This is a genomic window from Pantoea sp. RIT-PI-b (genome assembly GCF_001187905.1).
Lineage (GTDB): Bacteria > Pseudomonadota > Gammaproteobacteria > Enterobacterales > Enterobacteriaceae > Pantoea > Pantoea nemavictus.
Genome location: NZ_LGIS01000012.1, coordinates 634,387 through 691,385, shown reverse-complemented (window position 1 = coordinate 691,385; position 56,999 = coordinate 634,387). Strand labels below are relative to the sequence as shown.

The window sequence follows — 56,999 nt, the reverse complement described above, 5'->3', positions numbered from 1 at the left end:
TTAAAACCGGGACGCGACTGCACCAGCGAATTATCCACCATGCTGACGCTCCCACATCCAATGGTGGCGCTCGCCTGGTACGCTAAACGCTGGCGCATCACGCAATATCGCCGAGAGTACCTGCAGGCTTTGCGGCAGCGGGTGCGCTGCGGGTGGAGCGGCCTGCGCCGTACAGCGCCACTCGTCGCCCGCGCGCAGCAGCAACGCCAGCGCATAGGGCGCATTGAAATGATCGATCTCCGGCAGCCACGGACGATAGTACGGCGGTACGCTGCCGTCAAAATCCACCAGTAACACCTGCGCATAGCCTGCCTGATGCAGTGCCGCGACTTCGAGTAAACCTTGCTGGAAGCTATCGTTGCCCGCCGAGATCGACGTTGACACCAGCGGCTGACGCGCGGCAATGGTTAAGCTCCCCACCGCAGAGTTGTGGACCGACATGGCGAAGTCGGTCGGCGACAGCGCTTGCTGCTCGGCCAGCGCGCTAAGAATACGCAGGTTGCGCTCGAGCTCACCGTGGCGACTGGTAAAGACGATGGCATCGACCGTTTGTCGCGCCAATAGCGCCAGCCCGCACTCTACAGCCGCTCGGCTGCCCGCGCTGAGACGACGCGCGGTCATCATCGGCAAAAATTGGGGTTTCGCGATGGGTTGTGTGGCGTCCAGCACTGGCGCCTGTTGCGCCCAGCGCTGCCACTCTTCTAAGGTGCTGTGACCCGGCGCAATGGCATGCCAGTCAACAAGGGAGTAAGCGAGTTTCATACCTGTATTCTTTCTTCAGCCTCAGGGCGGGTCAGATTTCCACTGTCCGGCATCCCTTCCTTGCTCTCTATACCCGTCATCCCATGCGGATGTCGCCGATTAACAAGGCGGGCACATGGCCCGCCTGTTTTCTATTTCGGCAGCGTTGCGGCTAACTTTACAACATTATGTCCGTCAGCACGCTTCGCGCTTATTTGTAGGCATTAGCCTTTAAACGTGTTTGGATGCTGCGATCCAACCGATCAATCCAGACATTATAATTGCGGTGAATCTGACCACTACCCGCTTTTAAATTCTGGCTGCTGACATAGAGGATTTGATAGCTGTTCGCGGTGTAGTTAACGCGAATATCTGCACTGTAGCCGCGCGCGGCCAGGTAGCCATCAATAGCGCCGGGGCCTACTGGCGTCATGGTCCATTTATTGGTCGTGCCAGCCTGAATAATCGCCTGCTTCATCTGTTCATCAGAGTAGCTTTGAGCAACGGTTTGGCTAACATTTTTAATCGGCGCGGTACGCGATGCGCAACCGCTTAACAGTGCCGCCGTAACCAACAACATTAAGCCGATTTTTTTATTCATCATTTCCTTTTCTTCCCCTGTCTTATCAGCCGCCCAGGTTGGCGACTGCGCTGTTATAGGTACCAGCACTGTTCCGTTCAGACTGTGTAAAGCGGGCGGATAATAACATTATTTGTAAAGACAAGTAAAAAGAAGCATGAATCACTTAAGAAGGGTTTAAGGCCGATTTAAAACCAGACGCCGGCCATTTTACAGCGGAATTTCTACCGAAAAATGGCCTTGCGGCATGATGTTTAACCCTGCCAGCCGCCGCCGAGGGATCGATAAAGATCGATCTGCGCCAGCAGTAAGGTGTTTTTCACCGACACGATATTCAGCTGGGTGCTGAACAGCGTGCGCTGGGCATCCAGCTCGTCAAGATAGGAGGCGTAACCGTTCTGATATCGGTTATGCGCAATACGATAGGCTTCTGTCACATACTCTTCCTGCTTCTGCAACTCCGTCAGCTGCTGCTGGCTGCGGCGAATCGCGTCCAGCGCATTATCCACCTCGGAGAACGCGTTGCGTACCACTTTCTCATAGCCGTAGAGTGCCTGATTGCGCGTCGCCATCGCCACATCCACCTGTGCGGTGAGCGCTTCGCGATTCAGCAGCGGTGCCAGAATGCTGCCGCCAATACTCCACAAGCGGAACGGGTTATCCAGCAGTTGATGCAGCTCGCTACTTTGTAACGTGCCGCTGGCGGTGAGATTGAGTGACGGCAGCAGGTTCGCCTGCGTTGACGCCAGTGAAGCATCCGCTGCCAGCAGCTGGCGCTGCGCCTGCACAATATCTGGCCGACGATTGAGCAACTGCGAAGGCAGCAGTGAGGGCAAGGTTTGCGGCTTGATATGATCGAACTGGCTGCTGCGCGCAATTTCACGCGGATTCATGCCCACCAGCACGCTGAGCGCATTCTCCTGCTGCTCGATCTGATGCTGCAGCTGGGGAATCTGGGCTTTGGCCGTTTGGTATTCCGATGCCGCCTGCATCCACTCAAGGCGTGAGGTATAGCCGGTTTCAAACTGACGCTGTGCCAGATTAAGTGAGTTTTCCCGCGTAGCCAGCGTGGCTTCGGTGACGCGCAGCTGTTCGTCCAGCGCGCACAGGCTGAGATAGCCCGATGCTACCGAACTGGCAACGGTTAACTCGGCAGCCGAGGCGGCGGCACGCTGCGCATCCAGCGTGGCTTCGGCTGCGCGAATGCTGTTGCTGCGGCTGCCCCATAAATCCACGTCATAGTTGGCCTGCAACAGCCCCTGAAACACCGCGCTTTCATACGGCTGACCGGTTGCCGCCGACAGCGCGCGCTGATGCGTCGCCGCGACGCCGGCTGACAAGGTCGGGAAATTATCGCCCTGCGCGGCGCGCAACTCGGCGCGGTATTGGTCGACGCGCGAACGTGCGGTGAGGATATCGCTGTTGTGCTGTAGCGCCTGATTAACCAGGCGATTGAGGTTGGCATCACCAAAGTTTTGCCACCACTGCGCCTCTGGTGCGGCCTGCGGCCCCACCTGCTGACGCCAGCTATCGGGGATCGGCAACGATGACGGCGCCTTTTCGACTTCTGTCGCACAGCCGCTCACCATCAACGCCACAACCGTGGCTAACAGTAAGCGCTTCATGGCGCATCCTTGTGTGGCTCAGCGGCGGTATCAATGTGTACTTCTACCGACATACCTGGACGTAGCGCGTGCAGATCGTCGTTGAGAATCTTAATCCGCACCGGAATGCGCTGGGCAATTTTCACAAAGTTGCCGGTGGCATTATCTGGCGAGATGGCACTGAATTCGGAGCCGGCAGCAGGGGAAATAAACTCGACCCGACCGTCATAATGCTTGCCATCCAGCGCATCGACGCGAATGCTCACCGGCAAGCCGGGACGCACGCGTGCCAGCTGGGTCTCTTTCAGGTTGGCGATGATCCATTTGTTCTCTGGCACCACCGACGTTAAACGCGTGCCGGCGGTGACGTAGGTCCCTTTGCGCACCGAAAGCTGACCGAGCTGGCCGCTATCTGGCGCGATAATACGGGTATTTGCCAGATCGATATTCGCCAGCTCCAACGCCGCCTGGGCGCTGGCGACATCGCCTTGCAGAGATCCGCGGTTAACCACCACGGTTTGCAGATTTTGCTGCGCTACCGCAACCTGCGCATCCGCCTGACGCAGCTGCGCCTGAGCCTGGGCGTTGGCCGCACGCGCCGCGTCGCGTTCACGCACCGACAGCGAACCGTCGGCTGCCAGATTCTCCACGCGCTTGAGATCGAGGCTGCTTTTCAGCGCCTGAGCTTTAGCATTTTCCAGCGCCGCTTTATTGCTGAGAATCGTGGCTTCAGCACTTTTGCGCTGCTGCTGGTTATTGTTCTGCGCGGCGATTTTCATATCCAGCTGCGCCTGCGCCTGATGCACCCGCTGACGATAAATACGATCGTCAATGGTCATCAGCAGCTGGCCTTTGGTCACCGGCTGCAAATCCACGACCTTGACTTCGGTGAGATAGCCACTGACCTGCGGGCTGATAAAGGTCACCTGACCACGCACGTAGGCGTTTTCCGTGGATTGGATGGTGCTGGTAAACGGCCACAGCTGCCAGGCATATAAAATCACCAGCACGCCGACGATGACAATACCGCTACCGGCAGCGATGGAAAGAATGCGTCGGCGGTTGGTGCGCTCGCGCTCCGCAGCCTGAATGTCGTCCTGTTGGCTCATGAATTCTCCGTCGGGTTTACTGCGGGTTGTGCCGCATTCATTTTTGTCTGACGCCAGTTGAGATAGCGTAAACGCGTCAGGCGATACAGCACCCAAATTAAGGTGACGAACGCCAGCGCAGCGGTAAGAAGATAGGTGTCGTTATAGGCCAGCACGTTGGCCTGCAGCGTGGCTACCGCTTGCAGCTGAGCGCTACTTTGCGCACTGAGCAACACGTTATCGGGCAGCTGGCTGCTGAATAATGAACTGTACTGGCTCAGTCGTTCAGTGACGTTGGGATCGAGCTGTGACAGCTGATCGCCCAGCAGGCTGGAGTGATACTTTTCGCGCCACGTCTGGAAGGTGCCGAGAATCGCCGCGCCAATCAATCCGCCTAAGTTCTGGCTCATGCCAAACAGCACCGAGAAGCTGACCAGGTTCTTCGGCTGCGTGACCACGCCACCAATCCCCAACAGCATGGCTGGCGCGAGGAAGAAGGCGCTGCCGAATCCGAGTAAAAACTGGCTGAAATAGAGATTGTGAGCGCGCGTCAACGGGTTGGATTGCGCATCCATCAGCGAGGCGACGATCATCACCACCAGCGAGGCCACAATCGGCCAGCTCAGATGCGTTGGTTTAATGGTTAAGGCGCTGGCAATGATGCCGCAAATCACCCCAGCAATGATGGCAAACGCCAGGCCGCGCATCTGATCGTTAAGCAAGCCAAGCTGCTGCAGGAACCCCACCGCGCCGGTGTTCTGTTCGGCCAGCAGAATACGCATCATGATCATCACAATGCCTAACCGCACAATCGTGCCGTTGCTGAGCCAGCGCGTATTGAGCAACGGGTTTTTACGATTATGTTCAACCACAATCGCCGCCACGATCAACACCAGCGCCAGCGCCAATGCCACACCGAGCCACGGCGTGCTGAACCACCACTCGATACGGCCAAGCGACAGTACCGCGCACAGCAGCGCCATGCCCGGCGCCATCAGCATAAAGGTGAGGAAATCCATCTTCTCGAACGCTTTGATACGATCGCCGGGCGGCAGCTTCACTAACAGCACGCAACCCAACGAGATCAGCGCCAGACCGAGTTCAAACAGGTACAGGCCGCGCCATGCTTCCAGCTGCAGCAGTTCGGTAGAAAAGAGACGCGCCAGCGGGATCGCCAGCTGCGAAGCGGTAATGCCAATCACTAACGCCTTAAGACGATGCTTCGCCGGCCATGCCTGAATCTGGTAATAGATGCCGAGCGAGCTGAGCGCGGCGCCCACCATGCCGTGCGCGGTGCGCACAATAATCGCCGAGCTGAGATCGTTGGCGAGAATATGGAAAAACGCCACGATGACGTACAGCACCAGAAAGGCTTCGGTAAAGAGTCGCAGACCAAACTGCTGGCGAAACTTCACCAACAACAGGTTGATGGAGATGTTGCCCATCACATACACCGCGGGCAGCCAGGCGATCTCATTGCTATAGGCGGCAAAGGTGCCTTGCAGATTGGTAAGATTGGCGGAGACCAGCGCGTTACTCAGCGCGCCGGTAATCGAGATCAACAGGCCGATAATGCCAAAGGCGATGCGTTTAGAGGGCGAATGCAGCGGCGTAGAGGGCGAGCCCGGCAGCATCGGTTTTTCATGCGGCAGCCATTCGCGTTGGGCGTAGGGATTACGTTTGGCCACGATCAGACGCTTCCTAGTCGGGTGAGCAACTGTTGTAAGACTTTTTCAGTGATGGCTAACGATTCCGCATCAATATCTGCCAGCAACTGCGCACGCAGCGCATCGGCTTGCGTTTTCACTTCAGCAAACGCTACGCGGCCTTGCTCGGTCAGCATCAACAGACGCTTGCGGCGATCTTCCGGTGGCTGGACGCGCGCTAATAGCTGCTGCTTCACTAATCGATCGACCAGCGGCACCACGCTCGCCTCCTCCAGGCCGAGTAGCTGTGCCAGCGCTTTCTGCGTCGGCGGCTCGGCTGCGGTGGCAACGCTGGCAATTGCCATCCAGCTGCTCATACTCAGTCCGCTCTCTTTTAAACGACGATCAACCGCCAGCCGCCATGCGTGCGCGGTGAGATGCAGTAAACGAGAAAAGGGTTGCGGATAGTCGCTCAAAACGTAGTGGCCTAATGGTTAGGTATCTAACTAAATGGGGGCGTTATTATATGCGAAGCCGCATAGCAATGAAAAGTTTGCTGATACCAACAAACGTAGTTGACGCGATTAACACTCACCAATTTTCTTTATCAGTTGTACAACCTGGGGCAAATTTTGCCAGGAATTCACTTTCTTGTATAGCTTTTAGAAAACATTACAAATCACAAATCATTGTTAAATGAGGATTAGCACTAATTGCTTAAAAACCTTGTTGTACAAGTTGAGCTGGATTGTATAAGTTTACGTCCCGTGAGCCAGCTGATGGCTCCGTAACGAATGATGCACTTTGCGTCGCCTCTGAAGGTGTTATGGATTTCCACCTTCAGAGGTGTCTTTTTGCGTTGGTTGATGAGTTGGGTCTAGCGCGCCTGTCCGCGCGTGAGTTTTTTCATCATGGAGCTGAAGGCACATCGCCCTCAGGCCGATCTTAAGGGCTTCACATATGCAAAACGCCGCAACCAGTAACAACGCCATTGCTGACTACTTCAAACTGGCAGGTAACAGCGATAGCGCTGAGATGGAAGTTTTCGGGCAGATCATTGCCGAAATCCTGCAAGCCGGTATGCCGGTTTCTAATAAAGCGATTATTTCCTCTCTGATTAACCGCCTTGAAATGGAAAGCGATGTGATTCAGCTGGACATTTATCGCCACCTGCTTGAATTGGTCGTGAATAAAACACCTGACGATCTCGCGGTCTAAAGCCGGATTCCAGGGATGGAATCACTCTCACCTCCCCCATCACGCTAGCGTCTTCGCTTATTGCCCGGTAACATCCTCCCTCGCACTATTCCAACTGGTTACTGCCGTACCGTGACGGTATGCGCACAATAATAAAAGAGCCTGCACAATCTATGAGCCAACCAACCGATCGCGCCACTGCGGTGGAGAGCGATATTACCGTGGGGCGCGTACTCCGCTCGCCTGCCCTGCTCACGCGCGAATGTCTGGCGGGGATCATTACCGCCCTGGCGCTGATTCCTGAAGTTATCTCCTTCTCGGTGATTGCGGGGGTTGATCCCAAAGTCAGTCTTGTTGCCTCGGTGGTGCTGTGTCTGACGCTGTCGATTCTGGGCGGTCGTCCGGCGATGGTGACCGCCGCTGCCGGTTCCGTGGCGCTGGTGATTGGCCCAATGGTGCACGCGCACGGCGTCGAATACATCCTGCCGGCGGTGATCATGGGCGGCATCATCCAGATCATTTTTGGCTTCGCTGGCTTATCGCGCATGATGCGCTATATCCCGCGCTCGGTGATGATCGGTTTTGTTAATGCTCTCGGCATTTTGATTTTCTTCGCGCAGGTTCCACACGTGTGGGGGCAATCCAGCCTGGTGTGGGTGCTGTTTGCCGTGACGCTGGCGATTGTTCTGCTGTTGCCGAAAGTGTTGAAAAGTGTGCCATCTCCGCTGGTCGCGATTGTGGTGGTGACCGCCGTGGCACTGCTGCTGGGTTATCGCGTGCCGAACGTGGGCGATGAAGGCCCAATGACGGCCGGTCTGCCAGGTTTCACTACGCTGCTGGTGCCGATCAATCTACAGACGCTGCAAATTATCTGGCCAACCGCGCTGAGTATCGCCTTTGTTGGTCTGATGGAGTCATTGCTGACGGCAAAATTGGTGGATGACATCACTGATACGCCGTCCGGCAAACGTCGCGAATCCTGGGCGCTGGGCATCGGCAATATTCTGGCGGGCTTTTATGGCGGCATTACTGGTTGCGCGATGATTGGGCAAACCATCGTTAACGTTGAGCTGGGCAAAGCGCGTACGCGCGTTTCCACTGTAGCGGCAGGTATTGTTTTACTGCTGCTGGTGACCGGACTGAGCCAAATTATGGCGCAGATTCCTATGGTGGTGCTGGCAGGCATTATGATGGTGGTGGCGGTAAAAACCGTGAACTGGCACAGCCTGCAACCGGCAACGCTGAAGCGTATGCCGTGGTCGGAAACCTGTGTGATGGTGATTACCGTCGCTGTTACCGTATGGACCGGCAACCTGGCAATTGGCGTACTGATCGGTGTGATTCTGGCGATGATGCTGTTTGCCCGCCGTATCGCCCATGTGATTCACGCAGAGCGTCAGTTGAGCGACGATGGCGAGCAGGTTAATTACACCGTGCGTGGCCCGCTATTCTTCGGCAGCAGCAATGATTTGTTTGAACACTTTGATTACGGCCACGATCCTAAAGCTGTCACCATCGATCTGACACACGCGCAAATTTGGGATGCATCCAGCGTCGCGGCCCTCGATGCTATCGAGTACCGCTATCAACGCCACGGCGCGACCGTAACCTTTATTGGTTTGGATAACCGCAGCAGCGATTTCCGCGATCGGCTGAGCGGGAATTTAGGTTAAGTCGACTTCGCTTAGGATTGAGATGAAAAACGCCGAAAAGGGGGTGTTTTTCATCTATGCACTGCCGCTTCGCTTGCGTAATAGGCTGCTGCTGTCTTTGCTTACCTCTAGGTCAATGCCTTGATCTCTTTGAGATTGATTACGTAATCGCTTAATAATGGGGAGTAGCAGATGCAGGTTTTAACAAAAGCAGTAATAGTGACGTTGACGTTGGTATCGCTTGCCGGCTGTATGCATAAAAGTGAAGCTGTAGGCGGTGATGGACGCCCACATGCTCCAAGTAACCAACCGGTGCCGGGCGCCAGCGAAGGCGCGGGTCCAGTAGGACAACCTCAGTCTTGATGATATGCCCGGCTTCGCCGCCGGGGTATTCCACTTAATCTGCGCTGATGAACTGAACTCTTATTGCGTAAATTTTGGCTCGTGCCGTATTAAGCTCTGATGAAGGAAGAAGAATGTGGCGGAGAGTGTTTCACTCCACTCTCCGCTTGAGCCAGTGTGCAGATATCTCGCCACGAATTTACGCTAATACAAAAAAAACCCATCCCATTTCTGACGAGTTAGCGCTTCAATTATTCCTGAATCAATTCGCTTTCTGATTTTGCTCTTTTGAAGTTATCGTCATCTTTCACGAATTCATAGCAATCCATAATTACACCGGATATACGTAAAATATCGCTGGGATCGTTAATAGTCAGTCTTTTTCCATCAAATTCTAATCGGGCCCTTTTTATTTCATTTTTTTGAAGGTCATTAAGCTCTATTGGGAAGTTCACATACGAACTCTTTTTATCATAGAAGCGTACTATCCACCTTGTCGTCTTTCCTTCAAATAAGATACCGAAATAAGACTCTGTATCTTTGTATCTAATATCAGCCTCAATCCCAACAATGCTTTTTACTTTCTCGAACATATCGAGTTCAACAGCAGTGGTAACGATGTTGGGATTGTCTGGGTCAATGATATTTTCAAGCTGCTTCGGCAACTCCTTTGAAGTCTCGTCTTCAATATCATCGATTGGAATGTCCTTCTTGGAAGTTGAAAGTCCCGATACAACCATGTCACTAACGGACTTTTCAACAGCTTGCTTGACTAAGGGCGTTATCGAATCCAAAAACCGTTGATTTAACTGGCGCTCAATATTTGACCTTGAGGCAACATACCTGACGAACTCACTATCGACATCCCTTAAGCTCGCTCTTATCGTTTTAGTGAAAGCGCTTAAATAAACGCTCTCTTCGGCCAGAGTTCTTAACGCTTCGGGTTTGAATTTGTCATAGCGGAATCTAAAAAGTTGCTGTATGTCAGAATCAGATAATGAGTCAATCTTTATAGTCAGAAAAGGTTTGTGATCCATTATATTTTTCTGCTTAAGATCGGTAAAAAACCGCCACTCTTTGCCGTTTGTTATGGCTGAAACGGTGACTTCTGGCGTCGAGTTAAAATAGCGTGAGAGTTGAGGGCAATGATTTTCAATCTGTTCGTTGAATCCCTTCGCTTCAATAAACATCACCGGAACACCCTGACAAAAAAGGGCGTAGTCCACTCTTTCATTGGCCTTAACACCTACAAAGTCAGCATAGTATTCCGCTTTAACTTTGGTTGGATCATACGGAGTAAAACCTAAAATATCTAAGAGAGGCATTATCAACGCTTGCTTGGTTGTTTCTTCAGTAGTGCAGAACTGCCCCATTGTTGCTACATGATTTGCGTGTGAAGCTAATTTTTCAGTAAAGTTTTCCACCCTAACTCCTTGGTAGTCTCATCGAATAAGATTAAATAAAAAATTACAAGTTGAAACATTACACCCAAGAAACAGTGCTTTCAATCTTATGGATATCAATTTTCAAATTTTCATAAGTAACGAAAATTATCTGAGAACAGTTACCTGTGACCGAGTTCGCATTTATGCTGACAAGGTTGCGTCTGAGCCAGACGCAAGTGATTTAGGCAAAGAGAAAATAGGTTCGGATGGCTAGATGATGAAAACAGAAGGGAAGATTAGCGGGTAAACGACAAAAACAAAAAAACCGCCCTTAGGCGGTCACGACATTGCTGCTTATTGCTTTATTTTATTCGTTTTATCAACTGCGAATATGGTGCCCGGGGCGGGACTTGAACCCGCACAGCCATAAGCCGAGGGATTTTAAATCCCTTGTGTCTACCGATTTCACCACCCGGGCAGGGTGTAAATTGGAGGCGCGTCCCGGAGTCGAACCGAGGTAGACGGATTTGCAATCCGTTGCATGGCCACTCTGCCAACGCGCCTTTAATCTGGTATGTAATCCGTTGAATACGAATCACTAAATTTGGAGCGGGAAACGAGACTCGAACTCGCGACCCCGACCTTGGCAAGGTCGTGCTCTACCAACTGAGCTATTCCCGCATTACCATCGCACTTGAGTTTGTCACTGCCTAGCTTCTTTCACTCATCCAAGCCACTTACTTGTGTAAGCTTTCAGGGATTTGTTTAGTTGCCGCGTTACTACCAACTCAACTACTCGGTTTTGGTATTTCTTTATCAAACTTGCTGATTTTATTCAGCTTCTTGCAGACTCGCTGCCGTTCGATGCGATGCATTCTACTTATCTGACGCAGTGAGTCAATAGAATTATCCACACACTGCGTCCGTTTGCTGCTTTTTAAATCGCATCGATCAGCTATCGAGCAAATCGCCGCGCGCCGCGCTCAAATACTGGAACATTGACCAGAAAGTCAGCACTGCCGCGATGTACAGCGCAATCACCCCAACGCCCACCACCGTAGCTTCTGGACGCCACAACAACGCAAACAGCGAGAACATCTGCGCGGTGGTTTTCACTTTACCGATCCACGACACCGCCACGCTGCTGCGCTTGCCAATCTCCGCCATCCACTCACGCAAAGCAGAGATAATGATTTCACGCGCAATCATGGTTGCTGCGGGCAGCGTAATCCACCAGGCATGAAAATGCTCAGCGACCAGCACCAGCGCAATGGCCACCAGCACTTTATCCGCAACCGGATCGAGGAACGCGCCAAAACGCGTCGTTTGCTTCCAGCGACGCGCCAAAAAACCATCAAACCAGTCAGTTACCGCAGCGATCACAAAGATCAGTGCAGTGGCAAAGGGAGCCCATTGAAATGGCAAATAGAACGCCAGGACAAAGAAGGGAATAAGTACGACTCGAAACAGGGTAAGACACGTCGGAATGTTAAATTGCATATGCCAGTAACTGTCTGGTGTGAGTAGGATTTCACGTATGTTCCTACATTGCCCACCCTGTTTCAACGTTAGTGTTTCAGTGAGTAGTATATTTTTTCCGCCAGGGCGGTGGAAATCCCCGGCACTTTGGCGATTTCATCCACGCTGGCATTCATCAACGGTTGCAGGCCGCCCATGTACTTAAGCAACTGCTGGCGGCGTTTTGGTCCTACGCCTTCGATACTTTCCAGCGCACTGGTGTTCTTCACTTTGGCGCGTTTTTTCCGATGACCTGAAATCGCATGATTGTGAGAGTCGTCACGAATATGCTGAATGACATGCAGCGCAGGCGAGTCAGGCGGCAAGGAAACGCCCTCACCTTCCGCTTCAAAGAACAGCGTTTCCAGCCCGGCTTTACGATCGCTGCCTTTAGCAACACCGAGTAAAATTGGGCGATCTTTATCCCAGGGAACATTTAACTCAGCAAAAACCTGTTTCGCCTGGGCCAACTGACCTTTACCGCCGTCGATGATGATCACGTCGGGGATTTTATCCTCTTCCAGCGCTTTACCGTAACGACGACGCAGCACCTGATTCATCGCAGCATAATCATCGCCAGGCGTGATGCCTTCTATGTTGTAGCGACGATAATCGGAACGCAGCGGACCATCCCGATTAAACACCACGCACGACGCAATCGTCTGCTCGCCCATGGTATGGCTAATATCGAAGCACTCCATGCGGTTGATGGTGTCGAGCTCAAGGAACGTCGCCAGCGCCGCCAGACGCTGCTGGATAGTCGAGTGCTGCGAAAGCTTGGTGGTCAGCGCGGTTGCCGCGTTAGTGCGCGCCAGTTTCAGATAGCGCGCACGGTCACCACGCGGCTTACTTTGAATGTTCACCTTGCGTCCCGCCAGGACGCTGAGCGATTCGGCCAGTAGCTCACGTTCTGGCAGAGTAAAGTCCAGCAAGATTTCCGCCGGCAAGGTGCGCGCTTCACTCCCCTGCAGATAAAATTGCCCAACAAAAGTTTGCACCACTTCGGTCAGTTCGGTATCGGCTGGCACTTTAGGGAAATAGCTTCGGCTCCCCAGCACTTTGCCCTGACGAATAAACAGCACGTGCAAACAGGCCATTCCGGCATCAAACGCCACACCCATGACATCGAGGTCGTCGCCCTGATTGGAGACAAACTGTCGCTCGGTGACGCGTCGCACGGCCTGGATTTGATCGCGTAAAATTCCCGCCTCTTCAAATCGCAGTTCCTGACTGGCATTTTCCATGCGGTTAACCAGCTGATTGATCACCTGATCATCTTTGCCGGCGAGAAACAGCCGCACGTATTCGGTTTGCTGCGCATACTCTTCTTCACTCACCAAACCCGCGACGCACGGGCCAAGGCAGCGGCCAATCTGATACTGCAAACATGGACGCGAACGGTTGCGGTAAACGCTATTCTCGCACTGCCGTATTGGAAACACCTTCTGCAGCAACGCCAGCGTTTCACGCACCGCGTAGCCATTGGGGAACGGCCCAAAGTACTCGCCTTTGGCATGCTTCGCCCCGCGATGCATCGCCAGACGCGGGTGACTATCGCCGCTAAGAAAAATATAGGGATACGATTTGTCATCGCGCAGCAGCACGTTATAGCGCGGCTGGTAGAGCTTGATATAGTTATGCTCCAGCAGCAGCGCTTCTGTTTCGGTGTGCGTCACAGTGACGTCAATGTTGTGGATGTTGCTTACCAGCACTTCAGTTTTGCGACTGCCCACCTGCGTACGGAAGTAGCTGGTCAGGCGCTTTTTGAGGTCTTTGGCTTTACCAACATAGATCACCGTGCCGGTCGCATCGTACATGCGGTAGACGCCGGGTTGACTGGTCACGGTGCTGAGAAAGGCTTTGGAATTGAAAACGTCACTCACTACTGATTAACGGCTCCGCATTGAATAGACCATGTCGAATGGCTAAATGCGTTAACTCTACGTCGCCACTGATATTCAGCTTACTGAACATGCGATAACGGTAGCTGTTAACGGTTTTCGGGCTGAGACTAAGTTGTTCGGATATTTCCGTCACTTTCTGCCCGCGCGTTATCATCAGCATAATCTGCAATTCCCTTTCCGACAAACAGCTGAACGGTGATTCGGCTTTTTGCGGCTCGATCTGGCTTAGCGCCATTTGCTGGGCGATATCCGAAGCAATGTAGCGCTGACCTGAGTGTACCGAGCGGATGGCGCTTACCACTTCCTGCGGCGCGGCGCCTTTGCTGAGATAACCGGCGGCTCCCGCCTGCATCACTTTGGCAGGCAGTGGATTTTCAGTATGGATGGTGAGCATGATGATACGGATATCGGGATTAAAACGGACGATTTTACGCGTCGCTTCCAGACCACCGATACCCGGCATGTTCATATCCATCAGCACCACGTCGACGGGATGGTTACGACACCATTTTACCGCGTCTTCACCGCAGGCCACTTCACCGGCAATCACAAGTCCTTTCATATCTTCAAGAATACGGCGAATACCGGCGCGTACCAGTTCATGGTCATCAACAAGAAGCAGGCTGATCAACGGGACGTACTCCGCAGGTTAAGAAAGGGAAATATATTACAGAGACGTTATCTTACCGGTTTTCAGGTGGAAAAAACATCTATCGCCACAGATAAATCTCAAATGAAATGATACAAATCAATTAGATTGCTTTGATCCTGTTTTTTTAACAAATGGCAATAACATGCGAAAAGCCAAATGTGAAATTGTGACTAATATCATTAAGTTATAATTTATAGCTCATTTTCATTCGTTTAGCCGATTTGCCGCATAAATAACACGTAAACGTTTTTTCTGTTTGCAGATAAATAGCGCAATGAACAATTAAAAAGCAATCTCTGTTCACCGCTTCGGCTTGATTAAAATTCGGCTGACAACCATATGATATACTCTCTTTTTTACGCACAGGAAGAATGTGTCAACACTGAGTAACACCACCAAGGAGTCAATGATGAGTGATGAAGATTTTGCAACTTCACGAGACACGCAGGCGCTGGCAGACGAAGTAGCCTGTCTGAAAATGATGGTGACGCTGATTCTGAAAGGGATGGGTCAAGCCGATGCCGGTAAGGTGATCATCAACATGGAGCGTTATGTGCAAGCTTCGTTAGGCGATAAGCCGCAGGCGGAAGTATTTAACAATACTATTCGTCAGATCAAAACCGCTTACCGTCAATAAGCGCTATGCCCCGCGCGCGATGCGCGGGGTAGTTAGCTGTGTGATTGCCAGTTCACCGATACGCCCAGCGACGGCAATACCTCTTCCGGACTAAAGCGGCGCGTACCACGATACTTCTCCGCCAGCGCCGGCTGATTAACCGGGATGCGAATGGCGAACAGATTATCTTCAGATTGGATCAGACCTGGCGACAGCGGCTCGTACACCACCTGATGCTGCTCAAACATCTTCTCCAGCATCGGCGTGGCCGAGCTGATCAAATACTCCATGCCGTTCAATTCGGCTAACTGCACCGAGTGCCACAAAATACTCAGCGGCAGCTCCGCATCGACTTCGAGGCGCGCCGAAAAGCGCGACATCTCCCAGACCTTTTCCTGATCAAAAGGCAGAACAAAGCCTTCAGGCACTTCAGGTTCATGCCAGGGTAATAAACGCGCGCAACCGCAAATACCCTGTCGCGCATTCCAGGCAATCAGCCATGTGACATCCGAGCGATCAAATCGGTCATACTCCTGCCCCGGGGTACTCAATCGTGGTGGAATTGACCACCCTTCGCCACGCGCAAATACGCTGTAACGATACGTTCCCAGTTCTGCCAACAGTGAGGACGGCATATCCTTAAGCTGTGTTTGAATTACTTTCATCATGCGCCTCTGACATCCTCATGTATGCAATGATTTCTTTGAGCCAGCCTGGCAACGTTGCGCGCAGGGTAGACAACTGACAAGGCAGAAGGAACTACTAAAATTAGTAGTTGCCTTTTCGCTATATCAGGCCAACCGCTGCGGCGTAACAAGCAATCTGCGTTTTATTGGAAACATTAAAACGCTTTTGCATATTCTTTTGGTGAAAATTCACCGTATGTTCAGATATGGCTAAAATAAGTGAAATTTCCGCAGAGGTTTTCCCTTCTGCCGTCCATTTCAGAATTTCCAACTCACGCTGACTAAAATCATTAGATAAAACCACCATAGAACTATCGTTCAGACGCTCCAGCACGCGCAAACTCAGTTCCGCCAGAAGATGCAGTTTCACCTCTAGCTGGATGCGTAAGTGTTGGGTCTTACTGTGAAGCTTCGATGCAATAGATAATATACCAATGGTACGATTTGGCGCCATTGCTGAGCAGGAAAAGCCACTCATTAATCCTGCCGCGTTGGCTTCCGCCCATAAATTACCCGCACCGGTAAATAAATCGCGCGTCCACTCCACGCCGCGGCCTGGTCGCTGGCAAAGTAATAGCACCGGATCGACTGCATAATAGTTCTCACTTTCGTAGCGTTTTACCCAGCTTTCTGGATAACTACTAAACAAAAAGAGCCGCGGCCGGGTAAAAGGCACCGGATGCTGAACCAGAAAAGCGAAGTAATCAAAACCCAACGCTTCAATCTGCTTTTGCAATAGCGATTTCAATTGCATCACTTCTTTGAGCGCCAGAAATTCATTTTCCATTTCGCCTCGCCAGACGAAATAATTATCGGTCGTCATTATTGCCTTAGCGCTGTTTCACGCTTTTACATCCTGAAATTCATTGTTGCTAACGCAAAAAAATAAATTAGTCAGACAAAAAATATTGATTGAAAAGAGAGCAAATCTACTAGCAGCAAGCATAACTCTCTTAATGTCAATGCGTTAACCTAATGGGAGAGTGTGAGTTCGCGCTATTTTTTTAACAGGTTCACAACGTTAATTCCTCAGCATATTAGAATAGGATTTTTCTGAAGTACTTTCAATCACCCTATTCATCGAAAATGATCATTAGATTGATAAATTTTTAGCATCGACATTAACTAAAATTAGTCAAGGTCAGAGCAGATTCTTTTGTCATGAAAGGATTATAGGGGGTGAATTAGTTTCGACTTAATCTTAATCCCACTTATTTATGCGGTTAAGATAATGTAATACGCTGCGGTATGATCTCTCTCAGGCTCTTTTCCGGCTACGCTTAATCGGTGAGAGCAGAATCATGCACGGCGAGTTTGCAAGGGGAGACAGTGGCGCAGCACTCATCAGGCGCATTGTCGCACGTAGGTTGGCGTTTTAGCGGAACTGACTATGTTGAACCAGTTTGCATTACCTTTCCTTGTCTTGGGTGGCTGCACTGCCCTGATGATTTTAAAAGATCTTTTTCGCCATCCACATCCTGTGCGGGTGATGAATATTATTTGGCCTGTAACCGGGTTGTATATGCCATTTATTGGCTGGATCGCCTGGTGGTACCTGGGCCGTAAACCTTCGCGCCAGCAAAAACTTGCGCTGCTGGTTTCGCAAAAAATAGCGGGCAATGCCGGCTGGCAAACCATATTTATTTCCACTTCATTATCCGCTGCGGCCTGTATATTCGGCGATATCATCACAATCCCGATAATCACCTTACTAAAACAATTTGCTATTAATCCGACGCTATGGATGCAGGCAATTATTTGCGTGATCGTTTCATTGTTTATCGGATTACTCTTTCAATTTCTGGCTATTCGTCAACGTGAAAAACTTTCATTCGTCCGCGCATTATTACTCGCGCTGAAAACCGAAATTTTTCCCTTACTCATTTACCAATTAGGGATCTTTATCTTTATGGCGCTGGCCCTAAAATTTGTGCTAAACCAGCAGATTGACCCGCTGCTGGCAGCATTCTGGTTTATGCTGCAATTAGCAATATTGATTGGCTTTGTTTTCTCGTGGCCAGCTAATCATTTCCTGATAAAACGTGGACTTAATCCCGCCGTGTAGTTATCGACAGTAACCCGAGCCGCGCATGCCAAGATGAAAATGAGTGGCGTGCGCCGCGTTGTAGTCGGGCCCCAGCGCGTTGCCAAAAGTGGCGCAACCATTACGCCACAGCGCATGCAGTCCTGCCGCTGCCTCTTCCGGCTGCTGCCAGTTCTTCCCCACCTGTAACCAGCGCCCATTCGCGAGTTGAAACCCAGTGACATCCCAGGCATCGGCGCTGGCATGCTCGCTCAAGCGACCTTCCTGACGATGATAAATATTGCGGCAAGCATAGCTGCCAACGTGAGAAATCCGCTTAAGCGGGCTATTAATACCCGCCTGACGCAATGCGCTATCGCTATTGATCACGAACATGGTGCTGGTGACTGCCATTGGACAGCTGGCGAGAAAACTGCTGCTGAGCGTGACGTCGCCGTAGCCACTGATGCGCAGCGGCTGCTCAAGCGGGCAACCGCCTTGCATCGGCGGCAACGCACGGAACTGCACCAGCCGCTGTTCACTTGCCTGACGCATTACCGCCATGCAGGCCGCAGGATCGCCACTCAACTTCTTCAGCTTATAACGCGTCATCCAACCCGGCGGGTCGGTCACTTTAAGTGGTGTAAACGGATTCCACTGCGGTGGCAGATGGGTTTTCAACCACGGCAGGCTTAACCAGCCGCAAACGGCCAGCAACGCGACGGCTAACAAAGCGCGCACAATGCCTCACTTTTCCTGATGAAATGAACTAACAAGTGTAGAGGTCGCGCGCGGGGAGAGTGACGTAAATGGCTTAATTGCTGAAGATTTACGCAAAATGACTGCGCTTTAAACACTGTAAATAATTACTGACAGAGCAAAGCGCGTAAAAGGTCACAAAGGGGGAAAAACCATTATCGAAACTGCCTGCCTTTCCACTATCTTATGCCCCTTGCCCTATAAAGGGCACCTAACAATGCCCTAAATAATTCGAGCTGCAGGAAGGCGGCAAGTATGTAAATCCTCAGGAGCTTACTTAAGTAAGTGACTGGGGTGAACATGCGCAGCCAACGCATCTGCGGCTTGAAGTATGACGGGCAAATCAGCCATTAGAGCTGACACAACATCCCCGACAGGAAAGAAAAATTTATGGTTGATCAATCTAAAGAGGCGCTCAACGAGGCCGAACAGCCGGATAAACTCCAGCGTAATCTGCATAATCGTCACATCCAGCTCATTGCCATTGGTGGCGCCATCGGCACCGGACTGTTTATGGGTTCGGGAAAAACCATTAGCCTTGCCGGCCCATCGATCATCTTCGTGTATATGATCATTGGCTTTATGCTGTTCTTCGTGATGCGCGCCATGGGCGAGCTGCTGCTGTCGAATCTCGAATACAAATCCTTTAGCGATTTTGCTGCCGATCTCCTTGGCCCGTGGGCGGGATATTTTACCGGCTGGACCTATTGGTTTTGTTGGGTGGTGACCGGTATTGCCGACGTGGTTGCCATTAGCGCCTATTTCCAACTGTGGTTCCCGGACTTCTCCATCTGGATGAGCGCCCTGCTGTGCGTCTTCGTCTTCCTGGCGCTGAATATTGCCACGGTGAAGTTGTTCGGCGAGATGGAATTCTGGTTTGCGATTATCAAAATCGTCGCCATTGTCGCCCTAATCATCACCGGTATTGTGCTGGTGAGCATGCATTATCCGTCTCCGAACGGCGGCAGCGCAGCATTGAGTAATATCTGGGATCACGGTGGCATGTTCCCGAAAGGGTTGAGTGGCTTCTTTGCCGGCTTCCAGATTGCCGTGTTCGCCTTTGTCGGCATTGAGCTGGTCGGCACCGCCGCGGCAGAAACTAAAGATCCGCACAAAGTTTTACCGCGTGCGATTAATGCCATTCCGCTGCGTATCATTATGTTTTACGTGCTGGCGCTGATGGTGATCATGGCGGTGACGCCGTGGAATCAGGTGCTGCCGAATCGCAGCCCGTTCGTAGAAATGTTTGTGCTGATTGGCCTGCCTGCTGCCGCCAGCATTGTTAACTTTGTGGTGCTGACGTCGGCGGCCTCGTCTGCCAATAGCGGTATCTTCTCTACCAGCCGCATGCTGTATGGCCTGGCAGAACAGGGCGTGGCGCATAAATCCTTTGGTCGCCTCTCGGCGCGTGCGGTGCCGACGACCGGACTGTTCTTCTCCTGCCTGTGCCTGCTGGCTGGCGTGGCGCTGATTTACCTGATTCCGGATGTGATGACCGTATTTACCATGGTCACCACCGTGTCGGCGATTCTGTTTATGTTCGTCTGGACGATCATCCTGTGCAGCTATCTGGCTTACCGTAAGCAGCATCCACAGCGTCATGCGGAATCGAAATTTAAGATGCCGCTGGGCAAGTTTATGTGCTGGGTGTGCATGGCGTTTTTCGCCTTTGTGCTGGTACTGCTGACGCTACAGGAAGATACCCGCCAGGCGCTGATGATCACACCATTATGGTTTGTGATTCTGACAATGGGATGGTTGTTGCGTCGTCGTAAGGCCTGATTTGCACAGCCAAAGGCCCGGTGATTTCACCGGGCCTTTCTCGTTATAACCTCTCCAGCAATTTTCGCCACGCTTCACCTAACGCGGGACGCAGCGAAGGTTCACGTTGTGGCGCCACCTCAGGCGACTGCGGCGATCCCAGATTAAAGGTGAAGGTGTAATTCGGCTCTTCGCCCATGCGCAAGTCGCTAATCAACGTATCATCGCCCTGCTGCTGCATCGCGTAGAAACCATGGCTAAACCACGCCACGCGTTCGGCATGCCATTGGCCTTTAAACGGGGCAAACAACTCAGGTTTGCGATCGTGCCAGCTAATCTGCAGCGGACGCTGTGGCGACAGCAGCGACCAATAGGCTTCGCCATAGCGATCTGGCGTGATGATCACCGTCCGCCATACCAGCGTATTAAACGCGGTCGGCGTCACCAACAGCTGCTCAGGTTGCACCGATTGCTGCGTCAACTGTTGCTCAATATGCTGCGTCGCCATGCTTTGAATCACCATGCTCCAGGCGAGATACAGCGTACTCATCAATAGCCCCGCCTGATTCCAGCGTAAGCCTCGGGCATCGCGCCGCCATAAGGCGACCAGCAGTGCAATCAGCAGGGGCAAGGTATACAGCGGATCGATGATGTACATGCTGCCAATGGCATAAGGGAAATCGGTGAGCGGCAGACCCAGCTGCGTGCCATACACCGTGGTGAGGTCCAGCAGCGGATGCGTCACCAGCGCCAGCCAGATTGCCAGCGTCCAGCCGCGCCAGTGAGTTCGACTGCGCATCGCGCCCGCCACCAGCCAGCCGAGCAGCGGCGCAATCAAGGTGAGAAATATCAGCGCATGACTTTCGGTGCGATGCAGCGTCATATTGCGGATGGCATCGCCGTGATCGATGAACACATCGAGGTCCGGCAAGGTGCCCGCGACCGCGCCCACCAGCGCCGCCTGCCACACCGGCACGCGTTTGCCCATCACGGCGACGGTTACCGCCGCGCCTAACGTCAGTTGCGATAATGAATCCATGCACTCTCCTTGAAAAAGCGGGATCAACGCACGCGGATCCCTTCAATAATCATGCGCTGCACGTTTTCCAGCGTCTGTTCAAAGAACGCCGCATCGTTCAACGTTTGGCCGGTAATCGCTTCAACCTGCGAGGCGAAATCCGCATAGTGCTGGGTGGTGGCCCACAGCAGGAAAAACAGGTGCTGTGGCTGCACGCCCGCCAGGCGACCTTCGGCGATCCACCGTTCGATAATCGCCGCCTTTTCATCCACCAGCGCCTTTAAATCACCGGCCAGTTCGCCTTTTAACAGCGGCGCGCCCTGCAACATCTCGAGGCAGAATAAGCGCGAGGCTTGCGGATGGTCGCGCGAGACCTCCAGTTTCAGACGAATGTATTGGCGAATGGCCGTCAGCGGATCGTGATCGTGCTGCAGCGCACGCAGCGGCGCCAGCCACACATCAAGAATCTCTTTCAGAACCGCCACATACAGCACTTCTTTTGACGGAAAGTAATAGAGCAGATTGGTTTTGGAGACATCGGCACGTTCGGCCACTTTATCCAGGCTGGTGCCGTGAATGCCGTATTGCGAGAAGAAGGCTAAAGCCGCTTCAAGAATAGCTGCCCGCTTAGCGGCGACCGCACGCGAACGGCGTCCCGGTTTTTTTTCATCGCTTTTCACACTGTTACCTCATCCGTCCTGCTTAACCGCATCATAACAAAGGCCTCCTTTCCTGCCTAATTCGCCGCCTGCACCTTTTTTGACCACGCCGCGCATGAAAAACGTGCAGCCTTTTTGACCAAACGGTCTGATTTGGACCGATTACTCCAGTTTACACGCCACGTAAATTTTAACGCATTGTTATATAAGCCCTTTAAAAATGTGGCACAGGCTTTGCAGATTTGTGATGGAGCGCCGCCCGCAGGATGCGTGCAGGAAGCAGCGCAGCGCGTGAAGCAATCCCCGTCTAATGCAGAGAGGTTTCACATGAAAATTGGCGTCTTTATCCCGATTGGTAATAACGGCTGGCTGATCTCCACCCATGCGCCGCAGTACAAGCCCACCTTTGAACTTAATAAAGAGATCGTGCTGAAAGCGGAGCATTATCATTTCGACTTTGCGCTTTCGATGATCAAGCTGCGCGGCTTCGGCGGTAAAACCGAGTTTTGGGATCACAACCTCGAATCCTTCACCTTGATGGCGGGCCTCGCGGCAGTGACCTCACGCATTGAGATCTACGCTACCGCCGCCACGCTGACCTTACCGCCCGCGATTGTCGCGCGCATGGCATCCACCATTGATTCCATCTCCAATGGCCGCTTTGGCGTCAACTTGGTTACCGGCTGGCAGAAACCCGAGTATGAACAAATGGGCCTGTGGCCAGGCGATGCCTACTTCTCCAGCCGCTACCAATATCTGACCGAATACGTCACCGTGCTGCGCGATTTGTGGGGCACCGGCCAGAGCGATTTCAAAGGCGAATTCTTCACCATGAACGATTGCCGCGTCAGCCCTCAGCCACAAAAACCGATGAAGGTGATTTGCGCCGGTCAGAGCGATGCCGGCATGGCGTTCTCGGCGCAGCACGCCGATTACAACTTCTGCTTCGGCAAAGGCGTCAACACGCCAACCGCCTTCGCCCCGACCGCCGCGCGCATGAAACAGGCCGCCGATAAAGCCGGTCGTGATGTCGGTTCCTATGTGCTGTTTATGATTATCGCCGCCGAAAGCGACGAAGCCGCACGCGCCAAATGGGAGCACTACAAAGCCGGTGCCGATGAAGAGGCGCTCGCCTGGCTCACCACGCAAAGTCAGCAGGACACCAAGTCCGGCAGCGACACCAACGTGCGCCAGATGGCCGATCCGACCTCAGCGGTCAACATCAATATGGGCACGCTGGTTGGCTCTTACGCCAATGTGGCACGAATGTTGGATGAAGTTGCATTAGTCGACGGCACCCAAGGCGTCTTGCTGACCTTTGATGACTTCCTGCAAGGCATTGAAGATTTCGGTGAGCGTATTCAGCCATTAATGCAGTGCCGTCACGATTTAATTGCATCACAGCAGGAGGTTGCCTGATGAGTACCGTTGTTTGCGCCCATAGCGAAAGTTTACCGAACATCACCTTGCCCGCGCGTCCGGAAGCTATCGCGCTGCCCGCCGCGCAAAGTGCGCTGATTGTGGTGGATATGCAGAATGCTTACGCCACCGAAGGCGGATATCTCGACCTGGCGGGCTTTGATGTCTCTGCCACTAAACCGGTAATTGCCAAAATTCATCAGGCGGTGACCGCTGCGCGAGCAGCAGGTATGCAGATTATCTGGTTCCAGAATGGCTGGGACGATCAATACGTTGAAGCAGGGGATGCCGGTTCACCCAATTTCCACAAATCCAATGCGCTGAAAACCATGCGCAAGCGCCCGGAACTGCAGGGCACGCTGCTGTCGAAAGGCGGCTGGGATTATGCCCTGGTGGATGAACTGGTGCCGCAGGCTGGCGATATTGTGCTGCCGAAACCGCGCTACAGCGGCTTTTTCAACACCCCGCTCGACAGCATGCTGCGCAGCCGAGGTATTCGCCATCTGGTGTTTACCGGTATTGCCACCAATGTCTGCGTCGAATCAACGCTGCGTGACGGCTTCTTCCTTGAGTATTTTGGCGTGGTTTTGGAAGACGCTACTTATCAGGCAGGACCTGCGTTTGCCCAGCAGGCGGCCATTTTTAATATCGAGACGTTCTTTGGCTGGGTCAGCAATACCGACACGTTCTGTGAAGCGCTAAAAAGCTAACGTACCGCCTCACCTGCAAACCGATAAGAAGAGGATTTCGCCATGCCTAAAAGTGTGATTATTCCGCCCGGCACTGGAACACCCATCGCCCCATTCGTGCCCGGCACCTTAGCCGATGGCGTGGTGTACGTCTCCGGCACCTTGCCCTTCGATGCTAACAACAATGTAGTGCATGTCGGTGATGCGGCAGCGCAAACACGCCACGTGCTGGACACCATCAAAAAGGTGATTGAAACCGCAGGCGGCACCATGGATGACGTCACGTTCAACTCGATCTTTCTCACCGACTGGAGCAACTACGCGGCGATTAACCAGATTTATGCCGAATATTTCCCCGGCGATAAACCGGCGCGCTTCTGCATTCAGTGTGGACTGGTGAAACCGGATGCGCTGATTGAAATCGCCACCGTTGCCCATATCGGCAAGCAGGAGGCGTGATGCATCTGGAGATTCAGGGGTTAACCGCCGCAGATGCGCCGACGCTGGTGCTGGCTTCTGGTTTAGGCGGCGTTGCCGGTTTCTGGCAGCCGCAGCTGGCGGCGCTGACGCCATACTTTCGCGTGGTGACTTACGATCAGCGCGGTACCGGTCGCAGTGCCGATACGCTGCCGGAAGGCTACAGCATGGCGATGATGGCGGCGGAACTGGCCGATGCGCTGGAACAACAGGGCATTGAACATTACGACGTTATCGGTCATGCGCTGGGCGGTTTGATTGGCCTGCAGTTGGCGCTGGATTTCCCCGCACGCGTTGGCCGCGTGGTCGTGATCAACGGCTGGCTGTCGCTGGATGCGCATACGCAACGCTGCTTCCAGGTGCGTCAGGATCTGCTGATGAACGTTGGCGTTGAAGCCTTTGTACGCGCTCAGCCGCTGTTCCTCTATCCTGCCGAATGGCTGGCGCGTAATCAGGCGCGCATTACGGCGGAAGATGCGCATCATGTGGCCCATTTTCAGGGTATGGAAAATCTGCTGCGTCGTCTGCACGCGCTTAAAAGCGCCGACTTCCGTACGCAGATAGCGCGTATCACGCAGCCGGTATTAGCGATTTGCAGTCAGGACGACCTGCTGGTGCCGTGGAGCTGCTCGCCACAGCTGGCGCAGGCATTGCCTAACGGTAGCCTGATTGAGATGCCCTGGGGTGGACACGCCATGAGCGTGACGGATGCCGACAACTTTAACGCGCTGCTGTTGCGCTGGCTGGCCGATACGGCTGCGCCTGCCCAACGTGCGGCCAGCTAATCACAGGAGCCGCTGATGAGCGTGCACGAACTGCCTGTTTTACCCCTTGTGGAGCGCGATGCGTTTCGTAACGCCATGGCGTGCCTAGGCGCAGCAGTGAATATCATCACCACCGATGGCCCCGCCGGACGCGCCGGTTTTACCGCTTCAGCGGTGTGCAGCGTGACGGATACGCCGCCGACGTTGCTGGTCTGCCTTAACCGCTCAGCGTCGGTATGGCCGATTTTTCGCGATAACGGCTATCTGTGCGTCAACACGCTGGCCGCCGGGCATGAAGAACTTTCGACGCTGTTTGGTGGCAAAACGCCGATGGATCAACGCTTCGCCGCCGCCGGTTGGCAGACGCTTGCCAGCGGTGCACCCCTGTTAGACGGCGCGCTGGTGTCGTTTGATTGCAAAGTGTCGCAGGTGGTCAGCGTCGGGACACACGACATCCTGTTTTGCGAAGTGCTGGCGCTGGTGCGCAATGATGAAACGCACGGCCTGGCATGGTTTGACCGTGGATATCATCACCTTTTACGGCAGGATGCCCGCTAACGCCGCGCTGTGCGGCCCGCTTTCACTGACACCCTGGAGATGACGATGGCGAGTTCCTGGTTCCCCCGCTGGCAGAAAAAGTCAGCCTTGACCGATGATGGGCTGATTGCGCCGGATGAAACGCTGCCGTTTGCGCAGACGGTCGTCCTTGGCCTGCAGCATGCTGTGGCAATGTTTGGCGCAACGGTATTGATGCCGTTGCTGATGGGACTGGACCCCAATCTGGCGATTCTGGTTTCCGGCATCGGTACGCTGCTGTTTTTTGTCGTCACCGGCGGACGCGTGCCCAGCTATCTCGGCTCCAGCGCGGCGTTTGTGGGTGTGATAATTGCGGTAACTGGTTTTAACGGCCAGGGACTTAATCCTAATCTGGCGCTGGCGCTCGGCGGCGTGATCGCCTGCGGTGCGCTCTATACGCTGATTGGTCTGGTGGTGATGAAAGTCGGCACCGGCTGGATCGAGCGCCTGATGCCGCCAGTGGTGACGGGTGCGGTGGTGATGGCGATTGGTCTGAACCTGGCCCCGATAGCCGTGCACGGCGTCTCCGGCTCGATGTTCGACAGCTGGATGGCGGTGATGACGGTGTTGTGCATCGGCCTGGTGGCGGTGTTTACCCGCGGGATGATTCAGCGCCTGCTGATCCTGGTCGGGCTGATAGTGGCATGGGCAATCTACGCCTTGCTGACCAACGTGATGGGCTTTGGCAAGCCGGTGGATTTCAGCGGTCTTGCCAATGCGCCGTGGTTTGGTCTGCCGCACACCACCGCGCCGATCTTTGATATGCAGGCCATCGTGATGATTGCACCGGTGGCGATCATTCTGGTGGCGGAAAACCTCGGTCACATTAAAGCGGTGGCGGGTATGACCGGACGCAACCTCGATCCGTGGATGGGCCGCGCATTCGTCGGCGATGGATTAGCAACCATGCTATCCGGCTCGATGGGCGGCAGCGGTGTAACCACCTATGCAGAAAATATCGGCGTGATGGCGGTGACGAAAGTCTATTCGACCTTAGCATTCGTCGCGGCGGCGGTCATTGCACTGGTGCTCGGCTTCTCACCAAAATTTGGCGCGCTGATCCACACCATTCCCGGCCCGGTGATTGGCGGTGCATCGATTGTGGTGTTTGGATTGATTGCGGTGGCAGGGGCACGTATTTGGGTGCAGAACCATGTGGACTTCAATCAGAACGGTAATCTGATCATGGTGGCGACCACGCTGGTGCTCGGTGCCGGTGATTTTGCGCTGAAGATTGGTAGCTTCACAATTGGCGGTATTGGCACCGCGACCTTTGGTGCCATCATCCTCAACGCCATTCTGCAACGACGCGGTGCCGCACGGGTGAACCAGGCGGCACGGCAACATCCTTAAGGTTCGAGCGGTGCCTCATCGGGCACCGCTTTCTTACGGCGAATACGCAGCTCGCTAACGATGACCCCGCACACAATCAGTGCCGCGCCCAACAGCGCAGCGGCAGGCAAACGTTCCCCCGCGATACGCCCTACTACACCCGCCCAAACCGGTTCACCGGCATAGATTACCGTGGCACGCGTTGGCGATACGCTACGTTGCGCCCAGTTCATCGTCACCTGGATTAATGCACTGGCCGCACCTAAACCCAGCGCGCTGAGCAGCAGTGGCGTGGACATGGCAGGAACCGATTCGCCATTCGGGATCATCAAGACAAAGGCACAGGCGGATGCGACCATCAGCTGAATCAGCGTCACACGGCGCACATCGACTTGCCCGGCATAGCGGCTAATCAGGATGATCTCCGCCGCAATCGCCAGCGTACTGAGTAAGGTGGCGATTTCGCCGGCATTCAGCGTCAAACTGCCATCCTGTGGACCCGCCACCAGCACTAAGCCGGTAAATGCCAGCAGAATACCCAGCCATGCCATTAATCCCGGCGGACGCCGCAGGAACACCCATTGCAATAACGGCACCACCGGCACATACAGCGCGGTGAGAAACGCCGACTGACTGCTGGAAATGGTCTGCATACCCCAGGTTTGCAAGCCGTAGCCGCCAGCGATCGACAAACCAATCAGCGCGCCAGCTTTGATTTCCAGCCAGGTTACCTGTTTAAGATAACGACGGAAGAAAAATGCCAGCAGTAGTGAAGCCGTGGCAAAACGCAGCCCAACGAAGAAAAACGGGCCGGAATGGGCCATCGCCCGATGCACCACCAAAAAGGTGCCACCCCAGACCATGGTAATGAAAATGAGTACCAGCTCCTGACGTGAAATTCGCAGGCTGAGACGGGAAGATGAAGCGGACATAACGCACCAAAATAGTCAATTGGCGGTCAGTTTGCGCAGAGATAAGGGAAATTGCAATGCTTGTTACCGCCGGGCGAACCCGGCGGCCGGGGATGAATGGGCAGGAGCACTATTTTTTAGCGCGGCTGCGTCCCCCTTTTTCACCGGCTTCAGAAGCGCGCTGTGGGTCGTTTCTGAAATTACCGCCGCTGTTTTTACCGCCTTTGCGGCCCGCTTCTGCAGCTCTTTCACGGTCTTCTGCGAAATTGCCGGAACCTCCACGATGTTGTGCCATCATTTCCTCCAGAGATTGAGCGTCCAGTTTGAGGACTCATCACGTTGCAACTGTGAAAAGCAGGGTGGCGGATGTTCTGCTCACCTGCTTAAAGAATAGACAACCCACCGATAACCCCGCCTGCTGTTCATATTTTGAAACAGATAATTCACTCATTTAGCTGCAAAAAACCAAATTTACCGCCGCGTTACAACGAGTTATCCGCCAATTATTAGCACCTGCGCAAGCTCTGTACAGCAGCCTGCGCAGGCTCTTCTATACTTCTGATTACTCATCACCTCCAGCAGGATGAAAACTATGGCAAAGATTTTGGTGCTCTACTATTCGATGTACGGACATATTGAAACCATGGCGCAGGCCGTGGCCGAAGGTGCAAAGAGCGTAAGTGGCGCAGAAGTCACCATTTTGCGCGTGCCGGAAAGCATGGATGCGGAGCGTTTCGCCCAGGCTGGCGGCAAAGTGAATCAGGCGGCGCCTGAGGCTAAACCGGAGGATTTGCCGCAGTACGATGCCATCATCGTCGGCACCCCAACCCGTTTTGGCAACATGGCCGGCCAGATGCGTAACTTCTGGGATCGCACCGGCGGACTTTGGGCCTCGGGCGCGCTGTACGGCAAAATCGCCAGCGTCTTTGCTTCAACCGGTACCGGCGGCGGCCAGGAACAAACCATCACCTCTGTCTGGACCACCCTCGCCCACCACGGCATGGTGATTGTTCCCATCGGCTACGGAACCAAAGAACTTTTCGACATCTCGCATGTGCGCGGCGGCACGCCTTATGGCGCAACCACGCTGGCTGGCGGAGATGGATCGCGTCAACCCTCGGCGGAAGAACTGGATATAGCCCGTTATCAGGGCCAATACGTCGCCGGACTGGCGGTAAAGCTGCAAGGATAAAATCCACAACAGGAGACCTTTATGACAACAGAACAGTCGAAAGAGCATCACGTGGGCGAATGGGCTTCACTGCGCCATACATCGCGCGAAATTGCTGAAGCCATTTTTGAGGTAGCCAACTACGACGAACGTCTAGCAGAGCAGATTTGGAGTCAGCAAGGCAGTGATGAAGTGCTGATTCGCGCTTTCAAAAAGACCGACCAGGACGTTCTGACCTGGGACGACAAAACCGTTGAGCGCAAAAACGTTTGAATTGCAGGCGGGCCGTGTCCCGCCTTCGCTATCTTTTAGATTTTCAGGGAGCCATATATGTCAACTTATCAAAGTATCAATCCGGCCAACAACCAACTGCTCAAAGCGTGGGACGAACACGATGACGCTTATGCGCAACAGGCGCTGAAAACCGCGGATGAGCTTTATCACTCCAGCTGGAGCAAAGGCGATATTCAGCCACGTCTACAGGTGTTGCATCGTTTAGCCGATTTGATCGACCAACGTGCCGAAGAGCTGGCAACTATCGCCAGTAAAGAGATGGGCAAGCTGATTGGGCAAAGCCGTGGTGAAGTGAAAATTTGTTCGCAGATTGCCCGCTATTACGCTGAACATGCTGCCACCTTTTTGCAGCCGCAACCTTATGCCAGCGAAGTGGGCGACGCCTGGCTTGAGTATCATCCGATTGGCGTGATCGTCGCGGTTGAACCGTGGAACTTCCCCTACTACCAGCTGATGCGCGTATTGGCGCCAAACCTGGCGCTTGGCAATCCGGTACTGGCGAAACATGCCAATATCGTGCCGCACTGTGCAGATGTGTTTGAAAAATTAGTGGCAGAAGCTGGCGCGCCAAAAGGTGCGTGGACCAATCTGTTTATCTCCACCGATCAGGTCGCGGATTTGATTGCCGACTCACGGGTGCAGGGCGTGGCGCTGACCGGTTCCGAACGTGCCGGCAGCGCGGTAGCAGAGCAAGCTGGCAAACATCTGAAGAAATCAACGCTGGAATTGGGCGGTAATGATGTATTCGTGGTGCTGGACGATGCCGATATTGATGAAGCGGTTCGCCAGGGCGCTCAGGGCCGCCTCAGCAACTGCGGCCAGGTCTGTACTGCGGCCAAACGCTTCATTCTGCATGAAAAAATCGCCGATACCTTTATGGCGAAATTCAGCGCGGCACTGCAATCGGCCACGCCGGGCGATCCGCTGGATGAGAAAACCACGCTGGGTCCGCTATCTTCTAAAGATGCACGCGATCGTTTAGTGAAGCAGGTTGATGATGCGGTTAAGCACGGCGCGCGCCTGGAGTTTGGCGGTCGTGCGATTGAAGGCGTCGGCTGCTATTACCAGCCAACGGTGCTCACCGGTCTGACGCCGGATAACCCGGCTTACTATCAAGAGTTCTTTGGTCCGGTGGCGCAAGTGTATGTGGTGGCCGACGATCGTGCAGCCGTCGCGCTGGCGAATGACTCGAACTATGGCCTTGGCGGTTCAGTCTGGACCAAAGATATTGCACGTGGTCGTAAGATGGCATCGCAAATTGAAACTGGCATGGTATTCATCAATTCGCAGAGCGATACCTCCGCAGAGCTGCCGTTTGGTGGCGTGAAGCGATCCGGTTACGGACGTGAACTGTCGGATTTGGGTATTAAAGAGTTTGCCAACCAAAAACTGGTGGTGGTCGCCGGTTAACGGTTACCAGATACAAAAAACCCCGCCGCGGCGGGGTTTTTCTTTTGCGTCAATCTTAATTGCTGGTCGCCGGTTTAGCCGGTTCTGCTGGCGTCGCATCCGCTTGCGCTTTCTGCGCGGCTGCCGCATCGGCCTTGGCTTTGTCATCCGCTGCTTTCTGAGCAGTGGTTTTCTCCGCTTTGGCTTTCTCGTCAGCGGCTTTCGTATCAGACGCTTTCTGCGCCGCGGCTTTATCCGCTGCGACTTTTTCTGCAGCCGCTTTGTCTGCAGCGGCCTGATCGGCTTTCTGCTTAGCATCATCGGCAGCAGGTGCTGCAGCGGCTGGGGCTGGCTGTTCTGTCGGAGCCGGTGCAGCTGCAGGCTGCAGTGGCGTACCTTGCAGAGCGCCATTCAATGCGCCAGTGAACTGATCCCAGCTGCAGTAGCCGTTGGCATCTGTTTCACAACCCGCCAGCTGCAGCGTGACGCGTTTCGGCGGATTTTTCAGGCTCAGCACATCGGCATCGCGCAGCTGATCGGCGGTTTGATAAACGTACTCAATTTTCAGCAGATCTTTGTTGTTCTTCACATCGTGCCAGCGTTCAAATACCACCTGGCCGCCAATGGGCGTTTTCTCATCATTGCCTGGCAGCTCATAAGGCTTCACCTGCAACGCACTGAGCAAGGAGGCGATATTGGAGTCATGACCGACCATCAACGTCACTTTCGGCGCGTTGGCTTTATCCTGATCGACTAACTGGCTACGGATATAATCCACCAGCGGTGCGGCCACTTCGCGCGCCACTTCAGGCGAGGCGAACAACGCATCCTGATAACCATTTTTGATCGACGCCAACTCTTTCCACTGCTCAGGCGTTTTGATCTGGCCCCACGCCACCTGATCGGCCGGGAAACCTTCGTAATATTGCAGCGTGAACGCATCCACCAGCGAGTTGCCAATCTTCAGCGGGCCGCTGACGTTCGGCTCTTTGCCGTTATCTGCGCTGAACGTGTTGTCGCCGCTGCTCAGATCACACTGTTTTTTGCCGTTACAGGCAGGAGCAGATTTGTAATCAACAATTTTTTCCAGATGCTGGAAGGCTGGCTTTAACGCCAGTTTTTCATTGGCAGCGGTCATGGCAGCCAGCGCTTTTTTGTTGAACTCATCGCTGCCGTCGGTAACAACCGGATTAAAGATAGGATCCATGGTACCCATCGCATCCTGATGGGTTACCGCGATATCGCAGCCCGGGAAGGCGCCAGTGATAAAGTACTGCGCGGTAGCGACGGTGCGCTGCAGGCTGTTGGCATAAACGAAGATATTGCTGCTGTCCGGGCAGGTGCCGTTTTGCACCAGCCCCTGTTGTGCCAGCCACTGACGGGTGTAGTTACCCATGTAGACTTCCAGCACGCCACCTTTGGTGGTCAGCTCGCCACCCGCGACATCCCACTGCGGCCAGCTTTTTTTGGTGGATTGCTCCAGCACGCTACCGTTATTGGCTAACGGCGCACGCAGGTTATGCCGGCTTAACATCAGCACCTGCTGTAGTTGCATATCTCCATCCGCCGCGTACGCGGACATGCCCATCGGGAGCGCAGCGATGACTGACAACGCGCAAAGACTCAGTTTCTTGATCATTGTGCCTATTCCATAATTCATCAGTGAAACACTCTGGCTTTCAAGCGATTAGCACGCCAAAGAGCGAATTACCGCACAGTGTAACCCAGCTTGCATCGGAAAATCGCCAGATGTTTGCAAAAACCGTGAATGGAATATAGCAGTAAACGCGCGTGCCGTCGGGTAACGGCAGCAGATTGAAAAGCAACGCGATGTTTTTCGGAATCTGTGAATGCTGAAAAGCAAAAAGCCCGCATTGCTGCGGGCTTCTTTAATATGGCGGAGGAACAGAGATTCGAACTCTGGGATGGTTTCCCATCGACGGTTTTCAAGACCGTTGCCTTAAGCCACTCGGCCATCCCTCCGGGGATTTTTTGTTGCGTCACTCTGCAAGAGTGAATGGCGGAGGAGGAGAGATTCGAACTCTCGGATGGTTTCCCATCGACGGTTTTCAAGACCGTTGCCTTAAGCCACTCGGCCACCCCTCCGCAATGAGGCGCACTATAAACATCCCCCCGAACGATGTAAAGCCTGCATTGAATCGTTCGGCTGAAAAACAGCCAAATTTTATTTTTTCGGCGTCAAATTCGCCATTCTGCTCAGCGAAACAGCAATTTATCGCGTAAAGATGGGTAAAACGCCTTTTCTGTCTTTCAGACGCTGCGTATCCTCGTGCCATATTTGGTGTTTCTCTCTTTAAGGAGCGCATGATGGAAAGAATTTTTAGCTCGTCGCAGCAATCGTTAGTCAGCACCCACAAGGTGCTGCGCAATACTTATCTGTTACTTGGCTTTACGCTAGCCTTCTCGGCGGTCACCGCCACACTCAGCACCGTGTTTGCCTTGCCTTCGCCGGGCCTGATTCTGATGCTGGTTGGCTTTTATGGTTTGATGTTCCTGACGCATAAACTGGCTAACAGCCCGGCAGGTATTCTGGCTGCCTTCGCCTTTACCGGTTTCCTCGGTTATTGCCTTGGCCCAATCCTCAGCTCGTTCCTGACCGCAGGCATGGGTGATGTGATTGCCATGGCGCTGGGCGGTACCGCGTTGGTGTTCTTTGGTTGCTCGGCATATGTGCTGACCACGCGTCGCGATATGTCATTCCTGAGCGGCATGATGATGGCGGGCTTCGTGGTGTTGCTGGTAGCGGTTGTTGCTAACATCTTCCTGCAACTGCCTGCGCTGCATCTGGCGATCAGCGCCCTGTTTATCCTGTTCTCTGCCGGTGCCATCCTGTGGGAAACCAGCAACATCATTCACGGCGGCGAAACTAACTACATTCGCGCCACCGTAAGCCTGTATGTTTCGCTGTATAACATCTTTGTTAGCCTGCTCAGCCTGCTGGGCTTCGCTAATCGCGATTAAGTTGTTCGCAATAGTCTTTCAAACCCTGCTTCGGCAGGGTTTTTGCTTTTTATGGCCGGGCGAATTTACAATGTGCCGATTAACGTGATGAGGAAGAACTGTGATTTTTGCCGGTAAAGAGATTGCCACCGATGCGGAAGGCTATTTAAAAAATAGCGCGGACTGGAGCGAGCCGCTGGCTGTCGCCATCGCGGAGCAGGAAGCGATCGTAATGAGTGAAGCTCACTGGGAAGTGGTGCACTTTGTCCGGGCGTTTTATCAGGAATTTAATACCTCACCGGCGGTACGCATGCTGGTAAAAGCCATGGCGCAAAAATATGGCGAGGAGAAAGGCAACAGCCGCTACCTATTCCGCCTGTTTCCTGAAGGTCCAGCAAAACAGGCGACTAAAATTGCGGGTTTGCCAAAACCGGCTAAATGTTTGTAATCATCCAGTGGTAAACCGGGTGGGAAGCTCCGCCGGCTGATGCGGTTCCACCAGCACTTTGTCGACGCGCGCGCTGCGCGGCCCACCCGCTTTTAACCAGCTGATTAATTCATCGACCTGTTGCGCATCACCGGACGCCAGCACTTCAACGCTGCCATCCGCTAAATTGTGCGCATAGCCGTTGATATTCAATGCTCTGGCCTGCGTTTGCGTGTGATAACGGAATCCCACGCCCTGCACCATGCCGTGCACCCAGATTTTGCAGCAAGTGGTTGCCATTACGTTCTCCCATCACTGTGCGTTGCAATTTGCGGCCATCCGCCGGAAAATGGCGCCTCATTTTTTCAGGTAAGCATAGCAAACTATGACCGTTCGATTGATTCTCGCAAAGGGACGTGAAAAATCCCTGCTCCGCCGCCATCCGTGGGTGTTCTCAGGTGCCGTTGCACGTATGGAAGGTAAAGCCCAGTCTGGTGAGACCATTGATGTCTGCGACAGCAATGGCAAATGGCTGGCTCGTGCCGCGTACTCTCCGCAATCACAAATTCGCGCACGCGTCTGGAGCTGGCAGCAGGATGAGTCAATCGACATCACCTTCTTCGTGCGCCGCTTTGAGCAAGCACAGCTATGGCGCGACTGGCTGGCAAAACGCGATGGGTTGGATAGCTATCGTCTGATCGCTGGTGAGTCCGATGGCATGCCGGGCGTCACCATCGATCGCTTCGGTGACTTCCTCGTGCTGCAACTGTTGTCAGCGGGCGCAGAGTATCAGCGTCCAGCCATCGTCTCGGCTTTACAACAGTGCTTCCCTGACTGCGCTATATACGATCGTTCAGACGTCGCGGTGCGTAAAAAAGAGGGACTGGAACTGGCGCAAGGTCCGGTTTCAGGTGAACTGCCGCCGCCGCTGCTGCCTATCACTGAGCACGGCATGAAGCTGTTGGTGGATATTCAGGGCGGTCATAAAACCGGTTATTACCTTGATCAGCGTGACAGCCGCCTGGCGACACGTCGCTACGCAGAGAATGCCCGCGTACTGAATTGCTTCTCTTATACCGGTGGTTTTGCGGTTTCAGCATTGCTGGGCGGCTGCCGTGAAGTGATCAGCGTCGACACCTCGCAGGATGCGCTCGATGTGGCAAAACAAAACGTTGAGCTGAATGGCCTCGATGTGTCGCGCGCGCAGTTTGTACGCGACGATGTATTTAAACTGCTGCGCCGCTATCGCGACAGCGGTGAGAAGTTCGACGTGATCGTGATGGACCCGCCGAAATTCGTCGAGAATAAGAACCAACTGATGGGTGCGTGCCGCGGTTATAAAGATATCAACATGCTGGCGATCCAGCTGTTGAATCCCGGCGGCGTCTTGCTCACCTTCTCTTGTTCCGGCTTGATGCCAACCGATTTGTTCCAGAAAATCATCGCTGACGCCGCCGTTGATGCCGGTCGTGATGTACAATTTATAGAGCAGTTCCGTCAGGCAGCCGACCATCCAGTGATTGCCAGCTATCCTGAAGGGCTTTATCTGAAAGGTTTTGCCTGCCGCGTGCTGTGACTTGAAAACGCTGTCCCTGCCTCCATATTGGTAACAGGGCAGTCTTTTGGGAGGTCACAATGATTACGACTAAATTTGGAATTGGACAGCAGGTCCGACACCGTCTCTCCGGGGTGCTCGGCGTTATTGTGGATGTCGATCCGGAGTTTTCGCTTGATGAGCCAGAGGTGGATGATGTCGCCTCTAGCGAAACATTACGCGCCGCGCCTTGGTATCACGTGGTAATGGAAGATGAAGAAGGCGATCAGGTGCACACTTACGTGGCTGAGGTTCAACTGGCAGGTGAAACCTCGTTCGAACATCCTGAACAACCTTCCATGGATGAGCTGGCCGCTTCAATTCGGCAGCAGCTGCAGGCACCCAGCCTGCGCCATTAATCAAAACGGCGACTCAGGTCGCCGTTACTTTTAGTGCGTTATTCCCAAGCGCGGAATTTCAATTTTCGGACAACGATCCATGATCACCGTCATACCCGCGTCCTGCGCTAACACTGCAGCCTGCTCATTAATCACACCCAGCTGTAGCCATAAGGTATCCGCACCAATGGCGATCGCTTCCTGCGCCACGCCCCATGCCGCTTCGGCATTGCGAAACACATCTACCATATCCACTTTTCCCGGAACATCTGCCAGCGTGGCATAAGCCGTTTGGCCCAGAAGCTGCTGACCAGCCAGTTTCGGACTGACCGGAATCACCTCGTAGCCCTGATCGAGCAGATATTTCATTACGCCATAGCTTGGTCGGTCGGGGCGATCGCTGGCGCCTACTAATGCGATACGTTTAGTTTTGGTGAGCACATCGCGAATTGTTTGATCATTCATCTTTTTTCTCCTGGTTCATTCGCCTAAGTGTAGTTGGCATTGCACTTTACGCTGCTAATGCTGTGCACCAGAAGTTTGCGCAGCCGCACGAATAAATATGTAAAAATGTAAATTTACTGCCATAATGTAATACTTTGCTACACATATTCGATTACCCCCCTTTTGCCGGGAGTTGCAATGAAGCTGTCCTTTACTGCTACGGGTTTACTCATGTTGCTCGTATCAGCATCCTGTCATGCCATTACGCTTAAGCTCGATCCCGAGATCGAACTGTTGGTGTTAGACGGTCGCAAAATTTCCGGCTCTTTATTGAAAGGCGCTGGAAGTCTTGAGCTGGAACGTGGACAGCATCAGTTTCTCTTCCGTGTAGAAAAACCGGCTGCCGATGCCACGCATTTTCAGTCGGTGCCCATGATTGTCACTTTTAATGCCAACGCCCATTCTGTTGCTATCCGCTTACCTGCCTTAAATAACCGTCGTGAGCGCAACGCTTTTGATAAAACCTTGAACTTTCAACTGATTGATGAGCGAGGCATCGAAATTACTAGCTTGCGCGACCACCTGCCGCGGGCAAGTGATAACGATTTTGAAAAAGCGATGGTGAATTACAATCGCGATGCGCACGCGGCTTCGGTGCCACGCTTTGCCCTCCATTCGCTCAGTGCTAATGAGGCACAGCTGAATCTCGATTACGCCTGGCAAGACGTCAGCGATCTACCCGCTTTACAAGGCTGGTTCAAGCGTTTTGATGCTGCAACCCGTTTGCGTTTTATTAGCTGGATGAAAACCTTACGCGCAAGTTGATAGTAATGAAACGCCAGGGGTAAACTCCTGCATTAACAAATAATGCATGAGAAGAAACAGGAAGCCTTATGGAGCAGACCGTTCGTACCCTTCAGGTTCAAAAACATATCGCCCTCGTTGCACATGACCACTGTAAAGCCTCGCTGCTGGAGTGGGTGCAAATCAACCAAAGTACCTTGCAAACTCATGTGCTGTACGCCACCGGTACGACCGGTAACCTGATAAATCGTCATACCGGTTTGGATGTTAACGCCATGCTGAGCGGGCCGATGGGTGGCGATCAGCAGGTCGGTGCGTTGATTTCGGAAGGCAAAATTGATGTGTTGATTTTCTTCTGGGATCCGTTGAACGCTGTGCCGCACGATCCGGATGTAAAAGCGTTACTGCGCTTGGCAACGGTGTGGAACATCCCGGTGGCCAATAATCGCACCACCGCAGATTTTATTATCCAGTCACCGAAGTTTGCCGAGCAGATTGAGATCCAGATTCCAGACTATCAGCGTTACCTCGCCGATCGCCTGAAATCGTAATCATCAGGCCTTGCGGCTTTGCGGTACACCCAGCTCGCGGAAGTGTTCGACAAAAACCGAAGGCCGATCTTTATCGAACATCAGCCACACCTGTTGGCGTGCACGCGTCATTGCGACATACGCCAAACGTCGCTCCTCCGCATCCGGGAAATCCTCCGGCTGCGGCAACAAACCCTGTTCCATGATCGATTCACGCGCTTCTGCCGGGAAGCCGTCGCGTCCCTGATGCAGGCCCAGCACAATGACGAAATCTGCCTGCTGACCTTTACTGGCGTGAATGGTCATGAAATCCAGTTGCAGTTTCGGCCAGCGCGTTTTGGCTTTATCCAACACAGTGGGACGCAAATGGTGATAGCGCGCCAGCAGTAGCACACGCTCATCCGATTTGGCATAGCCACTTAATTTATCCAATAGCGGCTCCAGCTGATCGTGCGGCAGCAACGTCACCGATTTCTTATTACCTTTGCTCAGACTATTAAGCGGTTTGCGCAGTTGATGCGGGTTTTGTTGCACAAAACGATTGGCAATCTCACCAATGCGATCGTTAAAGCGATAAGTAGTATCCAGCACACAACGGTCGCCATCGCCAAAATAGTGATGGAACGCGGTGGTCAGACTCATCTCGGCCCCGCTAAAGCGATAGATCGCCTGCCAGTCATCGCCTACTGCGTAGAGGCTGGTACGCTTATTTTGCTGACGCAGTGCCGTCAGCAGTGCGGCGCGCTGCGGTGAGATATCCTGGAATTCATCGACCAGAATATGTTTCCACGGGCTGATAAAACGCCCTTTATCCAGAATGGCAATCGCCTGATGAATCAGCCCGGAAAAATCGACCGCCCCCTCATCTTTCAGCGCGCTTTTCCACGCTTTTAGCAGCGGTGCCATCAGCTTGACGCGCTTGCTGAAATTGTCGCGCTGCTCTTCCGCTACATCCGCGATCATTGCCGCCTGCGCGCCGCCGTGCATGCGCATTAATCCGAGCCAACGCTCCATACGCGAGGCGATACGCTGCGCCAGTTTGTCATCTTGCCAGAATGGGCCTTCGGGGATTTCCCACTCCAACTCGTCCTGCAACCACTGGCGCCAGCCGCTGGCCTGCGCCTTCTTGCTATTGCACTGCTCACGCCAGGTCTCGATCAGCAACTGTCGACGCGCTTTGCTGTCGCTCTCCAGTTTACTGATCACCGGGTGTTTATTGCTGCCTTCGCGGATGATGTGCAGCGCCAGCGCATGGAAAGTACGCGCCTGAATGGCGCTTTCGCCAAGGCGAGTTTGAATGCGGTCATTCATCTCTTCCGCCGCCTGACGTCCAAACGCCAGCAGCAGAATTTGATCGGGTTGCGCCAGCTTGCGCTTCAGCAGCCAGCCTGCACGTGCCACCAGCACCGAGGTTTTGCCGCTGCCCGCCCCCGCCAGCACCAGCAGCGCATCTTCGCCGTTGACCACCGCTTCACATTGCGATGGATTGAGCGGCGTGGTTTCGATCGTGGAGAAAAATTCCTGATAATCCTTGAGGATCTTGCTGGTCCATGCGCGATTGCGTTGGCTGATGGCCGTTTCACCTTGCTCCAGCCATTGTTGGCAGAACGCCCAGCGTTCACGGCAGTTATCGAACTCGGCAATCCGTTCGAGAGGTAATGGTAAGGCGGAGAACTGACGGCTAATGCTCTCTTTCACCGCGCTGAGCTCACTGCGTTTTAGCCAGCGGTCCTGCTCCGTAAAGGCGAGGATTTCCTGTTCCAACGTCACCAGCACCTCAGCGCTGACCTCGCTCATCTCCTGGCTCCACTGCTGCCAGGCATGTTGTAAGTAGTGGAAAAAACGCTGAGTTTCCTGCCATTCAGTACCATGCAGGCGCACGACTTTTTCTTCTGGCAGCAAAAATTCCAGCTCGCCCCACACCATGCCGCGTTTGCAGGCAATGTTGAGCAGCTGATTGAATGGGATGAGATATTCATGGCGATCGCCGCTGACTTCTACGCCAGCCGCCAACAGGCGAACCCGGTTATAGGGATGCTGTGCCAGACGTTTACCCATTGATGTTGCTTTCAGTTCCATGTCCGCACCGTCATGAGGAATTCGATTATCGCGCAGTTTACCTGTCAGACTCTTGGCGCTCCAGCCTTAAAACAGGCTAAACTTGGCGCCACATATTGCGGATTGCAAAAGGAAAATCGCGTTATGCGTACCGTTTTAAATATTCTAAATTTCATTCTCGGTGGTTTTTTCACCACGCTGAGCTGGCTGTTTGCCACATTAGTCAGCATTGTGCTGATTTTTACGCTGCCGCTGACGCGCTCCTGCTGGGAAATCACCAAATTATCGCTGCTGCCGTTCGGCAATGAAGCGGTACATGTTGATGTGCTGCGTCCAGACAGCAAAAGCCACGTGATGAACACCGGCGGCACTTTCCTGAATATCTTTTGGCTGCTGCTGTTTGGCTGGTGGCTGTGTCTGGCCCACATCTCAGCAGGTATTGTGCAATGTCTGACCATCATCGGCATTCCGGTTGGCATCGCTAACTTCAAAATCGCTGCCATTGCGCTGTGGCCAGTGGGCCGTCGCGTGGTATCCGTTGAAGAAGCTCAGGCCGCGCGTGAAGCCAATGCGCGTCGCCGTTACTGAGGCCGTTCAATGATGCATGACGCTTTGCCAGGCTGGCGACGTTATCTGTTTAACAGCAGCTTGCGCTATCTGCTGCGCATCTTCTTTGCTTTGACAGGATGCGCGGCAGTGCCGTGGTGGCTACACCAAATCGAGTGGACGATCCCGCTGACCCTTGGCGTGGTTGCTGCAGCGCTGGCCGACCTCGACGATCGCTGGGTTGGGCGCGTACGCAATCTTGTCATCACATTAGTGTGTTTCTGCATCGCCTCCGTTTCGGTGGAGTTGTTGTTTCCGCATCCCTGGGCGTTCGGTTTGGGTTTAGCACTCTCCAGCTGGGGCTTCATTTTGCTCGGTGCGCTGGGGCAGCGTTATGCCACCATCGCCTTCGGCGCTCTGTTAATTGCGGTTTATACCATGTTGGGTATTGGCTTATTCCCGCAATGGTGGATGCAACCGTCGCTGCTATTGATTGGGGCCCTTTGGTACAACCTGTTAACCTTCATCGGCCATTTAATGTTCCCGGTGCGTCCGGTACAGGAACAACTGGCGGCTAGCTTTTCACAGCTGGCGCGTTATCTCGAAGCTAAAGCTAACCTGTTTGATCCCGATGGCGGTGAGCATGATGATGCCACTTTAGTCGCCACCGCGATGGTCAATAGCCAATTGGTAGCACAGCTTAACCTCACCAAAAGCACCATTCAGAGTCGGCTACGCGGCGACCGTGGTTCACGCAGCACCCGCCGCAGCCTGCACTACTATTTTGTCGCGCAGGATATTCATGAACGTGCCAGCTCCTCGCATCTGCAATACCATCTGCTGCGCGATAACTGGCGTTACAATGAAGTGCTATTCCGTTTCCAGCGTTTAATGAATATGCAGGCGAGGGCCTGTCGTCAACTGGCAGAAACCATTCTGCTGCGTCAGCCATGGCATCACGACAGCCATTTTGAACGCACCTTCGAACGACTGGAAACCGCCCTGCAACGGCTGCAGCAAAATGAGCCACAGGACCCGCACATCCATGCGCTGTTTTGGCTGCTGCGTAATCTGCGGGCTATTGATGCGCAACTGGCATCCATTGAGTCGGAGCAGATGCTGGCGGAGCCTTCACCGCAAAGTGATAACCATCTTTCACGTGAAGGACTCAGCGGCTGGGCCGATATCCGCTTGCGACTAAGTCGTCATCTCAGTCCGCATTCCGCGCTATTTCGCCATGCGGTGCGCATGTCACTGGTGCTTTGTGTCGGCTATGCCTTTATTCAAATCACCGGTGTTGATCGCGGCTACTGGATATTGCTCACAAGCCTGTTTGTCTGCCAACCTAACTACAACGCGACCCGACGGCGCCTGGCGTTGCGTATCGGCGGTACACTCGCCGGTATCGCTATTGGCTTACCGGTGCTGTGGCTGGTGCCGTCTATCGAAGGCCAACTGGTGCTGATTGTGTTGAGCGGCGTGTTGTTCTTCGCCTTTCGCCAGATTCAGTATGCTCAAGCTACCTTGTTTATCACCCTGCTGGTATTGCTGTGCTTTAACCTACTGGGTGAAGGGTTTGAAGTAGCGTTACCGCGCGTAGTCGATACCTTGCTAGGCTGCGGACTGGCATGGCTGGCTGTTGCGTTTGTCTGGCCAGATTGGCGCTTTCGTAAAATTACCGCCGTGGCCGACCGGACACTTGACGCCAATTGCCGCTATCTGGATGCGATCATGCTGCAATACCATCAAGGTAAAGATAATCGCCTCGATTATCGTGTGGCGCGTCGCGATGCGCACAATGCCGATGCTGAGCTCGCCTCCGTGGTGTCCAACATCAGTGGTGAGCTCAAGCTTCAACAACCACTACGTGAAAATGCGTTTCGGCTGTTATGCCTGAATCACTCCTTCCTCAGCTATATCTCTGCGCTAGGAGCGCATCGCGAGCGTCTGGCGGATAATACGCTGCTTACTTTGCTGGATGATGCGGTCTGCTTCATTGAAGATGTGCTGCAGATCGAACGTGTCACAGATGCTCAAGCCACAGATATGCAGCACAAATTAATGATGCGCCTGAGCGAGATGAAAACCAGCCCAGATACACGCGCACCCCTTGTCATTCAACAATTGGGATTGTTGGTCGCATTAATGCCTGAGATTGCCCGGCTGCGCCGTACCCTTGTTAATCACTAACGCTGTAAATGCTCCGCCGCCGCATGCTGGCGGAGCGTTTTTAAATACCAGGCGTAGAGTTCCTCTCTAATTTCACTGGGCAGTGCTGCTTCGTGATGTCCTGATATCGCGCCTTCCAGCGCCAGCAGCGTTTTCAACCCAATATGCTTATTCAACGCTCGCAGTTTCAGCCAGCTTTGCCGCGATCCCGTTTCACAAAGTAGCCGCACTGAGCAGATCCCCACCTTATGCAGCATGAGCTCCAGTCGCAGGCTAAGATTGGGCAGATCTTTCAACCGCAGCGAGACAAGTCTTGTCGCGGCTTCATCCTGAGCAGCCCGAAGAGAGCTGGCCGATAACTGCAGTAATCGCTCAGAGTCTTGCCACAATTGCTTATCAACTTTGAAGTAGCTTAAGGTCACCGGCATGCCACGTTTGCGGTATACCAGGGGTTCGAGTGAACGCTGTGCGTTGTAGACGTGAAGCGCCTCACTGGCTCGTAAATAGAGCGCATCCTCATTGATGTAGGCAAAGATCACCTTCTCAACAGTCAATGCATAACCACCGAACTGGGTTCGGGATTCGATTTTGCCTAATGCAGCTAACTGCGCTTTTGATTGTTCAACTACCGGGTTATTTCTTTTCATAACTCTCCCTTAATTTCATTCCATGGACGGGAAATTTCCTATAAAAGCTCTTTGATTCATCTGCTTAGAAGATATGAAAAACGATTTAGCTGTTCAATGAATAAAAGCGTGTGAAAGGAATCTTGTGCAGAAATTGCGAGGCGTTTTCAGAAATTGAGGTTGATCTTTATCCAGGAAGCCATTACTGTATATTCATACAGTTCATTACTGAGTGATTAAATTATGCGTACTCATTTCTCTGGCCCTGCTGATCGTTCTCATCGTTACGCTTCATCAAGTTTAGCGAAGCCTTCGCTGGGTGGAATCACTGAACTGCGTTCCAGCGAACAGCCTGGAATGATGCAACTTATGCTGCTGCCGGTGTTAAAACAGCTAAGCGAACAATCACGTTGGCAGTTATGGCTAACGCCAGCACATAAACTGAACCGTAGCTGGATGCAGCAGTCGGGATTGCCGTTAGAAAAGAGTATGCACATCACTGAATCTGAGCGCTTTAATACGGTAGAAAGTATGGTGAAAGCATTGCGCACGGGTAATTATAGCGTGGTTCTAGCCTGGATTCCGTACGAATTGAGTGATGAAGAGCGCCTGGAATTGGAACAAGCAGCGGCCGAAGGTGAAGCGCTTGGTCTGATTTTGCGTCCTCAGGGACACCAATATGCCCTCTCCAGACAACCCAAAGCCGCAAAAATTCCGTCAGATTTGTTTCATTAAGTAAATTCCAGGAATTTTCTCAGCATTTTTTTTGCATAAGTTGCCGCTAAGCCACTGATTCTTTTCCCGCCAGCTATGACAATGGTTTAGCCGCTTTTTTCTTTTCTGATGGCGAAGATTTTGCCATGCGATTTGTTAAAATGTGTGTATAAATCCCTGTTTTTTTGCTGCACGGCGTCACATCATACTTGTAAGTTTCCAATCTCGTTGTAGACTTTAGCTCGCCAGGGTGCTCAATAACCTCCGTTTTTTCGGTAGAGTCAAAAGCGAGCGTTTAGACCCGGCGAAGGATTAACACAAAGAGCAACCTTTTTGCTCATTGCCTATTTGGATGATAACGAGGCGCAAAAATGAAAAAGACAGCTATCGCAATTGCAGTGGCACTGGCTGGCTTCGCTACCGTAGCGCAGGCCGCACCTAAAGATAACACCTGGTATACCGGTGCTAAACTGGGCTGGTCTCAGTATCACGATACTGGTTACTACGGTAACGGTTACGAGAACAACAACGGTCCAACTCACGAATCTCAGCTGGGTGCTGGTGCGTTCATGGGTTATCAGGCTAACCCGTACCTGGGCTTCGAGCTGGGCTACGACTGGTTAGGCCGCATGCCTAACAAAGGCAGCGTGACCAATGGCGCGTTCAAAGCACAAGGCGTTCAGCTGGCTGCTAAACTGAGCTACCCAATCACCGAAGACTTCGATGTCTACACCCGTTTGGGTGGTATGGTATGGCGTGCTGACTCTACTCAGACCAACCCAACTACTGGCCGCATCAGCGACCACGACACCGGCGTTTCTCCGCTGGCTGCTGTTGGTGTTGAATACGCACTGACCAAAAACTGGGCAACTCGCCTGGACTATCAGTGGGTTAACAACATCGGTGACGCAGGTACCGTTGGTGCACGTCCAGACAACAGCATGCTGAGTGTCGGCGTTTCTTACCGCTTCGGTCAGGAAGATGATGCAGCACCAGTTGTAGCTCCGGCTCCAGCTCCAGCTCCAGTTGTTGAAACCAAGCGTTTCACCCTGAAGTCTGACGTTCTGTTCACCTTCAACAAGGCAACTCTGAAGCCAGAAGGTCAGCAGGCTCTGGATCAGCTGTACAGCCAGCTGAGCTCAATGGATCCTAAAGACGGTTCTGTTGTAGTACTGGGCTTCACCGATCGCATCGGTTCAGAGCAGTACAACCAGAAACTGTCTGAGAAACGCGCTCAGTCTGTTGTCGATTACCTCGTATCTAAAGGTATCCCGTCTAACAAGATCTCTGCACGCGGTATGGGCAAATCTAACCCAGTTACTGGCAACACCTGTGACAGCGTGAAAGGCCGTAATGCCCTGATCGACTGCCTGGCGCCAGACCGTCGCGTTGAAATCGACGTGAAAGGTATCAAAGACGTTGTAACTCAGCCACAGGCTTAAGTTATCACGCAATAAAAAACCCCGCTTCGGCGGGGTTTTTTTATGGCTGAAAATCAGTGGCAGCGAGAAGTTTTACTCGCCGTCCGAGCTGCCTTTTCCCAGAATTGCCTGCAGATCTTGCTTCAAAGTGGACATCTGGCTGGCGTACTTCTCTTTGCGTTCTGCATCTTCAATTAACTGCACAATGGTTTCTGACAACGTACTGCTGCGACGCTGTGCTAATCCCGCCAGACGTTGCCAAACCAAATATTCCAGATCGATCGATTTCTTGCGCGTGTGCTGATGCTCAGCATTAAAGTGTCGTTTACGGCGGGCACGTATCGTCTGCTTTAGGCGATTCTCAAGATCGGGATGAATATGCTGCGCGATCCACTCGTTAACATCAACCGGACTATTCTCCATCGACAATAGCGCATCCACCGCAGCGTGCGCCGCACTGAGCTCAAGATGACGAGTGATCAGTTCACCCTCCCGATGCTTTTTCACCAGGTATTTCCACTTCCATCCACTTTCAAGATTTTCGAGTTGCTGGTATTTCATCGGAATCTCATCGTGATCACGTAACAAACTAAGAATAACAGCTTTTTTCCTGGATGCAGCAAGGAAAAACATGTTGCTGGTGTCACAATTCGGGCCAGAACTCCGCCGTGATTAACCGGGTCGAATCCTGTATAATCGCGCTTTTCCTAAAACAGACTAATGCGAATATTTTGACCAGCACTCAAATTACGTGGCAAGCCCTGCAGCCGGATAGCGACCGCTACCAATCCATTTTCTCAAATGTCTCACTGGAAGATTGCGATAGCCTTGCCGCGGTTCAGCCGCGTCTGCTGAATGCGCTGGCGCATTTACATCACCAAACGTTAGGTTTTCCCCTGCTGTTACTGCGCAGTCAGGAAAACAGCGATTACCTTGCCTGCATCGCCGAGGCTGCGCAACGCTTCCAGCCAGACGAGGTTTCGCTATACGGCGGTGACTACCATGTAATGGGCGATACCGTAAGTTTGCTGCCACCGAGCGATAACAATCGCCCGTTCACCAGCCAGGGCGGTGTACATTTTGCCGACTGGATTGAGTATGAACAACTTTTTGGTTGTGTCCGCCATTATAAAGACCGCGTGCAACCTGAACCTGGTTTGCTGCATCGCGCCAATGGCGGCACGCTGATCCTCGCTGTGAACACCCTTCTGGCACAACCGCTGCTTTGGTTGCGCCTGCGTAAGTGTATCGAACAAGGTCGCTTCGACTGGTATTCGCAGGATGAACGTCAACCGCTACCGGTGGCTATTCCACCGCTTCCGCTGCAGTTGCGCCTGGTGTTATGCGGCGATCGTGATGCACTGGCCGCCTTCCAGGAACTGGATGTTGAAGTCCACGAGATGGCACTGTATAGCGAATTCGAAGAGAGTCTGCAGGTGCTGGACGAAGATGACATGACGTCATGGTGCCAGTGGACGCTGACTCAAGCCGAGCAGGCTGGTTTAGCACAGCCCGAAGCGGATTTCTGGCCAGTCCTTATTACGGAAGCGGCGCGTATGACGGGCGATCAAGACACCTTGCCACTGTGCCCTCGCTGGCTGCGCCGCCAGTTGCAGGAAACCGCCCTGCATGGCGATAGCCTGAATGGTGAAGCGTTAAAAGAAGCGCTGGAAGCGCGCCAGTGGCGTGAAGGTTTCCTTGCCGACCGCATGCGTGATGAAATCCTGCTCAATCAGATCATGATTGAAACGGAAGGCGAAGTGGTTGGGCAAATCAATGGCCTCTCCGTGGTTGAGTTTCCGGGCCATCCACGTCCGTGGGGCGAACCGTCGCGTATTACCTGTGTGGTCCATCCAGGCGATGGCGAGTTCACTGACGTGGAGCGTAAAGCCGAACTGGGTGGCAATATTCATGCGAAAGGCATGATGATTATGCAGGCCTACCTGATTGCTGAACTGGAACTGGAGCAGCAGCTGCCCTTCTCCGCCTCGCTGGTGTTTGAGCAATCCTATTCAGAAGTGGATGGCGACAGCGCCTCGCTGGCTGAACTGTGCGCGCTAATCAGTGCGTTGGCTAACCAGCCGGTTAACCAACAGATTGCGGTAACCGGTTCAGTCGATCAGTTTGGTAACGTGCAGCCGGTCGGTGGTCTGAATGAAAAAATTGAAGGTTTCTTCCACATCTGTAATTCCCGTGAGTTGACCGGCAAGCAAGGTGTGATTTTCCCTGCCAGTAATGCGCGCCATCTCAGTCTGAATCAGGAAGTGGTGGAAGCGGTGAAGGCCGGACAATTCCATCTCTGGGCCATTGAGAGTGTAGATGAAGCGCTGCCGCTACTGACCGGGATTGCCTGGCAAAGTGAAAGCGGCGAATCACTGCTTAGCACCATTCAGGAACGTATTACGCAGTTGAATCAGCAGGAAGCACGCCTGCGTCCGTGGCCACTGCGTTGGCTCAACTGGTTCAACCACAGCTGATAACATTGCTCAGCGTACAACTGTTCGCTAATATTCGGGCTTCACTAAAAGAAGGCATATTGAGAACATGGTAGATAAACGCGAATCCTATAGTAAAGAAGACCTGGTTGCCTCGGGTCGCGGCGAACTGTTTGGCGAAAATGGACCGCCGCTTCCATCCAACAACATGTTGATGATGGACCGCGTGGTCAAGATGACCGAAGACGGCGGTAAATTCGACAAAGGTTTCGTAGAAGCCGAACTGGATATCCGCCCTGATCTGTGGTTCTTTGACTGCCACTTCATTGGCGACCCGGTAATGCCTGGCTGCCTCGGCCTCGATGCCATGTGGCAACTGGTTGGTTTCTACCTCGGCTGGCTGGGTGCTGAAGGCAAAGGCCGTGCATTGGGCGTGGGCGAAGTGAAGTTCACTGGACAAGTTCTGCCGACCGCTAAAAAAGTGACCTACAAAATTCACTTCAAGCGTGTCATTAACCGCAAGCTAGTAATGGGCGTGGCAGATGGTGAAGTGTTCGTCGACGGCAACCTGATTTACTCCGCGACTGATTTGAAAGTGGGTCTGTTCAAAGACACGTCAGCTTTCTAATCCTTCCAAACGAAAACCTCCGCACGCAGCGGAGGTTTCTTCCTTAATGATAGACATCCGGCAATGCTAGGCCACCGCCGACCTGTCCTCCATGGCTTGACGCCAACCTCCCAACCAGTAAGACCGCGCATCGATCATTTGATAAGGGCATATCTCTTTCGAGCGGCCCGTAATACCGGCTTGATAGCCTCGTGAATGTGCTCGTTCCAGGCGGTCTCTCTTCTGTCTCTTCATGCCTCGTTTCCCTCATTTCAGGTCTGGTGGAATCTGGGTGGAAAGAAAGAGTGGCGATATAATGTTCAACCACAGTAATGTTCTAACCCGACGCAGAAGAAAGGTCAATGCGCAAAATTCACGCCAATGTCATGAATTTGACGTCAATTCGACATCTGGAATTGTCAGTTAATTGTATATCTGGCTGATTAGCCAATAAAAAAAGCCCCTGATTTGACTGCGGTCACACTACAGCAAATCAAGGACTTAGCATAAGCTTCGAACAAATCTTAATTTAGCGAAACGACACTATTCGCAATTTGTTGCGCTGCTTGCTGCCAACCGAGAGCCAAAGTGCGCACCAACGCATCATAGCCATCTTCAGTTTGCGGCAGTGTCAGATTAAAGCCATGTTTGATTAGGCGTCCTTGATGCTGCAACAACCACTCGCCACTCACCACCACTTGTCCATCATAACGTCCCTGGAAACCAGTAACGTTGACTGAAAGCGTGTCGTGAGTTTCGCCAAGCGGCGAACCGGCGACCAGTCGGCCGGGCAGCGCTTTGCTGAGATTACTGATCAGCGTTTGCTGCAGCTGTTGGTCGAGCGGACTGGCCCAGAGGTTATTGGTAGCAATCACGTATTTCACATCGCTGGTCTGATAAACCAAACCGTTACCCGCCATATAATCCGGCACCGTTACCTGCTCGACCCAAATCATGGGTTGGCCAGTTCCTCCAGCACTCTCAACGCGCGCCACATTGCTGCCCGCAGGCAGCTGATAATAGGTGTTTTCAATGGTGCTGCTGCACCCTGCTAACAGCAGCAACGCACCGATAATTAGCCCTTTTTTCACTGTTTCGCCCTCTTTGGCTGTGGATCCTGGCCCGGTTTGGCTTCAAACACCAGCGCATTACTTTTGCTATTCAGCGTTTTCAGCACCGGCTGCAATTCACGTAGCACCTGATCCAGCCGCTGCATATCGCCCACCAGCTTGCTGTAAGCCGGCGATCCCGGTTGCAGCCCTTTCATGCTGCGATTCAGTTCGCGCAGGGTTTGCTGCATGTCTGAAGGCAAGGTTTTCATTGCTGGATTCGCCGTGACTTGATTGAGGTTATCCAATGTTTTTTGCAGTTGCTGCAGGGTACGCTGGCTCTCTTTCAAGGTTCCGGTCGCTTCATTCAGCACAGGATTGAGTGGCAGGCCGTTGATCTTATCCAGTGCCGCCATCAGTTTCTGCTGAATCTGCGCCAGGCCACCGCTGACGGTTGGAATCACTTCCAATCCGGCAACTTCGTTCGGACCTTTATAAGCCGGCGCGTTATCGTAGAAATCGAGATCGATAAACAGCGCGCCCGACAACAGGCTACCAGTCTTCAGCGTGGCACGCAGACCGCGTTTTTTACCTTCCTGCAGATGCTGCTCAAGATTGAAATCTCCACCCAGACGATTAACAAAGCGGTCGGGTTCAATGCGAATTAACACCGGCACGCGATAGTCGTTATTAAGCGCCTGATTGACGCCAGGAATCATATACGGAACTTGCGAGACGGTACCCAGACGAATGCCGCGGAACTCAACCGGCGCGCCAACCTGCAGGCCACGAATCGAATCGGTGAAGAACAGCAGGAAATCGGTGTGATTGGTATACAGCGAATCCTGGATGCTGCGTTGATCGTCGAACAGATGATATTCCGCTTTGTTCTCCGCAGCTCGACCCAGTTCAGCGCCGTCCGGCACATCGAAGCTGACGCCTCCGCTAAACAGCGTGGTGAGCGATCCCATTTCCACCCGCATACCGGAAGCCGACATATCCACGGCAATGCCGCTGTCTTTCCAAAAACGTACGTTAGTGGTAATTAGGCGATCGTAAGGCGCGGCGACAAACAGTTGATAGGTCATCATGCGTTTATCGGTATCAAAATTGCTGGCTTCTACCGTACCGACGCGATAACCGCGGAACAGCACCGGATCGCCCGCATTAAGCTGACCGGCTTTTTTACTGTCGAGCGTGACGCGAATACCTTTTGCATCAGGGGGTGCTAGCGGCGGAGCATCCAGCAGTTGGTAACGCTCTGGTTTAACGCCTTTAGAGCCTGGCTGCAGCTCAATGTAGGCGCCCGAAAGTAGCGTACCAAGACCGGTAACGCCCTCGCGTCCAATCTGCGGTTTTACCACCCAGAAAGCGCTGTCTCCCTGCAACAACTTCTCCATGCCGGAGTTCAGGCGTGCCGTAATTTCCACATGGTGAAGATCATCGGTAAGCACCGCACTCTCTACCACCCCAACGTCTACGCTGCGGCTTTTGATGGTCGTTTTACCGGCTTCAATGCCTTCGGCATTTTCAGTAATCAGCGTCACTTCCGGGCCTTGATGGCTAAAGTGATAAAAAAGAATCCATCCGCCGATTAACAGCGTAACGATGGGTACAATCCACACCGGTGACCAGCGTTTAATCTGGTCGACCTTAGCAGTCTCGTGATGGTTGTCCGTCAAGACGCGGCTCCTTACGTTCAGTTTCCCGTTGTCGATCCCACAGCAGGCGCGGATCAAAGGTCATTGCTGCAAACATGGTAAGAATCACCACCATGGCAAACAGTAACGCGCCCGGCGCAGGATACACACTCATCAACCTTCCCATCCGCACCAATGCGGAGAGAACGGCGATTACAAACACATCAATCATTGACCAGCGGCCAACGAATTCAACCACCTCATAAACCACGTGCATCTTTTCATCATCGCGCCCACCGCGTCCGCTGCCGTGCCAGCACAGCCAGGCAATCGCCAGCATTTTCAGCGATGGCACCATAATACTGGCGATGAAAATCACCAAAGCCACCGGCCATGATCCGTCGCTCCACAGCAAAATCACCCCGGCCATAATGTTCGAAGGATATTGCGAACCGAGCGTTTCGGTCACCATGATCGGCATGATATTGGAGGGAATGTAAAGCATCACCGAGGTGATCAACAGCGCCAGCGTCCATTGCAAACTGTGCTTGCGGCGTGCATGCGCTTTTACCCCACAACGTGGGCAAGCAAGTTGGGCAGCCGGCAGAATGGCAGTACAGCAAGGACAGCTGCGCAAACCTTGCTTAAGGCCGCTGATTCCAGCCTGCGGAACCTTGGGCAACGGCGGCATCGGATCAATGCGCTGCCATACCCAGCGACGATCGACACACTGAAACGCGCGCAAATGCAGCACGCAAAACAGACACCACGGCCAGAAACTGCTGCCGAGACCAATCTCACCGTAAGCCATCAGCTTCACGAAACTGACCAGCACGCCCGCCATAAAGATTTCGGCCATGCCCCAGCTACGCAGCTGAAATAGAATGCGCGCTAAACCCAACCGCAGGTTATGCGGCATGCGGACGTTGTTGACCAGCAGGATAATGGTGATCATGCAGAAGGCGGGGATGCCTTGCACAAACAGCAGAAACAGGGTCGCGAGGCTACGATAGTCTTCGCGATCCATCACTTGCGGGATTTCGAGCAGCGATATCTGGCTGCTCAAACCCGCGACGTGCATATTGATGAAAGGAAACAGATTGGCCAGTACCAGCATAAATAACGCCGAAATGGCGTAGCCGGTCGGACGTCGACGCGGCTCCTGCCAGTTGGCCAGCAGCGTGGTGTGACAACGCGGGCAACGCGCACGGCTGCCGACCGGGACAGCGGGCAGCTTTACTGTTAAATCACACTGTGGACAAAGACTCCACTGATGCGCCTGATCCGCTGCACACATGCTGACTCCTTCCGATTACGCGCCGTTTTTCAGCGCTTCCAGCTCTTCCCAACGTTCAAACGCCACTTCCAGCTCCTGTTCGGTCTGCGCTAACGCATCCAATACCGGCTGTGTTTCATCATGTGGCTGACTGAAGAAGTCCGGATGGCTCATTTTGGCCTGTAATTCACCGATACGTGTTTCCAGTTGTTCCAGCTTTTGCGGCAGCTGTTCCAGTTCACGTGCCAGGTTATAGCTTAGCTTGCTGGCGGGACGTTTGGTGGCTTCACTTTTCTCTGCGGTTTTCACCGGTGCAGCGGATTTCGCCTGAGAGGCTTTACCTTGTTTATAAGCCGAACGCTGCTGCTGTGCATCGTGATAGCCGCCGACAAAGGTGCCGATCTCGCCGTTGCCTTCAAAAATCCAGCACTCCGTCACGGTGTTGTCAACGAATTGACGATCGTGGCTCACCAGCATCACGGTACCCTGATAACCATCCACCAGCTCTTCCAGCAGCTCCAACGTTTCGACGTCGAGGTCGTTGGTCGGTTCATCGAGGATCAGCAGGTTGCTTGGCTTAAGGAACAGACGCGCCAGCAGCAGGCGGTTACGCTCACCGCCGGACAGCGCACGCACCGGCGTCATGGCACGTTTCGGGTGGAACAGGAAGTCCTGCAGATAGCCGAGCACGTGGCGCGGCTTACCGTTTACCATCACTTCCTGCTTACCTTCGGCGAGGTTATCCATCACGGTACGATCCGGATCCAACTCAGCGCGATGCTGATCGAAGTAAGCAATTTCCAGCTTGGTGCCACAATGTACGCGGCCGCTGTCGGCTTTTAGCTGGTCCAGCATCAAACGCAGCAAGGTCGTTTTACCGCAACCGTTCGGGCCAATCAGGGCGATTTTGTCGCCGCGCTGCACCTGAGTTGAGAAGTCTTTCACCAGGGTTTTGCCACCCACGCTGTAATTGACATCTTCCATCTCAAACACAATTTTGCCCGAGCGTGCCGCTTCGCCGACCTGCATGTTGGCCTTACCCATCACTTCGCGACGCGCAGAACGTTCGTTACGCAGCGCTTTCAGAGCACGTACGCGGCCTTCGTTACGCGTACGGCGCGCTTTGATGCCCTGACGAATCCACACTTCTTCCTGTGCCAGCTTGCGGTCGAATTCTGCGTTCTGCATCTCTTCCACGCGCAACGCTTCTTCTTTGCCGGTCAGGAACAGATCGTAATTGCCCGGCCAGGAAACCAGCTTGCCGCGGTCGAGATCGACAATGCGCGTCGCCATGTTGCGGATAAACGAACGGTCATGCGAAATGAAGACAATGCTGCCGCTAAAGGTCTTGAGGAAAGTTTCCAGCCAGTCGATGGTTTCGATATCGAGGTGGTTAGTCGGTTCGTCAAGCATCAGCACACGCGGGTTGCTCACCAACGCGCGTCCCAATGCCGCTTTACGCAGCCAGCCGCCGGAGAGTGAAGACAACTCCGTATCGGCATTGAGGCCAATCTGCAGCAGCACATCATTGATGCGGCTATCCAGCTGCCACAGATTCTGGTGATCCAGAATGGTCTGCAGGCGGCCCATCTCGTTCAGGTTCTTCTCGCTCGGATCTTCCATCACCAGATGGGAAATAGCGTGATAAGCCTTGAGATGTTCAGCCTGCTCGGCTACGCCTTCGGCAACGAAGTCGTAGACAGAACCGGTGATGTTGCGTGGCGGATCCTGTTGCAGACGCGCTACCACCAAATCCTGCTCATAAATGATGCGGCCGTCATCCAGCGGTTGTTCACCGTTGATGATTTTCATCAGCGTCGATTTACCGGCGCCGTTACGGCCAACCAGACAGACGCGTTCGCCCTCTTCGATATGCAGTTCGGTGTTATCCAACAGCGGCGCATCGCTGAATGAGAGGTAAGCGCCATGGATACTGATCAGTGACATAAAACTTATTCCTTACCGGCGTGGCTAACCAGCCAGCAGTTGTGAATTTGACGGTTGCGCGCGAAATCCTGCGACAGCGTTTTTTGGGTAATTTCCTGCGCCTGCAGACCAAGACGAGCTAAACCGTCGAGGTCCATTTTGAAGCCGCGCTTATTGTTGGAGAACATAATGGTGCCACCGCGACGCAGCAGACGTTTTAGGTTCTGCATTAGCATCATGTGATCGCGCTGCACGTCGAAATCGTCTTCCATACGCTTAGAGTTAGAGAACGTCGGCGGATCGATAAAGATCAAATCGAACTGTTCGTCACTCTCGCGCAGCCAGCTCAGACAGTCCGCGTGCATCAGGCGGTGCTGACGTCCGGTCAACCCGTTTAGACGCAGGTTGCGCTCAGCCCACTCCAGATAGGTACGCGACATATCCACGGTGGTGGTGGTTTTCGCTCCGCCCAGACCGGCGTGCACGCTGGCGGTGCCGGGGTAAGCAAACAGATTAAGGAAATCTTTACCTGCGCTCATTTTGCCGAGCATTTGCCGCGCAATACGGTGATCGAGGAACAGGCCAGTATCCAGATAATCGGTGAGATTCACCAGTAGGCGGGCATCAAATTCCTGCACTTCAAAGAAATCGCCCTTCTCGCCCAGCTTTTGATACTGACTTTTGCCTTTCTGACGTTCACGCGTTTTCATCACCAGACGGTTTGCCGGGATCTCCAGCACGCTCAGCGTGGCGCTGATCACATCAAACAGACGCTGACGCGCTTTGTTGGCGTCCACGGTTTTCGGGGGCGCGTATTCCTGGATCACCACCCAATCAGCGTAGCGATCAACCGCCACGTTGTATTCAGGTAGGTCGGCATCGTACAGACGATAGCAGTCGATATTTGACTGACGCGCCCACTTATCCAGCTTCTTAAGATTCTTACGCAGACGGTTGGCAAAATCTTCGGCAATCTGCGCGCCGCCTTCGGCGCTGGTCGCGGCCAGCTGGTAGTTTTTCTGTACGCACTCCAGCGGCCCATTTTTGGCTTTAAACTGGCGATCGGCACGCAGTTGCAGACAGCTTAATAGCTCTGGAGATGCGCTGAACAGTGACAGATTCCAGCCGCCAAAATTCTGCTTCATGATACGACCGAGCTGGCTGTGCAGCGCAATCAGTGCCGGCTCACTTTCCAGACGCTCACCGTACGGCGGGTTGCTCAATACCGTGCCGGTAATCTCTTGGCCAGCCAGCGGATTTTTCAGCTTGATGACATCCTGCTGCGCAAAGGTGAACAGCTCGAACACGCCTGCACGACGGGCGTTCGCGCGCGCAGATTCCAGCACGCGGCTGTCGTTATCATAGCCAAAGAAACGGGCGGTCGCCGCGGCGGTACCAACGCGTGCGCGCTCCTTCGCTTGCGCGTGTACTTCCTGCCAAACCGCCTGGTTGTGTTTCTTCCAGCGATTAAAGCCCCAATGGGTTCGCAGCAGGCCAGGTGCGCGATCGCAGGCGATCAACGCCGCTTCCAGCAGCAGCGTACCGGAACCACACATTGGATCGACCAGTGGCGTGCTGCTCTGCCAGCCGGAACGCATCACAATCGCCGCGGCCAAGGTCTCTTTTAGCGGCGCGGCGCCGGTTTGCTGGCGATAGCCGCGCTGATGCAGAGAATCACCGCTCAGATCCAGGGCGATGCTGACGCGATCTTTATTCAACCACGCATTGATACGGATGCCCGGCTGTTCACGATCGACGTTCGGACGCTCCAGGTTCTGGCGGGTGAAGCTGTCGACGATGGCGTCTTTAATACGCAGTGCACCGAACTGGCTGTTGCGGATCACTTCGTTAGTGCCGCTAAAGTGGATGGCAAAACTGGTGTTGCTATCGAACATCTCGGTCCAGGGAATGCTTTGCGCGCCCACGTAAAGATCGAGATCGCTCCAGACGCCAAATTCTCCCAGCGGCAGCAAAATGCGTGAAGCCAGACGGCTCCACAGCAGGCTTTGGTACATTACATGGTCGTCGGCCTGAAAGTGGACGCCACCCTGCACCACCTGCAAATCCTGCGCACCCAGCGCGTCTAGCTCACTTTTCAACAGCTCTTCGAGCCCACGCGCCGTACTGGCAAACAGAGAATTCATATCGTCACTTTTTACTCTTGCTTAAATTGCTGCGCATTATAGCGAATCAGCGTGCTATGTCATAAAGTTAGCTTCTTTTTGACAAATACCTTTATCGGGAACGCCATGATCACGTTATCTCGCCTTTTTATCCATCCCGTTAAATCGATGCGCGGCCTGCAGCTGTCGCATGCGCAGGTGCTGGAGAGCGGTCTGGGTTTTGATCGCATCTTTATGGTGACCGAGCTGGACGGCACCTTTATTACGGCGCGTCAGTATCCGGAGATGGTGCGCTTTACGCCGGCGCTGCTGCCCGACGGCCTGTTTTTGCAGGCGCCCGATGGAACACAAGCGCTGATCCGCTTTGCCGACTTCACCACTGAGCAGGCGCCAACCGAAGTATGGGGCAACCATTTTACCGCGCGTATCGCTCCCGAAGAGATCAACAGCTGGCTGAG

Annotated in this window: 58 protein-coding genes and 5 tRNA genes (2 of these 63 only partly in view); 28 read left to right on the top strand and 35 right to left on the bottom strand. The window is 53.4% G+C overall.

Annotated features, from left to right (window positions below):
- The 7 genes from AC790_RS04890 to AC790_RS04860 all read right to left on the bottom strand — a co-directional run.
- Positions 1–41, bottom strand: partial view of a 1-acyl-sn-glycerol-3-phosphate acyltransferase gene (locus AC790_RS04890; protein ID WP_049851062.1) — the 5' end (the start) only. 757 nt of this gene lie to the left of the window's left edge; the window shows 41 of its 798 coding nt (coding positions 1–41); the start codon lies at positions 39–41; its stop codon lies off the left edge, out of view.
- On the bottom strand, positions 31–762 hold the full coding sequence (locus tag AC790_RS04885) for a beta-ketoacyl synthase chain length factor (protein ID WP_049851061.1): 732 nt from the start codon (positions 760–762) through the stop codon (positions 31–33). Before AC790_RS04885 ends, AC790_RS04890 begins: the two co-directional genes overlap by 11 nt.
- Before the next feature lie 190 nt (positions 763–952).
- Positions 953–1,411, bottom strand: a complete 459-nt coding sequence (locus AC790_RS04880) for a hypothetical protein (protein WP_369817571.1) — start codon at positions 1,409–1,411, stop codon at positions 953–955.
- A 164-nt stretch (positions 1,412–1,575) separates the two neighbouring features.
- Positions 1,576–2,946: an efflux transporter outer membrane subunit gene (locus tag AC790_RS04875; protein ID WP_049851060.1), complete on the bottom strand. Its 1,371-nt coding sequence runs from the start codon at positions 2,944–2,946 to the stop codon at positions 1,576–1,578.
- A complete protein-coding gene (locus AC790_RS04870) occupies positions 2,943–4,034 on the bottom strand; it encodes an HlyD family secretion protein (protein ID WP_007887292.1) in 1,092 nt (363 codons plus the stop codon). The genes AC790_RS04875 and AC790_RS04870 overlap by 4 nt, the downstream gene beginning before the upstream one ends.
- The gene (locus AC790_RS04865; RefSeq protein WP_082204266.1) at positions 4,031–5,701 is read right to left on the bottom strand and encodes an MFS transporter; all 1,671 of its coding nucleotides are present in this window, start codon (positions 5,699–5,701) and stop codon (positions 4,031–4,033) included. Before AC790_RS04865 ends, AC790_RS04870 begins: the two co-directional genes overlap by 4 nt.
- 2 nt (positions 5,702–5,703) lie before the next feature.
- Complete coding sequence (locus AC790_RS04860; RefSeq protein WP_007887294.1) at positions 5,704–6,135, bottom strand: MarR family winged helix-turn-helix transcriptional regulator; 432 nt, start codon at positions 6,133–6,135, stop codon at positions 5,704–5,706.
- A 484-nt stretch (positions 6,136–6,619) separates the two neighbouring features.
- On the opposite strand from AC790_RS04860, the gene AC790_RS04855 reads away from it, so the two are divergent.
- The 3 genes from AC790_RS04855 (at position 6,620) to AC790_RS24960 (ending at position 8,871) form a co-directional block, all read left to right on the top strand.
- A complete protein-coding gene (locus AC790_RS04855) occupies positions 6,620–6,877 on the top strand; it encodes a biofilm/acid-resistance regulator YmgB/AriR (RefSeq protein ID WP_007887295.1) in 258 nt (85 codons plus the stop codon).
- 152 nt (positions 6,878–7,029) lie between these two features.
- Positions 7,030–8,529, top strand: coding sequence for a SulP family inorganic anion transporter (locus tag AC790_RS04850; protein ID WP_049851059.1), 1,500 nt, complete (start codon positions 7,030–7,032; stop codon positions 8,527–8,529).
- Positions 8,530–8,700: 171 nt separating this feature from the next.
- Positions 8,701–8,871: a hypothetical protein gene (locus AC790_RS24960; protein ID WP_162838735.1), complete on the top strand. Its 171-nt coding sequence runs from the start codon at positions 8,701–8,703 to the stop codon at positions 8,869–8,871.
- 230 nt (positions 8,872–9,101) lie between these two features.
- On the opposite strand, the gene AC790_RS04845 is transcribed toward AC790_RS24960, so the two are convergent.
- From AC790_RS04845 to uvrY, 7 genes are all read right to left on the bottom strand, one after another.
- Positions 9,102–10,274, bottom strand: coding sequence for a type I restriction endonuclease (locus AC790_RS04845; protein ID WP_072093391.1), 1,173 nt, complete (start codon positions 10,272–10,274; stop codon positions 9,102–9,104).
- A gap of 353 nt (positions 10,275–10,627) precedes the next feature.
- Positions 10,628–10,713, bottom strand: a tRNA-Leu gene (locus tag AC790_RS04840).
- Between the two features lie 11 nt (positions 10,714–10,724).
- A tRNA-Cys gene (locus tag AC790_RS04835) sits at positions 10,725–10,798 on the bottom strand.
- A 42-nt stretch (positions 10,799–10,840) separates the two neighbouring features.
- Positions 10,841–10,916: transfer RNA gene (locus AC790_RS04830), tRNA-Gly, on the bottom strand.
- A gap of 270 nt (positions 10,917–11,186) precedes the next feature.
- Complete coding sequence (gene pgsA / locus AC790_RS04825) at positions 11,187–11,735, bottom strand: CDP-diacylglycerol--glycerol-3-phosphate 3-phosphatidyltransferase (protein WP_007887300.1); 549 nt, start codon at positions 11,733–11,735, stop codon at positions 11,187–11,189.
- Between the two features lie 68 nt (positions 11,736–11,803).
- On the bottom strand, positions 11,804–13,636 hold the full coding sequence (gene uvrC, locus AC790_RS04820; RefSeq protein ID WP_049851058.1) for an excinuclease ABC subunit UvrC: 1,833 nt from the start codon (positions 13,634–13,636) through the stop codon (positions 11,804–11,806).
- Entirely contained in the window at positions 13,629–14,288 is a 660-nt protein-coding gene (gene uvrY, locus AC790_RS04815; RefSeq protein WP_007887302.1) for a UvrY/SirA/GacA family response regulator transcription factor, read from the bottom strand. Before uvrY ends, uvrC begins: the two co-directional genes overlap by 8 nt.
- Positions 14,289–14,718: 430 nt before the next feature.
- Here uvrY and AC790_RS04810 point away from each other — a divergent pair, with 430 nt between their 5' ends.
- Entirely contained in the window at positions 14,719–14,946 is a 228-nt protein-coding gene (locus tag AC790_RS04810; RefSeq protein WP_007887303.1) for a DUF2594 family protein, read from the top strand.
- A 32-nt stretch (positions 14,947–14,978) separates the two neighbouring features.
- Here AC790_RS04810 and AC790_RS04805 read toward each other — a convergent pair whose 3' ends face one another.
- Both AC790_RS04805 and sdiA read right to left on the bottom strand, forming a co-directional pair.
- Entirely contained in the window at positions 14,979–15,590 is a 612-nt protein-coding gene (locus tag AC790_RS04805; protein ID WP_007887305.1) for an acyl-homoserine-lactone synthase, read from the bottom strand.
- A gap of 121 nt (positions 15,591–15,711) precedes the next feature.
- Positions 15,712–16,434 (bottom strand): transcriptional regulator SdiA, encoded by a 723-nt coding sequence (gene sdiA / locus AC790_RS04800; RefSeq protein WP_007887307.1) that lies wholly within the window; start codon positions 16,432–16,434, stop codon positions 15,712–15,714.
- A gap of 567 nt (positions 16,435–17,001) precedes the next feature.
- On the opposite strand from sdiA, the gene AC790_RS04795 reads away from it, so the two are divergent.
- A complete protein-coding gene (locus AC790_RS04795) occupies positions 17,002–17,676 on the top strand; it encodes a DUF4396 domain-containing protein (RefSeq protein WP_007887312.1) in 675 nt (224 codons plus the stop codon).
- Here the strand turns inward: AC790_RS04795 and AC790_RS04790 are convergent, their stop codons facing one another.
- A complete protein-coding gene (locus AC790_RS04790) occupies positions 17,677–18,375 on the bottom strand; it encodes an extensin family protein (RefSeq protein WP_049851057.1) in 699 nt (232 codons plus the stop codon).
- Between the two features lie 408 nt (positions 18,376–18,783).
- Between AC790_RS04790 and cycA the strand changes: the two genes are divergently transcribed.
- Positions 18,784–20,175 carry a D-serine/D-alanine/glycine transporter gene (gene cycA / locus AC790_RS04785; RefSeq protein WP_007887316.1) on the top strand — a complete coding sequence of 464 codons (1,392 nt, stop codon included), beginning with the start codon at positions 18,784–18,786 and terminating at the stop codon, positions 20,173–20,175.
- A 43-nt stretch (positions 20,176–20,218) separates the two neighbouring features.
- Here the strand turns inward: cycA and AC790_RS04780 are convergent, their stop codons facing one another.
- Both AC790_RS04780 and rutR read right to left on the bottom strand, forming a co-directional pair.
- The gene (locus AC790_RS04780) at positions 20,219–21,193 is read right to left on the bottom strand and encodes a metal-dependent hydrolase (RefSeq protein WP_049851056.1); all 975 of its coding nucleotides are present in this window, start codon (positions 21,191–21,193) and stop codon (positions 20,219–20,221) included.
- Positions 21,194–21,216: 23 nt separating this feature from the next.
- Positions 21,217–21,852: an HTH-type transcriptional regulator RutR gene (gene rutR, locus AC790_RS04775; RefSeq protein ID WP_049851055.1), complete on the bottom strand. Its 636-nt coding sequence runs from the start codon at positions 21,850–21,852 to the stop codon at positions 21,217–21,219.
- A 306-nt stretch (positions 21,853–22,158) separates the two neighbouring features.
- Here rutR and rutA point away from each other — a divergent pair, with 306 nt between their 5' ends.
- From rutA to rutG, 6 genes are read left to right on the top strand one after another with little or no spacing between them, the layout of a single operon-like run.
- The gene (rutA, locus tag AC790_RS04770; protein ID WP_049851054.1) at positions 22,159–23,250 is read left to right on the top strand and encodes a pyrimidine utilization protein A; all 1,092 of its coding nucleotides are present in this window, start codon (positions 22,159–22,161) and stop codon (positions 23,248–23,250) included.
- Complete coding sequence (rutB, locus tag AC790_RS04765; protein WP_007887320.1) at positions 23,250–23,960, top strand: pyrimidine utilization protein B; 711 nt, start codon at positions 23,250–23,252, stop codon at positions 23,958–23,960. The genes rutA and rutB overlap by 1 nt, the downstream gene beginning before the upstream one ends.
- Before the next feature lie 42 nt (positions 23,961–24,002).
- The gene (gene rutC / locus AC790_RS04760) at positions 24,003–24,398 is read left to right on the top strand and encodes a pyrimidine utilization protein C (protein ID WP_007887321.1); all 396 of its coding nucleotides are present in this window, start codon (positions 24,003–24,005) and stop codon (positions 24,396–24,398) included.
- Positions 24,398–25,201: a pyrimidine utilization protein D gene (rutD, locus tag AC790_RS04755; RefSeq protein ID WP_049851053.1), complete on the top strand. Its 804-nt coding sequence runs from the start codon at positions 24,398–24,400 to the stop codon at positions 25,199–25,201. Before rutC ends, rutD begins: the two co-directional genes overlap by 1 nt.
- 15 nt (positions 25,202–25,216) lie before the next feature.
- Positions 25,217–25,738 carry an NADH-dependent FMN reductase RutF gene (gene rutF, locus AC790_RS04750; RefSeq protein WP_007887323.1) on the top strand — a complete coding sequence of 174 codons (522 nt, stop codon included), beginning with the start codon at positions 25,217–25,219 and terminating at the stop codon, positions 25,736–25,738.
- A gap of 45 nt (positions 25,739–25,783) precedes the next feature.
- Complete coding sequence (gene rutG, locus AC790_RS04745; RefSeq protein WP_049851052.1) at positions 25,784–27,109, top strand: pyrimidine utilization transport protein G; 1,326 nt, start codon at positions 25,784–25,786, stop codon at positions 27,107–27,109.
- On the opposite strand, the gene AC790_RS04740 is transcribed toward rutG, so the two are convergent.
- Both AC790_RS04740 and AC790_RS04735 read right to left on the bottom strand, forming a co-directional pair.
- Positions 27,106–28,020, bottom strand: a complete 915-nt coding sequence (locus AC790_RS04740; protein ID WP_049851051.1) for a DMT family transporter — start codon at positions 28,018–28,020, stop codon at positions 27,106–27,108. The genes rutG and AC790_RS04740 overlap by 4 nt on opposite strands.
- A 109-nt stretch (positions 28,021–28,129) precedes the next feature.
- The gene (locus AC790_RS04735) at positions 28,130–28,294 is read right to left on the bottom strand and encodes a general stress protein (protein ID WP_007887327.1); all 165 of its coding nucleotides are present in this window, start codon (positions 28,292–28,294) and stop codon (positions 28,130–28,132) included.
- Between the two features lie 297 nt (positions 28,295–28,591).
- Between AC790_RS04735 and wrbA the strand changes: the two genes are divergently transcribed.
- Genes wrbA through AC790_RS04720 form a run of 3 tightly spaced genes read left to right on the top strand, consistent with a single transcriptional unit; the run spans position 28,592 to position 30,874 of the window.
- Positions 28,592–29,191, top strand: a complete 600-nt coding sequence (gene wrbA, locus AC790_RS04730) for an NAD(P)H:quinone oxidoreductase (RefSeq protein WP_049851050.1) — start codon at positions 28,592–28,594, stop codon at positions 29,189–29,191.
- A 21-nt stretch (positions 29,192–29,212) separates the two neighbouring features.
- Entirely contained in the window at positions 29,213–29,443 is a 231-nt protein-coding gene (locus AC790_RS04725) for a YccJ family protein (protein ID WP_007887329.1), read from the top strand.
- A gap of 57 nt (positions 29,444–29,500) precedes the next feature.
- Complete coding sequence (locus AC790_RS04720) at positions 29,501–30,874, top strand: NAD-dependent succinate-semialdehyde dehydrogenase (protein WP_049851049.1); 1,374 nt, start codon at positions 29,501–29,503, stop codon at positions 30,872–30,874.
- Between the two features lie 55 nt (positions 30,875–30,929).
- Here AC790_RS04720 and agp read toward each other — a convergent pair whose 3' ends face one another.
- The 3 genes from agp to AC790_RS04705 all read right to left on the bottom strand — a co-directional run bounded on the left by agp (position 30,930) and on the right by AC790_RS04705 (position 32,959).
- On the bottom strand, positions 30,930–32,492 hold the full coding sequence (gene agp, locus AC790_RS04715; RefSeq protein ID WP_200902251.1) for a bifunctional glucose-1-phosphatase/inositol phosphatase: 1,563 nt from the start codon (positions 32,490–32,492) through the stop codon (positions 30,930–30,932).
- A 256-nt stretch (positions 32,493–32,748) separates the two neighbouring features.
- A tRNA-Ser gene (locus tag AC790_RS04710) sits at positions 32,749–32,836 on the bottom strand.
- A 35-nt stretch (positions 32,837–32,871) separates the two neighbouring features.
- Positions 32,872–32,959: transfer RNA gene (locus AC790_RS04705), tRNA-Ser, on the bottom strand.
- Positions 32,960–33,181: 222 nt separating this feature from the next.
- Here AC790_RS04705 and yccA point away from each other — a divergent pair.
- Both yccA and tusE read left to right on the top strand, forming a co-directional pair.
- Positions 33,182–33,835: an FtsH protease modulator YccA gene (gene yccA / locus AC790_RS04700; protein WP_007887332.1), complete on the top strand. Its 654-nt coding sequence runs from the start codon at positions 33,182–33,184 to the stop codon at positions 33,833–33,835.
- A gap of 100 nt (positions 33,836–33,935) precedes the next feature.
- Entirely contained in the window at positions 33,936–34,262 is a 327-nt protein-coding gene (gene tusE, locus AC790_RS04695; protein WP_049851047.1) for a sulfurtransferase TusE, read from the top strand.
- Here the strand turns inward: tusE and yccX are convergent, their stop codons facing one another.
- Positions 34,263–34,541, bottom strand: a complete 279-nt coding sequence (gene yccX, locus AC790_RS04690) for an acylphosphatase (RefSeq protein WP_007887346.1) — start codon at positions 34,539–34,541, stop codon at positions 34,263–34,265.
- A gap of 85 nt (positions 34,542–34,626) precedes the next feature.
- Between yccX and rlmI the strand changes: the two genes are divergently transcribed.
- Both rlmI and hspQ read left to right on the top strand, forming a co-directional pair.
- Complete coding sequence (gene rlmI, locus AC790_RS04685; protein ID WP_007887347.1) at positions 34,627–35,817, top strand: 23S rRNA (cytosine(1962)-C(5))-methyltransferase RlmI; 1,191 nt, start codon at positions 34,627–34,629, stop codon at positions 35,815–35,817.
- Between the two features lie 59 nt (positions 35,818–35,876).
- Positions 35,877–36,194, top strand: a complete 318-nt coding sequence (hspQ, locus tag AC790_RS04680) for a heat shock protein HspQ (protein WP_007887348.1) — start codon at positions 35,877–35,879, stop codon at positions 36,192–36,194.
- A 30-nt stretch (positions 36,195–36,224) separates the two neighbouring features.
- Here hspQ and AC790_RS04675 read toward each other — a convergent pair whose 3' ends face one another.
- Positions 36,225–36,638 (bottom strand): CoA-binding protein, encoded by a 414-nt coding sequence (locus AC790_RS04675; RefSeq protein ID WP_007887349.1) that lies wholly within the window; start codon positions 36,636–36,638, stop codon positions 36,225–36,227.
- A 177-nt stretch (positions 36,639–36,815) separates the two neighbouring features.
- On the opposite strand from AC790_RS04675, the gene AC790_RS04670 reads away from it, so the two are divergent.
- Positions 36,816–37,442: a DUF2057 family protein gene (locus AC790_RS04670; RefSeq protein WP_007887350.1), complete on the top strand. Its 627-nt coding sequence runs from the start codon at positions 36,816–36,818 to the stop codon at positions 37,440–37,442.
- 68 nt (positions 37,443–37,510) lie between these two features.
- A complete protein-coding gene (locus tag AC790_RS04665; RefSeq protein ID WP_007887351.1) occupies positions 37,511–37,972 on the top strand; it encodes a methylglyoxal synthase in 462 nt (153 codons plus the stop codon).
- A gap of 3 nt (positions 37,973–37,975) precedes the next feature.
- Here AC790_RS04665 and helD read toward each other — a convergent pair whose 3' ends face one another.
- Complete coding sequence (gene helD, locus AC790_RS04660; RefSeq protein WP_049851046.1) at positions 37,976–40,030, bottom strand: DNA helicase IV; 2,055 nt, start codon at positions 40,028–40,030, stop codon at positions 37,976–37,978.
- A 123-nt stretch (positions 40,031–40,153) separates the two neighbouring features.
- Between helD and AC790_RS04655 the strand changes: the two genes are divergently transcribed.
- Complete coding sequence (locus AC790_RS04655) at positions 40,154–40,597, top strand: YccF domain-containing protein (RefSeq protein WP_007887353.1); 444 nt, start codon at positions 40,154–40,156, stop codon at positions 40,595–40,597.
- A gap of 9 nt (positions 40,598–40,606) precedes the next feature.
- A complete protein-coding gene (gene yccS / locus AC790_RS04650) occupies positions 40,607–42,745 on the top strand; it encodes a YccS family putative transporter (RefSeq protein WP_049851045.1) in 2,139 nt (712 codons plus the stop codon).
- Here the strand turns inward: yccS and AC790_RS04645 are convergent.
- Positions 42,742–43,371: a TfoX/Sxy family DNA transformation protein gene (locus AC790_RS04645; protein WP_049851044.1), complete on the bottom strand. Its 630-nt coding sequence runs from the start codon at positions 43,369–43,371 to the stop codon at positions 42,742–42,744. The genes yccS and AC790_RS04645 overlap by 4 nt on opposite strands.
- 222 nt (positions 43,372–43,593) lie before the next feature.
- Between AC790_RS04645 and sulA the strand changes: the two genes are divergently transcribed.
- Both sulA and ompA read left to right on the top strand, forming a co-directional pair.
- The gene (gene sulA / locus AC790_RS04640) at positions 43,594–44,085 is read left to right on the top strand and encodes an SOS-induced cell division inhibitor SulA (protein ID WP_007887356.1); all 492 of its coding nucleotides are present in this window, start codon (positions 43,594–43,596) and stop codon (positions 44,083–44,085) included.
- Positions 44,086–44,435: 350 nt separating this feature from the next.
- Positions 44,436–45,506, top strand: a complete 1,071-nt coding sequence (ompA, locus tag AC790_RS04635; RefSeq protein ID WP_049851043.1) for a porin OmpA — start codon at positions 44,436–44,438, stop codon at positions 45,504–45,506.
- 72 nt (positions 45,507–45,578) lie between these two features.
- Here the strand turns inward: ompA and matP are convergent, their stop codons facing one another.
- Positions 45,579–46,046 (bottom strand): macrodomain Ter protein MatP, encoded by a 468-nt coding sequence (matP, locus tag AC790_RS04630; protein WP_007887358.1) that lies wholly within the window; start codon positions 46,044–46,046, stop codon positions 45,579–45,581.
- A gap of 53 nt (positions 46,047–46,099) precedes the next feature.
- Between matP and AC790_RS04625 the strand changes: the two genes are divergently transcribed.
- Both AC790_RS04625 and fabA read left to right on the top strand, forming a co-directional pair.
- On the top strand, positions 46,100–47,962 hold the full coding sequence (locus tag AC790_RS04625) for a Lon protease family protein (RefSeq protein ID WP_049851042.1): 1,863 nt from the start codon (positions 46,100–46,102) through the stop codon (positions 47,960–47,962).
- Between the two features lie 67 nt (positions 47,963–48,029).
- On the top strand, positions 48,030–48,548 hold the full coding sequence (fabA, locus tag AC790_RS04620) for a bifunctional 3-hydroxydecanoyl-ACP dehydratase/trans-2-decenoyl-ACP isomerase (RefSeq protein WP_007887361.1): 519 nt from the start codon (positions 48,030–48,032) through the stop codon (positions 48,546–48,548).
- Between the two features lie 66 nt (positions 48,549–48,614).
- On the opposite strand, the gene rmf is transcribed toward fabA, so the two are convergent.
- The 6 genes from rmf to rlmKL form a co-directional block, all read right to left on the bottom strand.
- A complete protein-coding gene (rmf, locus tag AC790_RS24110; protein ID WP_007887362.1) occupies positions 48,615–48,782 on the bottom strand; it encodes a ribosome modulation factor in 168 nt (55 codons plus the stop codon).
- A 269-nt stretch (positions 48,783–49,051) separates the two neighbouring features.
- Positions 49,052–49,618 (bottom strand): membrane integrity-associated transporter subunit PqiC, encoded by a 567-nt coding sequence (gene pqiC / locus AC790_RS04615; protein ID WP_049851041.1) that lies wholly within the window; start codon positions 49,616–49,618, stop codon positions 49,052–49,054.
- Positions 49,615–51,258, bottom strand: coding sequence for an intermembrane transport protein PqiB (pqiB, locus tag AC790_RS04610; RefSeq protein ID WP_049851040.1), 1,644 nt, complete (start codon positions 51,256–51,258; stop codon positions 49,615–49,617). The genes pqiC and pqiB overlap by 4 nt, the downstream gene beginning before the upstream one ends.
- Complete coding sequence (gene pqiA, locus AC790_RS04605; RefSeq protein ID WP_049851039.1) at positions 51,230–52,513, bottom strand: membrane integrity-associated transporter subunit PqiA; 1,284 nt, start codon at positions 52,511–52,513, stop codon at positions 51,230–51,232. Before pqiA ends, pqiB begins: the two co-directional genes overlap by 29 nt.
- Before the next feature lie 15 nt (positions 52,514–52,528).
- Positions 52,529–54,439 (bottom strand): ABC transporter ATP-binding protein, encoded by a 1,911-nt coding sequence (locus AC790_RS04600; protein WP_049851038.1) that lies wholly within the window; start codon positions 54,437–54,439, stop codon positions 52,529–52,531.
- Positions 54,440–54,444: 5 nt separating this feature from the next.
- On the bottom strand, positions 54,445–56,562 hold the full coding sequence (rlmKL, locus tag AC790_RS04595; RefSeq protein ID WP_049851037.1) for a bifunctional 23S rRNA (guanine(2069)-N(7))-methyltransferase RlmK/23S rRNA (guanine(2445)-N(2))-methyltransferase RlmL: 2,118 nt from the start codon (positions 56,560–56,562) through the stop codon (positions 54,445–54,447).
- Positions 56,563–56,667: 105 nt separating this feature from the next.
- Here rlmKL and AC790_RS04590 point away from each other — a divergent pair, with 105 nt between their 5' ends.
- Positions 56,668–56,999 carry the beginning of a YcbX family protein gene (locus AC790_RS04590; RefSeq protein WP_049851036.1) on the top strand. It continues 778 nt past the right edge of the window, so the window shows 332 of its 1,110 coding nt (coding positions 1–332); its start codon is at positions 56,668–56,670; the stop codon falls past the right edge of the window.

Coding starts and splice junctions, on each gene's coding strand:
- AC790_RS04885 (WP_049851061.1), bottom strand. CDS start 762: ATGAAACTCGCTTACTCCCTTGTTGACTGGCATGCCATTGCGCCGGGT.
- AC790_RS04875 (WP_049851060.1), bottom strand. CDS start 2,946: ATGAAGCGCTTACTGTTAGCCACGGTTGTGGCGTTGATGGTGAGCGGC.
- AC790_RS04870 (WP_007887292.1), bottom strand. CDS start 4,034: ATGAGCCAACAGGACGACATTCAGGCTGCGGAGCGCGAGCGCACCAAC.
- AC790_RS04855 (WP_007887295.1), top strand. CDS start 6,620: ATGCAAAACGCCGCAACCAGTAACAACGCCATTGCTGACTACTTCAAA.
- AC790_RS04850 (WP_049851059.1), top strand. CDS start 7,030: ATGAGCCAACCAACCGATCGCGCCACTGCGGTGGAGAGCGATATTACC.
- AC790_RS24960 (WP_162838735.1), top strand. CDS start 8,701: ATGCAGGTTTTAACAAAAGCAGTAATAGTGACGTTGACGTTGGTATCG.
- pgsA (WP_007887300.1), bottom strand. CDS start 11,735: ATGCAATTTAACATTCCGACGTGTCTTACCCTGTTTCGAGTCGTACTT.
- AC790_RS04810 (WP_007887303.1), top strand. CDS start 14,719: ATGAGTGATGAAGATTTTGCAACTTCACGAGACACGCAGGCGCTGGCA.
- AC790_RS04805 (WP_007887305.1), bottom strand. CDS start 15,590: ATGAAAGTAATTCAAACACAGCTTAAGGATATGCCGTCCTCACTGTTG.
- sdiA (WP_007887307.1), bottom strand. CDS start 16,434: ATGACGACCGATAATTATTTCGTCTGGCGAGGCGAAATGGAAAATGAA.
- AC790_RS04795 (WP_007887312.1), top strand. CDS start 17,002: ATGTTGAACCAGTTTGCATTACCTTTCCTTGTCTTGGGTGGCTGCACT.
- cycA (WP_007887316.1), top strand. CDS start 18,784: ATGGTTGATCAATCTAAAGAGGCGCTCAACGAGGCCGAACAGCCGGAT.
- AC790_RS04780 (WP_049851056.1), bottom strand. CDS start 21,193: ATGGATTCATTATCGCAACTGACGTTAGGCGCGGCGGTAACCGTCGCC.
- rutA (WP_049851054.1), top strand. CDS start 22,159: ATGAAAATTGGCGTCTTTATCCCGATTGGTAATAACGGCTGGCTGATC.
- rutB (WP_007887320.1), top strand. CDS start 23,250: ATGAGTACCGTTGTTTGCGCCCATAGCGAAAGTTTACCGAACATCACC.
- rutC (WP_007887321.1), top strand. CDS start 24,003: ATGCCTAAAAGTGTGATTATTCCGCCCGGCACTGGAACACCCATCGCC.
- rutD (WP_049851053.1), top strand. CDS start 24,398: ATGCATCTGGAGATTCAGGGGTTAACCGCCGCAGATGCGCCGACGCTG.
- rutF (WP_007887323.1), top strand. CDS start 25,217: ATGAGCGTGCACGAACTGCCTGTTTTACCCCTTGTGGAGCGCGATGCG.
- rutG (WP_049851052.1), top strand. CDS start 25,784: ATGGCGAGTTCCTGGTTCCCCCGCTGGCAGAAAAAGTCAGCCTTGACC.
- AC790_RS04740 (WP_049851051.1), bottom strand. CDS start 28,020: ATGTCCGCTTCATCTTCCCGTCTCAGCCTGCGAATTTCACGTCAGGAG.
- AC790_RS04735 (WP_007887327.1), bottom strand. CDS start 28,294: ATGGCACAACATCGTGGAGGTTCCGGCAATTTCGCAGAAGACCGTGAA.
- wrbA (WP_049851050.1), top strand. CDS start 28,592: ATGGCAAAGATTTTGGTGCTCTACTATTCGATGTACGGACATATTGAA.
- AC790_RS04725 (WP_007887329.1), top strand. CDS start 29,213: ATGACAACAGAACAGTCGAAAGAGCATCACGTGGGCGAATGGGCTTCA.
- AC790_RS04720 (WP_049851049.1), top strand. CDS start 29,501: ATGTCAACTTATCAAAGTATCAATCCGGCCAACAACCAACTGCTCAAA.
- agp (WP_200902251.1), bottom strand. CDS start 32,492: ATGATCAAGAAACTGAGTCTTTGCGCGTTGTCAGTCATCGCTGCGCTC.
- yccA (WP_007887332.1), top strand. CDS start 33,182: ATGGAAAGAATTTTTAGCTCGTCGCAGCAATCGTTAGTCAGCACCCAC.
- yccX (WP_007887346.1), bottom strand. CDS start 34,541: ATGGCAACCACTTGCTGCAAAATCTGGGTGCACGGCATGGTGCAGGGC.
- rlmI (WP_007887347.1), top strand. CDS start 34,627: ATGACCGTTCGATTGATTCTCGCAAAGGGACGTGAAAAATCCCTGCTC.
- hspQ (WP_007887348.1), top strand. CDS start 35,877: ATGATTACGACTAAATTTGGAATTGGACAGCAGGTCCGACACCGTCTC.
- AC790_RS04675 (WP_007887349.1), bottom strand. CDS start 36,638: ATGAATGATCAAACAATTCGCGATGTGCTCACCAAAACTAAACGTATC.
- AC790_RS04670 (WP_007887350.1), top strand. CDS start 36,816: ATGAAGCTGTCCTTTACTGCTACGGGTTTACTCATGTTGCTCGTATCA.
- AC790_RS04665 (WP_007887351.1), top strand. CDS start 37,511: ATGGAGCAGACCGTTCGTACCCTTCAGGTTCAAAAACATATCGCCCTC.
- helD (WP_049851046.1), bottom strand. CDS start 40,030: ATGGAACTGAAAGCAACATCAATGGGTAAACGTCTGGCACAGCATCCC.
- AC790_RS04655 (WP_007887353.1), top strand. CDS start 40,154: ATGCGTACCGTTTTAAATATTCTAAATTTCATTCTCGGTGGTTTTTTC.
- yccS (WP_049851045.1), top strand. CDS start 40,607: ATGATGCATGACGCTTTGCCAGGCTGGCGACGTTATCTGTTTAACAGC.
- AC790_RS04645 (WP_049851044.1), bottom strand. CDS start 43,371: ATGAAAAGAAATAACCCGGTAGTTGAACAATCAAAAGCGCAGTTAGCT.
- sulA (WP_007887356.1), top strand. CDS start 43,594: ATGCGTACTCATTTCTCTGGCCCTGCTGATCGTTCTCATCGTTACGCT.
- ompA (WP_049851043.1), top strand. CDS start 44,436: ATGAAAAAGACAGCTATCGCAATTGCAGTGGCACTGGCTGGCTTCGCT.
- matP (WP_007887358.1), bottom strand. CDS start 46,046: ATGAAATACCAGCAACTCGAAAATCTTGAAAGTGGATGGAAGTGGAAA.
- AC790_RS04625 (WP_049851042.1), top strand. CDS start 46,100: ATGCAGCAAGGAAAAACATGTTGCTGGTGTCACAATTCGGGCCAGAAC.
- fabA (WP_007887361.1), top strand. CDS start 48,030: ATGGTAGATAAACGCGAATCCTATAGTAAAGAAGACCTGGTTGCCTCG.
- rmf (WP_007887362.1), bottom strand. CDS start 48,782: ATGAAGAGACAGAAGAGAGACCGCCTGGAACGAGCACATTCACGAGGC.
- pqiA (WP_049851039.1), bottom strand. CDS start 52,513: ATGTGTGCAGCGGATCAGGCGCATCAGTGGAGTCTTTGTCCACAGTGT.
- AC790_RS04600 (WP_049851038.1), bottom strand. CDS start 54,439: ATGTCACTGATCAGTATCCATGGCGCTTACCTCTCATTCAGCGATGCG.
- rlmKL (WP_049851037.1), bottom strand. CDS start 56,562: ATGAATTCTCTGTTTGCCAGTACGGCGCGTGGGCTCGAAGAGCTGTTG.